50 protein-coding genes and 3 pseudogenes (1 of these 53 running past the window's edge) are annotated in these 57,671 nt (G+C 50.8%); 36 read left to right on the plus strand and 17 right to left on the minus strand.

Annotated features, from left to right (window positions below; translation table 11 throughout):
• From POG22_RS04435 to POG22_RS04445, 3 genes are all read left to right on the plus strand, one after another.
• Positions 1–410, plus strand: a 410-nt coding sequence (locus tag POG22_RS04435) for a photosynthetic reaction center family protein (RefSeq protein ID WP_498903840.1), incomplete at its 5' end; no start/stop codon positions are given.
• A 624-nt stretch (positions 411–1,034) separates the two neighbouring features.
• Entirely contained in the window at positions 1,035–1,310 is a 276-nt protein-coding gene (locus tag POG22_RS04440; protein WP_498903841.1) for a 4a-hydroxytetrahydrobiopterin dehydratase, read from the plus strand.
• A 109-nt stretch (positions 1,311–1,419) separates the two neighbouring features.
• Entirely contained in the window at positions 1,420–3,048 is a 1,629-nt protein-coding gene (locus POG22_RS04445) for an HD family phosphohydrolase (RefSeq protein WP_498903843.1), read from the plus strand.
• Here POG22_RS04445 and POG22_RS04450 read toward each other — a convergent pair.
• From POG22_RS04450 to POG22_RS04460, 3 genes are all read right to left on the minus strand, one after another.
• Positions 3,016–3,798 (minus strand): ADP-ribosylglycohydrolase family protein, encoded by a 783-nt coding sequence (locus POG22_RS04450; protein WP_498903845.1) that lies wholly within the window; start codon positions 3,796–3,798, stop codon positions 3,016–3,018. The two genes, POG22_RS04445 and POG22_RS04450, sit on opposite strands and share 33 nt — an antisense overlap.
• 4 nt (positions 3,799–3,802) lie before the next feature.
• Complete coding sequence (locus POG22_RS04455; RefSeq protein WP_498903847.1) at positions 3,803–4,855, minus strand: 3-deoxy-7-phosphoheptulonate synthase; 1,053 nt, start codon at positions 4,853–4,855, stop codon at positions 3,803–3,805.
• Positions 4,856–4,983: 128 nt separating this feature from the next.
• Entirely contained in the window at positions 4,984–5,988 is a 1,005-nt protein-coding gene (locus tag POG22_RS04460) for a polysaccharide deacetylase family protein (RefSeq protein ID WP_498903849.1), read from the minus strand.
• 528 nt (positions 5,989–6,516) lie between these two features.
• On the opposite strand from POG22_RS04460, the gene POG22_RS04465 reads away from it, so the two are divergent.
• Entirely contained in the window at positions 6,517–7,071 is a 555-nt protein-coding gene (locus POG22_RS04465) for a hypothetical protein (protein WP_498903851.1), read from the plus strand.
• A 151-nt stretch (positions 7,072–7,222) separates the two neighbouring features.
• Here POG22_RS04465 and POG22_RS04470 read toward each other — a convergent pair whose 3' ends face one another.
• Both POG22_RS04470 and POG22_RS04475 read right to left on the minus strand, forming a co-directional pair.
• Positions 7,223–8,989, minus strand: a complete 1,767-nt coding sequence (locus POG22_RS04470) for a protein-arginine deiminase family protein (RefSeq protein ID WP_498903852.1) — start codon at positions 8,987–8,989, stop codon at positions 7,223–7,225.
• Between the two features lie 47 nt (positions 8,990–9,036).
• Complete coding sequence (locus POG22_RS04475; protein WP_498903853.1) at positions 9,037–10,308, minus strand: leucine-rich repeat domain-containing protein; 1,272 nt, start codon at positions 10,306–10,308, stop codon at positions 9,037–9,039.
• 160 nt (positions 10,309–10,468) lie between these two features.
• Here POG22_RS04475 and POG22_RS04480 point away from each other — a divergent pair, with 160 nt between their 5' ends.
• On the plus strand, positions 10,469–12,937 hold the full coding sequence (locus POG22_RS04480; RefSeq protein WP_498903854.1) for an alkaline phosphatase D family protein: 2,469 nt from the start codon (positions 10,469–10,471) through the stop codon (positions 12,935–12,937).
• 137 nt (positions 12,938–13,074) lie between these two features.
• Complete coding sequence (locus POG22_RS04485) at positions 13,075–14,106, plus strand: DUF2325 domain-containing protein (RefSeq protein WP_498903856.1); 1,032 nt, start codon at positions 13,075–13,077, stop codon at positions 14,104–14,106.
• 130 nt (positions 14,107–14,236) lie between these two features.
• Here the strand turns inward: POG22_RS04485 and POG22_RS04490 are convergent, their stop codons facing one another.
• A complete protein-coding gene (locus POG22_RS04490) occupies positions 14,237–15,118 on the minus strand; it encodes an SDR family oxidoreductase (protein WP_498903858.1) in 882 nt (293 codons plus the stop codon).
• A 2,004-nt stretch (positions 15,119–17,122) separates the two neighbouring features.
• Between POG22_RS04490 and petC the strand changes: the two genes are divergently transcribed.
• Entirely contained in the window at positions 17,123–17,656 is a 534-nt protein-coding gene (gene petC / locus POG22_RS04495; RefSeq protein WP_498903860.1) for a cytochrome b6-f complex iron-sulfur subunit, read from the plus strand.
• Positions 17,657–17,731: 75 nt separating this feature from the next.
• On the opposite strand, the gene POG22_RS04500 is transcribed toward petC, so the two are convergent.
• From POG22_RS04500 to POG22_RS04515, 4 genes are all read right to left on the minus strand, one after another.
• Positions 17,732–18,379, minus strand: a complete 648-nt coding sequence (locus POG22_RS04500; protein WP_063719522.1) for a leucine-rich repeat domain-containing protein — start codon at positions 18,377–18,379, stop codon at positions 17,732–17,734.
• An 89-nt stretch (positions 18,380–18,468) separates the two neighbouring features.
• Positions 18,469–21,132 (minus strand): C39 family peptidase, encoded by a 2,664-nt coding sequence (locus POG22_RS04505; protein ID WP_498903862.1) that lies wholly within the window; start codon positions 21,130–21,132, stop codon positions 18,469–18,471.
• Between the two features lie 76 nt (positions 21,133–21,208).
• On the minus strand, positions 21,209–21,643 hold the full coding sequence (locus POG22_RS04510; RefSeq protein WP_063719520.1) for a peroxiredoxin: 435 nt from the start codon (positions 21,641–21,643) through the stop codon (positions 21,209–21,211).
• Positions 21,644–21,877: 234 nt separating this feature from the next.
• Positions 21,878–22,366, minus strand: a complete 489-nt coding sequence (locus POG22_RS04515) for an allophycocyanin subunit alpha-B (RefSeq protein WP_063719519.1) — start codon at positions 22,364–22,366, stop codon at positions 21,878–21,880.
• A 72-nt stretch (positions 22,367–22,438) separates the two neighbouring features.
• Between POG22_RS04515 and rlmD the strand changes: the two genes are divergently transcribed.
• The 4 genes from rlmD to POG22_RS04535 all read left to right on the plus strand — a co-directional run bounded on the left by rlmD (position 22,439) and on the right by POG22_RS04535 (position 26,062).
• Positions 22,439–23,851: a 23S rRNA (uracil(1939)-C(5))-methyltransferase RlmD gene (gene rlmD, locus POG22_RS04520; protein ID WP_498903863.1), complete on the plus strand. Its 1,413-nt coding sequence runs from the start codon at positions 22,439–22,441 to the stop codon at positions 23,849–23,851.
• Positions 23,852–23,888: 37 nt separating this feature from the next.
• The gene (locus POG22_RS04525) at positions 23,889–24,521 is read left to right on the plus strand and encodes a Uma2 family endonuclease (protein ID WP_498903865.1); all 633 of its coding nucleotides are present in this window, start codon (positions 23,889–23,891) and stop codon (positions 24,519–24,521) included.
• A 178-nt stretch (positions 24,522–24,699) separates the two neighbouring features.
• Positions 24,700–25,107, plus strand: a complete 408-nt coding sequence (locus POG22_RS04530) for a hypothetical protein (RefSeq protein WP_498903867.1) — start codon at positions 24,700–24,702, stop codon at positions 25,105–25,107.
• Between the two features lie 97 nt (positions 25,108–25,204).
• The gene (locus POG22_RS04535) at positions 25,205–26,062 is read left to right on the plus strand and encodes a hypothetical protein (RefSeq protein ID WP_498903868.1); all 858 of its coding nucleotides are present in this window, start codon (positions 25,205–25,207) and stop codon (positions 26,060–26,062) included.
• 262 nt (positions 26,063–26,324) lie between these two features.
• On the opposite strand, the pseudogene POG22_RS04540 reads toward POG22_RS04535, so the two are convergent.
• A pseudogene (locus tag POG22_RS04540) lies at positions 26,325–26,435 on the minus strand (IS630 family transposase); the annotation flags it as partial.
• A gap of 203 nt (positions 26,436–26,638) precedes the next feature.
• A pseudogene (locus POG22_RS04545) lies at positions 26,639–26,821 on the minus strand (type II toxin-antitoxin system HicA family toxin).
• Between the two features lie 66 nt (positions 26,822–26,887).
• On the opposite strand from POG22_RS04545, the gene POG22_RS04550 reads away from it, so the two are divergent.
• From POG22_RS04550 to POG22_RS04585, 8 genes and pseudogenes are all read left to right on the plus strand, one after another.
• A complete protein-coding gene (locus POG22_RS04550; RefSeq protein WP_498903870.1) occupies positions 26,888–27,064 on the plus strand; it encodes a hypothetical protein in 177 nt (58 codons plus the stop codon).
• A gap of 415 nt (positions 27,065–27,479) precedes the next feature.
• Entirely contained in the window at positions 27,480–28,829 is a 1,350-nt protein-coding gene (murD, locus tag POG22_RS04555; protein ID WP_498903872.1) for a UDP-N-acetylmuramoyl-L-alanine--D-glutamate ligase, read from the plus strand.
• A gap of 334 nt (positions 28,830–29,163) precedes the next feature.
• Positions 29,164–29,982 carry a glycosyltransferase family 4 protein gene (locus POG22_RS04560; RefSeq protein WP_498903903.1) on the plus strand — a complete coding sequence of 273 codons (819 nt, stop codon included), beginning with the start codon at positions 29,164–29,166 and terminating at the stop codon, positions 29,980–29,982.
• Between the two features lie 233 nt (positions 29,983–30,215).
• Complete coding sequence (locus POG22_RS04565; protein WP_498903873.1) at positions 30,216–31,280, plus strand: glycosyltransferase family 4 protein; 1,065 nt, start codon at positions 30,216–30,218, stop codon at positions 31,278–31,280.
• A gap of 183 nt (positions 31,281–31,463) precedes the next feature.
• Positions 31,464–31,967: pseudogene (locus POG22_RS04570) on the plus strand (ArnT family glycosyltransferase); the annotation flags it as partial.
• A gap of 582 nt (positions 31,968–32,549) precedes the next feature.
• Complete coding sequence (locus POG22_RS04575; protein ID WP_498903909.1) at positions 32,550–32,978, plus strand: hypothetical protein; 429 nt, start codon at positions 32,550–32,552, stop codon at positions 32,976–32,978.
• 79 nt (positions 32,979–33,057) lie between these two features.
• Positions 33,058–34,491, plus strand: a complete 1,434-nt coding sequence (gene glmM, locus POG22_RS04580) for a phosphoglucosamine mutase (protein WP_498903906.1) — start codon at positions 33,058–33,060, stop codon at positions 34,489–34,491.
• A gap of 204 nt (positions 34,492–34,695) precedes the next feature.
• Complete coding sequence (locus POG22_RS04585) at positions 34,696–35,757, plus strand: DNA cytosine methyltransferase (RefSeq protein WP_498903875.1); 1,062 nt, start codon at positions 34,696–34,698, stop codon at positions 35,755–35,757.
• A gap of 179 nt (positions 35,758–35,936) precedes the next feature.
• Here the strand turns inward: POG22_RS04585 and POG22_RS04590 are convergent.
• Positions 35,937–36,997, minus strand: a protein-coding gene (locus POG22_RS04590) for an ISKra4 family transposase (protein ID WP_498903877.1) whose coding sequence is annotated in 2 segments (ribosomal slippage) — positions 35,937–36,841 and positions 36,841–36,997 — 1,062 coding nt in all. Because the reading frame shifts where the segments join, the coding sequence is not laid out codon by codon here.
• A gap of 157 nt (positions 36,998–37,154) precedes the next feature.
• On the opposite strand from POG22_RS04590, the gene POG22_RS04595 reads away from it, so the two are divergent.
• The 8 genes from POG22_RS04595 to POG22_RS04630 all read left to right on the plus strand — a co-directional run bounded on the left by POG22_RS04595 (position 37,155) and on the right by POG22_RS04630 (position 42,476).
• Positions 37,155–38,114 (plus strand): hypothetical protein, encoded by a 960-nt coding sequence (locus tag POG22_RS04595; RefSeq protein ID WP_498903879.1) that lies wholly within the window; start codon positions 37,155–37,157, stop codon positions 38,112–38,114.
• Between the two features lie 361 nt (positions 38,115–38,475).
• A complete protein-coding gene (locus tag POG22_RS04600; RefSeq protein ID WP_498903907.1) occupies positions 38,476–38,811 on the plus strand; it encodes an NADH-quinone oxidoreductase subunit K in 336 nt (111 codons plus the stop codon).
• Positions 38,808–40,241 carry a cation:proton antiporter gene (locus POG22_RS04605; RefSeq protein WP_498903880.1) on the plus strand — a complete coding sequence of 478 codons (1,434 nt, stop codon included), beginning with the start codon at positions 38,808–38,810 and terminating at the stop codon, positions 40,239–40,241. Before POG22_RS04600 ends, POG22_RS04605 begins: the two co-directional genes overlap by 4 nt.
• On the plus strand, positions 40,238–40,666 hold the full coding sequence (locus POG22_RS04610; protein ID WP_498903882.1) for a Na+/H+ antiporter subunit E: 429 nt from the start codon (positions 40,238–40,240) through the stop codon (positions 40,664–40,666). The genes POG22_RS04605 and POG22_RS04610 overlap by 4 nt, the downstream gene beginning before the upstream one ends.
• Complete coding sequence (locus POG22_RS04615) at positions 40,663–40,917, plus strand: hypothetical protein (protein ID WP_498903883.1); 255 nt, start codon at positions 40,663–40,665, stop codon at positions 40,915–40,917. The genes POG22_RS04610 and POG22_RS04615 overlap by 4 nt, the downstream gene beginning before the upstream one ends.
• Positions 40,914–41,192 (plus strand): monovalent cation/H(+) antiporter subunit G, encoded by a 279-nt coding sequence (locus tag POG22_RS04620; RefSeq protein ID WP_498903884.1) that lies wholly within the window; start codon positions 40,914–40,916, stop codon positions 41,190–41,192. Before POG22_RS04615 ends, POG22_RS04620 begins: the two co-directional genes overlap by 4 nt.
• On the plus strand, positions 41,185–41,814 hold the full coding sequence (locus POG22_RS04625; RefSeq protein ID WP_498903885.1) for a DUF4040 domain-containing protein: 630 nt from the start codon (positions 41,185–41,187) through the stop codon (positions 41,812–41,814). Before POG22_RS04620 ends, POG22_RS04625 begins: the two co-directional genes overlap by 8 nt.
• Positions 41,814–42,476 (plus strand): Na(+)/H(+) antiporter subunit B, encoded by a 663-nt coding sequence (locus POG22_RS04630; RefSeq protein WP_498903886.1) that lies wholly within the window; start codon positions 41,814–41,816, stop codon positions 42,474–42,476. Before POG22_RS04625 ends, POG22_RS04630 begins: the two co-directional genes overlap by 1 nt.
• 90 nt (positions 42,477–42,566) lie before the next feature.
• Here the strand turns inward: POG22_RS04630 and POG22_RS04635 are convergent, their stop codons facing one another.
• Positions 42,567–43,772 (minus strand): glycosyltransferase, encoded by a 1,206-nt coding sequence (locus POG22_RS04635; protein WP_063716565.1) that lies wholly within the window; start codon positions 43,770–43,772, stop codon positions 42,567–42,569.
• 191 nt (positions 43,773–43,963) lie between these two features.
• On the opposite strand from POG22_RS04635, the gene POG22_RS04640 reads away from it, so the two are divergent.
• Genes POG22_RS04640 through bioD form a run of 6 tightly spaced genes read left to right on the plus strand, consistent with a single transcriptional unit; the run spans position 43,964 to position 50,422 of the window.
• Positions 43,964–44,584: a serine O-acetyltransferase gene (locus POG22_RS04640; protein WP_017662353.1), complete on the plus strand. Its 621-nt coding sequence runs from the start codon at positions 43,964–43,966 to the stop codon at positions 44,582–44,584.
• Positions 44,585–44,599: 15 nt separating this feature from the next.
• Entirely contained in the window at positions 44,600–46,270 is a 1,671-nt protein-coding gene (hpsL, locus tag POG22_RS04645) for a hormogonium polysaccharide biosynthesis protein HpsL (RefSeq protein ID WP_063716566.1), read from the plus strand.
• A 49-nt stretch (positions 46,271–46,319) separates the two neighbouring features.
• Positions 46,320–47,303 carry a hormogonium polysaccharide biosynthesis glycosyltransferase HpsN gene (gene hpsN / locus POG22_RS04650; RefSeq protein WP_063716567.1) on the plus strand — a complete coding sequence of 328 codons (984 nt, stop codon included), beginning with the start codon at positions 46,320–46,322 and terminating at the stop codon, positions 47,301–47,303.
• A 35-nt stretch (positions 47,304–47,338) separates the two neighbouring features.
• A complete protein-coding gene (locus POG22_RS04655; protein WP_498903887.1) occupies positions 47,339–48,496 on the plus strand; it encodes a glycosyltransferase family 4 protein in 1,158 nt (385 codons plus the stop codon).
• A gap of 16 nt (positions 48,497–48,512) precedes the next feature.
• On the plus strand, positions 48,513–49,682 hold the full coding sequence (gene hpsO / locus POG22_RS04660; RefSeq protein ID WP_498903888.1) for a hormogonium polysaccharide biosynthesis glycosyltransferase HpsO: 1,170 nt from the start codon (positions 48,513–48,515) through the stop codon (positions 49,680–49,682).
• Between the two features lie 47 nt (positions 49,683–49,729).
• On the plus strand, positions 49,730–50,422 hold the full coding sequence (gene bioD, locus POG22_RS04665; RefSeq protein WP_498903890.1) for a dethiobiotin synthase: 693 nt from the start codon (positions 49,730–49,732) through the stop codon (positions 50,420–50,422).
• Positions 50,423–50,640: 218 nt separating this feature from the next.
• Here the strand turns inward: bioD and argZ are convergent, their stop codons facing one another.
• Entirely contained in the window at positions 50,641–52,743 is a 2,103-nt protein-coding gene (gene argZ / locus POG22_RS04670) for a bifunctional arginine dihydrolase/ornithine cyclodeaminase (RefSeq protein WP_498903891.1), read from the minus strand.
• Between the two features lie 323 nt (positions 52,744–53,066).
• On the opposite strand from argZ, the gene POG22_RS04675 reads away from it, so the two are divergent.
• Positions 53,067–54,176 carry an FAD-dependent oxidoreductase gene (locus tag POG22_RS04675; protein ID WP_190288557.1) on the plus strand — a complete coding sequence of 370 codons (1,110 nt, stop codon included), beginning with the start codon at positions 53,067–53,069 and terminating at the stop codon, positions 54,174–54,176.
• 74 nt (positions 54,177–54,250) lie between these two features.
• On the opposite strand, the gene POG22_RS04680 is transcribed toward POG22_RS04675, so the two are convergent.
• Positions 54,251–54,388, minus strand: coding sequence for a hypothetical protein (locus POG22_RS04680; protein WP_190288558.1), 138 nt, complete (start codon positions 54,386–54,388; stop codon positions 54,251–54,253).
• Positions 54,389–54,412: 24 nt separating this feature from the next.
• Between POG22_RS04680 and POG22_RS04685 the strand changes: the two genes are divergently transcribed.
• A complete protein-coding gene (locus tag POG22_RS04685; protein WP_063716573.1) occupies positions 54,413–54,754 on the plus strand; it encodes a histidine triad nucleotide-binding protein in 342 nt (113 codons plus the stop codon).
• 123 nt (positions 54,755–54,877) lie between these two features.
• Positions 54,878–55,939 carry a photosystem II q(b) protein gene (gene psbA, locus POG22_RS04690; protein WP_017662363.1) on the plus strand — a complete coding sequence of 354 codons (1,062 nt, stop codon included), beginning with the start codon at positions 54,878–54,880 and terminating at the stop codon, positions 55,937–55,939.
• A 133-nt stretch (positions 55,940–56,072) separates the two neighbouring features.
• On the opposite strand, the gene POG22_RS04695 is transcribed toward psbA, so the two are convergent.
• Positions 56,073–57,671 carry the 3' portion of an ATP-dependent helicase gene (locus tag POG22_RS04695; protein WP_498903893.1) on the minus strand. The gene runs 732 nt beyond the window's last position, so only the last 1,599 of its 2,331 coding nucleotides appear in the window; its start codon lies beyond the right edge, outside the window; it ends in the stop codon at positions 56,073–56,075.

The raw sequence follows: 57,671 nt of genomic DNA on the forward strand, positions 1-57,671 counted from the left end.
CGGTGGAAAACACCCTCTTCCAAGACGGTGAAGGCGCCAACACCTTCCGCGCCTTCGAACCGACCCAAGCCGAAGAAACCTACTCCATGGTGACGGCGCACCGCTTCTGGTCTCAGATTTTCGGCATCGCCTTCTCCAACAAACGCTGGTTGCACTTCTTCATGCTCTTCGTCCCCGTGACGGGACTGTGGATGAGCGCCATCGGCGTCGTGGGTCTGGGTCTGAACCTGCGGGCTTACGACTTCACCAGCCAAGAAATTCGCGCGGCTGAAGACCCCGAATTCGAGACCTTCTACACCAAGAACATCTTGCTCAACGAAGGTCTACGGGCTTGGATGGCTCCCACCGACCAACCCCACGAAAGCTTCGAGTTCCCCGAAGAGGTTCTACCTCGCGGGAACGCGCTGTAATCGTAAGTTTCGACGGCATGGCTATCGGTGCAATGCCATTGACTTTCAAATCCAAAACAGCGTCCCCTACCGCTCGGTGGGGGATTTTTTTTGAGGGCGAAAATCGCGATCGCCAAGCTCGACAGCGGAGATTTCGATTCGATTGTGCTATCCTATCGGCAGTGAGAGCGATAGAGTTCTCAATGTTGTTTCAAAATCTGGAGGTGGTGCCCGTGCAAGATAGTTGTAGTAAATTTCAGGGTCTCCAGGTTGGACTGTACCGGCTGTGTGCCGGGGCTGTTCTCTAGGCGACAGCTTGCGCGATCGCGCAAACAAATTTCGCGTCGGAGGACAAGCTAACTTGGAGTTCCTCCCGGCAGTCAGGTTCCAATCTGTAGATCCGCTAGACCGCTCTTGCTCTTTCGTGTTGACACACGTACTTCCGAGCAAGAGCGGATAGTTTTTGGGGACGAAACCGTTTGCCGATACCGGTCGATCGAAGTGCCAGCGATCGGTTCGATGGGAAATCTCAACGATCGCGATCGCCGATTTGACAAGCTACGCTATCTTGAAAAATAAGTTGTCGAGATGGCTCTGTCGTTTGACAAAGACCCTCTCGAGAGCCGACGTTCCCAAGGAAATTTTATGGCACTGTTAAGCGACAGCGAAATTAAAACGAAGCTCAGCGAACTTTCCGGGTGGGAGCTGCACGGAAAAGAAATCCAGCGAACCTTTACCTTTGAAAATTTCGTCAAAGCGATCGACTTCGTCAACCGCTTAGTCGAACCCGCCGAACAGGCCGGTCACCATCCCGACCTATCCGTTTCATATAATAAAGTCACGGTCAGTCTGACCAGCCACGATGCTGGAGGCTTGACCGCAGCCGACTTCGAGATGGCTAAAACCCTCTCGAGCCTGTAACATTTCTTTCGCAGTTCGAGCGTCGCTCGAGCCGAAATCTAGGTATCGCTTCTCGAGTCGCTCCTACTCGTCCCCCCTCTTCCCTCGGATCGGCGATCCGATTTCAACAATGTCAGCTTGTGACCCAGATACTTTCAATCCCGATCGCGATCGACTCGGGCTTGTCGAGCAGTTGTTAGAAATTGGTACCGCCCTCTCCGGAAGTTACGATCTTTCGGAACTCTTAGGGTTGATTCTCTCGAAAAGTCGAGAAATCACCTGGAGCGACGCGGGAAGCGTTTACTTAGTCGATCGCAGCGATGACTGTCCCAAACTGCTCTTTAAAACAGCACAGAACGATTCCCGACCGAATATCTCGTTTCGGGAATTCGCCATGCCGTTAACCCCCCATAGCTTAGCGGGATACGTGGCGCTGACGGGAGAAACCCTCAACCTCCCCGACGCCTACAATCCGCCCCCAGAAGCACCTTACGAACTCAACCGCAATTTCGATCGCGACATCGGCTATCAAACGCGATCGGTGTTGGCGATTCCCATGCAAAATCGCAAGGGAGACGCCATTGGCGTCTTGCAGCTCATCAATCGCAAAAAACAGCCTGACGTTCGGCTCAGTCCAGCCAACGTCGTGGAAATGACGCAGCCTTATTCCCAGTGGGAGGAGCGCATCGTGCGATCGCTGGCCAGTCAGGCGGGAATCTCCATCGAACGCAACAACCTCCAAGACGAAATCGAAAACTTATTTGAAGGCTTCGTCCGCACCTCCGTCCAGGCGATCGAAATGCGCGATCCCTGCACCTCGGGTCATTCCGAACGCGTCGCGCAACTGACCGTCAAACTCGCCGAAGCGGTCAACGCCACTGACAGCGGCCCGTTACAGTCTGCGTACTTCGACGCACGCCAGATTCGAGAGCTGCGCTATGCCGCCCTACTGCACGATTTCGGTAAAATCGGCGTTCCCGAAGCCGTTTTGGTGAAAGAAAAGAAGCTTTACCCAGAACGCCTCAATACCATTCGCCAACGCTTCCATTTCGTACAACGGACCTTAGAACTCGAATGCGCTCGTCAAAAGTATCGCCATCTCCTCGAACGCCCGAACGACGATGAAGACGAGCCGCTCGACGCACTGCTGAACGCCTGCGATCGCCAGTTGAAAGACCGTATCGCCCAACTCGAAGACTATTGGCAACTCGTCTCGAACGCCAACGAACCGGCGACGATATCGGATACCCCTTTAGACCGACTCGAAGAACTCGCCGCCTACCAATACACCGACATCGACGGTTCCCTCAAACCGCTGATTACCGACGAAGAACTGAGCCAGTTGAGTCTCTCGCGGGGAAACCTCACCCCGGAAGAACGGGCGGAGATCGAAGCCCACGTCAGCCATTCTTACGAGTTTCTCAAACAAATTCCCTGGACGAAAACTCTATCCGGCGTTCCCGAAATCGCTTACGGCCATCACGAAAAACTCAACGGAACGGGATATCCACGCGGCTTGACTGGCGAAAACATTCCCCTGCAAACTCAAATGTTGACCGTGGCCGATATCTACGATGCCCTCACGGCTGGAGATCGCCCTTACAAACACGGGTTGGGCGTCAGCACCGCCCTCCACATCCTCCGTCAAGAAGCTGCGCGATACGCCATTAACCCCGATTTACTGGCCGTATTCGAGCAACACCAAGTTTACGCCACCATCGAACCATCAACTCAGGCGAGGCAGTTGCGAACGGCGTGAACGGCGCGGCCGCAGCGTCCCCGACGCTCCCCAAGCTACGCGATCGCTGCCGTCCCAGGGTTGGAACTCGAGTCGTCCCGCCCAACGCTGCCACACCAGCCACGCGATCTCGTCGAGGTCGTCGCGGTTGTCGAGGGTCGCCCGTTCGATCGCGGGAACGCCGATGCGAGTTCGCCAAGCCCCGCACAGCGCTCCGGCGAGGGTTCCGGCGAGGGTGCGATCGCTTCCCAGTTCTCCAGATCGCCTCACCGCCAGCTCCCAGTCTCCCTCAGCACTGAGAACGCAGTACAGCACAACGGACAACACCGACTCTTCCCGCCCCCTCAGACGCACCCCGTCGAGGCGTTGTTGAATGGGGGTCAGCCAGACATCGGGGTCGAGATGCTCTCGTGCGAACGTCTCGGAAAGGGAGTCGATCGCGAAGCGATCGCCCACCGCTGCGGCCACGGTTAACATCACCGCCAACGCTTCCGGTCGTCGCACTGACGGGGGATTTAAGATCGAGGCGATCGCCTCCGACGCGCGATCGCTGCGATCGTGAAACAACAACGCCACCAACAACGCGCCGAACAGGGGCGTCTCGGACACCGACACCAGATCGCAGGCGTCGCACCGCACGAACCGCTCGGCAGCCTCCCGTTCGGCATCGCCCATCCAAACGAGAGGATCGTCGGGAGAACAGCTCAGACGATAGCCGAGTTCGGCACCGAGTAGCGTGCCGCGAAATCGTTCGAGAAGTGACAGATACACGGAACTAGCGATCGCTCAGAAGTTGGTGTGCCTCTAAAATCGTGCGTTCCGTTTCGTCCCAACCCATACATTTATCGGTCACGGACACGCCGTATTTCAAATCCTTCAACTCCTGGGGAATTTTTTGATTGCCCTCAAACAGATGGGATTCCAGCATCGTTCCCACGATCGACGAATTGCCCTGGCACACCTGGCGCACCACGTTTTGAAACACGCTCGCCTGACGCTTGTGATCTTTATTCGAGTTGCCGTGACTGCAATCGATCGCCAAACGAGGGGGCAAACCGGCATCTTTTAACTGCGTTTCCACTTGGCGGATCGAGTTCGTGTCGAAGTTCGACTTTCCGCCTCCCCCGCGCAGAATGATGTGAGCGTAATTGTTACCGCTCGTATTGAACACGCTCACGCGTCCCATTTCGTCGATTCCCAGAAAACTGTGGGGACCGCGAGCGGCTTTCATTGCGTTGACGGCCACTTCAATGCTACCGTTCGTGCCGTTTTTCAAACCCACGGGCATCGATAACCCGCTGGCCATTTCCCGGTGCGTTTGAGATTCGATCGTCCGGGCCCCGATCGCCGACCAAGAGATGGCGTCGCTGATATACTGCGGCACGATGGGATCGAGGGCTTCTGTGGCGGTCGGGAGTCCGAGGTCTGCAATGTCGAGCAGTAATTCCCGAGCCAACAACAATCCTTTCTCGATATGGAACGAGTCGTCCATGTCGGGATCGTTGATCAACCCTTTCCAACCGACCGTTGTGCGCGGTTTTTCAAAGTAAACGCGCATGATTAACAGCAGTCGGTCCGAGACGAGATCGGCTAAGGCTTTCAAGCGTCGGGCGTATTCCCGCGCCGCATCTACGTCGTGAATCGAACAGGGGCCGACGACGACGAAGCAGCGAGAATCTTTTCGGTCGAGAATATCTTCGATCTGACGGCGAAAGGCGTAAACGCTTCGCTCCATGCTGTCGGTCAGCGGGAGCTTAGTTTTAATTTCCGCAGGGGTTAGGAGAACCTGCGAATTCGCGATATGGGTATTTAACAGTTGTTGCGGCATCGTGCGTACTCGGAAGACGGCGAAATTACGTCGATCGGCGATCTCTTATCTTAGAACAGTTTATCGAGCGATCCGGCCGTGCGATCGCGAGACTTTACCTCAATGTCGAGATTGCTTCCGCCTCGGCGCTACTCGCTTTTTTGACGGCGCGACACGGACAGTTCCATCATCTCCGGTAACGTGGCAAACCGATAGCCTTCGGCTTCTAATCGGTCGAGAATCTCGGGAAGGGCGGCCACCGTGCGGGCGCGGTTCCCACCGCCGTCGTGTAGGAGAACGACCGCACCGGGACTGGCGAGATCGACGACGTTGTTGACGATTTCGGGGACAGAGACGGCGTAGTCTAAACTATCGAGCGACCACATCATCACTGCGTAGTCCTGCTGGGCGGCGAGATCGGCCAGACCGTTGGTGAGGTTGCCACCCGGCGGACGGAAAAAGCCAGTGCGAACGCCCGTCACCTCGTAAATGAAGTCTGAGGTGCGATCGATTTCTCGTACCGCTTCGGTCGTACTGACAGAATGGTAGCGGTGATTCCAACTGTGGTTGCCGATCGCGTGATCTTCTGCCACGATACGACGAAGCAGATCGACTTTGTTTTCTGCGTGACTGCCCACGACGAAAAACGTCGCCCGCGCGTCGTGTTTGCGAAGAATATCGAGAATTTGCGCGGTTTCCGTCCAGGGGCCGTCGTCGAAGGTCAAGGCGACGACGCGGTCTTGAGGCGGAAGCGGCACGTCGTAAACTGTTTGCCCGCGAAAGTCTTCCGGGGCGACGTGATAGACGGTCGGCGGATTTTGAGCGAGTTCGAGTTGGGCTTGCGTACTCTCCCAAATGCGATCGACTTGCTGTAACGAGACTTGCGCGTGACTGGCAACTACGGCTTGAACGCGAGGAACTTCGACCGTCGGTAAGGGCTTCGGCTCGTCTTGAGGAAGGGTCGCCAGCAAGACTTCTTGGGGAAGCGGCCGAAACGCCAGCAACAAAAAGCCTAAGTTGAGCAGACTCGTCGAGACGAATTTTTTTCCAAACGATTCGCAGTGCTTCCCGATCGGACTCCGTCGTTTGACGGAACGGTGTTTGGGGCGAGAGGCGATCGGATACGGGACGCGCGGAAACGTGGGCTTTTTCATCTTGAGTCGTGTAGGAGGAAACGCACGGAATACAGGTCACAGTGGCGACAGACGAACGATCGCACCTCAGATCGTTTCGGACTCGCGGGAGATCGCGCACGAGACGAGGAGATGAAACGGGCGATCGCACCTCCGGTTGACAGTCCGGTTTGAAAGCCTGCTCGAGTCCGACTCGAGATCGAGGGCGGGATCTCACTTCGGCGCAACGGACAGTACAGTGGGATGCTAAGGCGTCCGGGGTTAGTCTAGCCCGAGTTGTCTCTTCGCGCAAAGTCTGCTGTTTCGGTTCGCCGTCTTACAACGATTTTTATCGACGATGCATCCGTATCGTATCGATACAAGAGACGCGCAGCGGTTTCCGAAAATTCTCATTTCAAGTTTAAAAACGGGGCGATCGCGATGACATTCCTGTCTGAAACGTCTCGAAATTTAAAGTGTTGTAACGATATTGGGAAAACTTCATCGGTCGTGATGAAGCTCTTTCTACGATAAAAAGAGAGAATATATTAGGACTAGGAGGGTAGCAGGGTGTCCGAAAGACATTTTAAAATAAATCGATTTAAATTCAAAAGTTGGTCGCTGTGGTCTGTTGTTACCCTGCCGATCGCCTTATTCGCAACTGCCGGCCGTCCGATCGCAAATATCGGGCTGTCAAACGCCGAGAGATCGCCCGACACGACGAGCGATCTCGTCCAAACCCAGATCGCGCAGGATATTGCCCCCGTTCCCGACGGAATCTATTTATATGGTGAAGATTCCGTTCCCAACCGCATCGGAACCGCTTACATGGTATTCGAGGTACGCCACAACCGAGCCGTCGGTGCGTTTTATATGCCGCATTCTTCGTTCGATTGCTTTTACGGTCAGATCGGCGCTCGAGAATTCGACGTAACGGTCGTCAACAGTTACGATCGCACCGCTTACGCGTATGCTGTAGCTCGAGCCGATTCGGCCGTCGCCTCGGGATCGAACGTCGCCGTTACCCCTGAATTTACGGGCTTTCATCGGATCGAACCCCTCAGCGATCGCGATCGGGAGATTGTCGAAACCTGCACTACGCAGTTACAGGGCGAGTTGAGGTGAAGACAGTCACCAGTCACCAGTCACCAGTCACCAGTCACCAGTCGCCAGTCACCAGTCGCCAGTGAAGAGATGAGGCGAGGAAGGGAAACTGTTCCCTGTTCCCTGTTCCCTGTTCCCTGTTCCCTGTTCCCTAAAAAAGCTTCCCCGATCCTCATCTCAATCTCCGAGGAAGGGACGACCAAACGGGACGAGTCGAACCTTGACGGCGAACGTTCGTGGCACAGTGCAAGTTGCCTTTCATCTCGTGATATTGAGCGTCGTCGATAAAGGAAACTTGGAGATGTGTGGGAGCTACGAGACGGCGAAATTCGGCTTGTAAGACATCCTGTCCGTTAACGATCGCCCCTTGGGGATCGGAGACCAACAGGCGATCGCCTAGGACGACCAAATTCACCAAATTCGGCCACAGGGAATCGCCGATTTCCCCGTACAACGCTGGAACGAAGACTACGCGATCGTCCTCGATCTCGAATTCTCGTTTCAGTCGAGCGACAATGGGGTTGACGCGTTGCTGTTGGAGTTGCAAATTTCGAGCGAGGGTATCCGTATCTTCGAGGAATTCTCTGACCGTCCGTTCGGTACTCAAGCCTCGCGACATCACTGCATCGCCGAATCCGCGACGTTCCAAGTTTCGCAAGAACTGCACGCCGGTTTCCGGGGACGTGACGAGCATCAAAAATCCACCGTCGCGATGGGGAACGAAACTCACCACTTCGTCCACGTGGCGAATGTGTAACCAAGCGGTATCGATCGCCACGGTCGGCCCTTGCAGTTCCTGCGCGTCGAGAAACTCTACAATATCCGGGTGCATGGACACGCCGTCGGCGGTTCCGTAGTAAATTCGTCCCCAAGGATACCCCGGTAGTGGCGGCGTGACTTCTAAATTACCGTACCAATCGATCCAAGCATCTTCTTCGGGGAGTTCGCGGGGTTCGGCGACGGAAAACCAACCCGTGTCAGGTTTGAGGAGCGATCGCGCAAATCCATCTAAGTTCGGATCGCGGACACCCTCCAGTACGCTGGACATCACGTGTAACCGACCGCGACTGGGAAACTGTACGAAGCCGATTTCCATGGTATCTTGCATCCACAACAGTCCCGTGGGATCGATGGTCAGGGGAACGCGAGCGGCTTGGGCTTGTTGTTGCAGCATCGGTAAAAACGCATCGGTGACGTCGAGGGGACTGGCGAAGATTTCTTGCGGCGTCGCGGTGTTGGGTAGCATCAACCAAGGCGTCACTCGTAGGGCGATGCGATCGACGGCAAGGCGTTCTCCACTTTGACGGGCTGTAGCTTCGAGGGTGGCGTAACCGTTCCAGTGGCGATCGGCGAACTGCGTGGCTTCGAGTCCCAACACCACGGTTTGACTGGCGGCGAGGGGCGTTTCGCCTCGTAAGTCCACGGGAACCCAGCCGCGATAGGTCCGTTGGAAGGCGCGGAGGTAGGGACGAGAAGCCACGTCGGATTGTAGAAACAGCGGGACGCCTTGCAGTTTTTTGGGAACGCGCAAACGCACGAGGGCGAGTTCGCGATCGCGGGCGAAACTGGTTGGGGTAGCATCTTGCCAGTCGGGGGTTCCGTTGCGGTTGTCGTCGTCGTGGTTGAAGGGCAGCAACGCCCCGCGTTTCCAACTCCAAGACTGTCGCTGTCGAACGTCTGAGCGATCGACGACGCCGTCGCGGTTGGTGTCGCCGTACAGTCGAAAGTCGGGAGACTTGGGGGGATTGAGTTCGACGATCGCCTCATTGTCGTCGGAGAAGTCTTTTTCTACGAGGCGATCGCCCGCGACGAACCCATTAGAATCCTCTTTAGAATCCCCCTTTTCTGCTGCGATTTGGAAAGATTGCGATCCTCCTCGCACGACGAACGTTCCCAAGAGGACCGCGATACCGAGCCAGACGAAATACCGTACTTTCATGGATTCCCTTTGGGGGTTCGAGAGAGGTGAGAACCCCCACTTTGAGGTTAAGGCAAATCCATACCTCTCTGCCGTAAATCGTTTAAAATCGCTTCGTTTCCGGCTTCGACGACCTCGTCTGACAGGGCAGTGAGGGGATTGTTATCGATGTAGAGGTATTTGAGCTGTTGCAATCGTCCGAGTTCGAGGGGTAAGTTGTTGAGTCCGGTGTTGCGAACGTTGAGAATTTCGAGGTCTGACAGTCGAGTGATTTCAGAGGGGAGTACGCCGAGGGAAACGTCCCACAGTGCGAGACTTTTGAGTCGCTCGAGCTGTAAAATCTCCCGAGGAAATTCGAGAAAGGCGTTTCCTCCGATGGAGAGTTCTTCGAGGTGTTTTAGGTGGGCGATGGCGGGGGGAAAGTGCTGAAATTCGTTATCGCTGACCGCTAGCGATCGCAAGTCTTGGAGTGCGGCTATGTCTTCGGGTAACTCCGAGAGTCGGTTATGACTAACGGACAATACTTTAAGTCGGGTCAATCGCGCGATCGATACTGGAATTTCGCAGAGTTGGTTGTTATAAAGATACAGTTCTTCTAGGTTTTCTAAATTCCCGATCTCGCGAGGAATAGATTCGAGTCGGTTATCGTAAGCATACAGTATTTTTAAAAGCGTTAAATTTCCAATTTGTTTCGGTAAAATCTCGATTTGGTTTCCTCCGATCGCAAACTGACGTAAGTTTCCCAGCTTCGTAATCTTTGAGGGAATTGACGAAATTTCATTTTGGTTTAACGATAAATTATGAAGGTTCTCGAGCTGCAAGATTTCGAGGGGAAATTCTCTCAGTTTGTTTTGACGTAAAGACAAATCGCGAAGGCGCGTCAATCGATAAAAATCGGAGGGCAGCTCTGCAATCTGATTTGACCGCAGCGAGAGTTCTCGTAACAGCGATACTTTGCCGAGATTTTGAGATATTTCTTGAATACGATTGTTATTTAAAAACAGTTTTTCGAGTCGCTTTAAATTGGAGATGCGATCGGGAATTTTAGATAAAAAATTTCCACCTAAATACAATTCTCGCAATTCCGAAATTTCAAAGATTTCGGGAACAAATTCCTCAAAGCGGTTCCATTCTATATCGAGGATTTTTAAATTCTTTAGCTTGGCAAATTCAGCCGGAAGCGATCGCAACTGATTGCCACTCAAACTTAATGCGTTGAGACAAGACAGATCGCCAATTTCTGGCGGAAGTTCGGACAAGTTTAGATCGGACAAATCGAGGGATTTGACTTCGGATTTCGCTGCCTGGTGTAACGTTTCTAATAAAGAGTTTTGAGTCATAGAAGAGGTAGAGCAAGCCACTTCGCGATCGATACAAATTCAACGTTCTTGCAAACACCCCGACATACTATCGACTTTAACACAGTCTCCAACGAGAGAAAAGGGGGGGATTTCGCTCGTAAAATAATAAAGTCAAACCCTCAAAAAAGCTTTACAAAACGTGACTTTAATTGACTTTTTGAAACTGTACGACCGAGAACGCGACTACCTCAGCGATCTCCGCCAACGAGAGCAAGGAACGGCAACTTTACCCAACCAGTTCGCCTCGGGGGATACGACCCAAACCAGCAGCGTGTTGTGGGCGCGGAGTACCTCGAGCGAGGGAGATCTCGACTCTCGCAACACGTTCGTTGCCTTCGAGTACAGCTGGGATCCCGACTTTAACACCGTTAACACGGCAAGCGGTACTCTCGACACCTCTGACGTTCCCGTCAAAGTCGAAGTTTCCGACCTACAGCCAGATACTCAATACTACGTGCGCGTGACCGATGGCGTCGGTAGTTCCACCGTCGGAACCTTTCGCACTCCCGCCGACGTGGGAACCCAAACCGGATTGCGTTTCGGCGTCGCCCCCGACTGGCAAGGAGAACTCAATCCCTACCCCGCAATTCGCAACGCCGACGATCGCGATCTCGAATTCTTCGTTCTCCTAGGAGATACCATCTACGCCGACACGCGATCGCCCGCAGTAGAAAAACCCCAAGCCGAAACCCTCGAGGAATTCCGCCTCAAATACGACGAAGTCTACAGCGATCGCTTCGGACTCAACGCCTGGGGAGACTTGCGATCGTCGACCAGCGTTTTCGCGACCATCGACGACCACGAAATCACCAACGACGTACCCGGTGGCGCCCCGCCGTCCGTCGAAGCGTCTTTCGAGGGCGATTCTGCTGCCTTCATCAACGACGCCCAACTCTACGAAACGGGGATGCAGGCGTTTCAGGAGTACAACCCGATTCGAGACGAATTTTACGGCGACACGGGCGATCCCGTCACGGCCAACGAACGCAAACTCTACCGCTTCCAAACCTACGGCAGCGATGCGGCGATTTTCGTTCCCGACACGCGATCGTTTCGAGACGAACCCTTGCCCTTCCTTCCCGACACTGCCTCCCCCGAAGCCGCCGCCGAATTCCTCCAAGCCTCCTTCGACCCCAATAAAACCATGTTGGGGGCGGTGCAACTCGAAGAGTTGAAAACTGACCTCCTCGCCGCAGAGAATTCCGGTATTACCTGGAAGTTTGTCATGTCTTCCGTTCCCATCCAAAACTTCGGTACCACCGTCGCTGGGGAACGCTGGGAAGGCTACGCCGCCGAACGCACGGAATTCCTGAAATTTATCGAAGCTAACCAAATCGATAACGTGGTCTTCGTTTCGGGAGACTTCCACGGCAACGTCGTTAACAACGTCACTTATCAAAACGGTTTCGGAGAACCGCAGATTCCCACGGACGTTATCGACATCATGACGGGGCCGGTGGCGTACCAACTCAACCTCGGAAACGGCCCCTTTGGTGCGCCCTTCGGTGCGGCGACGGTGGCGTTTACACCGACGGCGATTCTTCCCCAAGCCCAGAAAGACCGCTACGGGACGTTATCGCGGGCGGAAAAAGACGAGTTTGTCGAAGATGTCGTCAACGCTCGTTTAGTGAAGTTCGGGTACGATACCTTCGGGTTAGAGGGATCGGGCATCGACGCGACGCTATTACGGGGAACCTATTCCCAGTCTCACGTGTTTACTTGGACGGAATTCGAAATCGACCCGGCGACGCAAGCGTTAACTGTTAACAGTTACGGCGTCGAACCCTACAGCCAAGCGGACATCGAAGCCAATCCCGAGGCGATTTTGGCGTTGCAACCGGAAGTCACTATGCAGTTTGTCGTGGGGGCGAAAAATCGGATAACGGGAACGGAAGAGGCTGAAACGTTAGTCGGCAATGGGCTCAACGACGAAATGCGGGGTCTCGGCGGCAACGATCGCCTGTTGGGAAACGCCGGAAACGATACGTTACTCGGCGGTGGCGGTAGCGATTTTCTCGATGGCGGCGACGGGGTAGACACCGCCAGTTATGCCGAGTCCAGTGTGGGGGTTAACGCCGATCTCAAGTCGGAAGTTGTTATCCAAGGCTTCGACCCCAACGCCCCGCGAGATGCCGACCCCGATACTTTTTCCAGCGTGGAAAACCTCGTCGGGTCGGCGTTTGACGATACCCTGACGGGAACGGGGGGAGATAACGAGATCGAAGGGGGATTGGGGGTAGACGTGTTGACGGGAAGCGGGGGAAGCGATCGCTTCGTCTTCCGTTCTCCCAGCGAGGGGGGCGATCGCATCACCGATTTCGCCGCCGACGATCGCCTGTTGGTGGCCGCTACGGGGTTCGGTGGCGGTTTGGGGGCAGGAATTCCCCTCGATTACAGCGATCCTGTGGGGGTGTTCGACTCGACGGGAACCTTCGTTAGCGGCGCGTCTCCAGTGCCAAACCAGCCAGTGGCAACGTTCTTGTACGACTTAACGACGGGAACCCTCAGTTACGACATCGACGGAACTGGGGTAGCTGGGGCAGTGGCGATCGCGACGCTCGAAAATATTCCGACTCTAACCCGTTCTCAGATCGCAGTTGTAACATAATCGATTCAGTTCGCGGCGTATCATAGAAGAAATTGGGTTGACATCCTACCCAGGAAGATCGGGGCGATCGCGCGATCGTTTACCGCATCTGAGACTGTCAACTCTCCATTCTCGATCGAAATTTTGCTCTAGACCCTATGGACATTACAGACCTCAACGACCTCGAAAGTTCGGTAAACAGTTTGTTGTCGTTGGCAAAAGCCGAACTTGAAGAAAAACGTCTCCAACAACAACGGGAAGAACAAATTCAAGACGCCATCAAGGATATCGAACAACGTCTACAACCTCTGTTAGCGCAAGTCGAAGCCATGTTGCGCCAGTACGATGCCGAACAAATTGACGACAGCATCGGACGGCAAAAACTCGATGACAAAGCCAAAGAACTACGCCAACAGCTTGAAAGCGCCCCGTTGTTAGCCGCCCAACTCGTCGATCGCCAACTCATCTTATATGAAGAACGGCTGCTCGACGAACAACTGGCAGAACAAACGAATCAGTGGCGACACGCTCTCAAACACGACCTTCTCGATACGATTTCCGAACAGCAAGATTTCTTTAGTGCAACAGACGCGGCTGTGGCCGTTCGCGGTTACGCGAGCGATCTCAAAGCGATCGGCGCTCTCGAAGAAATTGTCGAATTCCTCATCGAACGGATTAACGAACTCAGCGAAGAAGGACCCGTCGCCCGTCTGCGTGGAACCCACGAACAGACGTTAAATTTTATCTACCACAAAGCGATGGAAAATCGCTCTCGGGTCGAACGTCCGACAGAAGTTCAACCAAGAACTCGCCATCGCACGTCGGCGAAACGCCCCAATCCTTACGCGGCGTTATCGGGAAAAGTGGTTGTCTTTGGTGGTCACGATCGCTTAGCAACGTCGGTGAAAAACCGCTTGCGGGAGTCAGATGTGGATTTAGTGTGGTGTACGGCACAAGACGGCTTACAAATGGCACAGCAAGCTGAAAGCCACATCTATTCTGCGGATTTACTTTTAATTATCACCGGATATGCCAGCCACTCGCTGACGGAAAAAGCGGTGCAAGTGGCTAAAAAAGCGGGCAAAACCCCGGAAACGATCAACACGACGGGAATGACGCGAGTGTTAGAGGCGATCGAATATGGTTTAAAGACCCAACTCCTCGCCAATCAGTTCTCGAAAACCGCCTGACGGAATGGTGAGGAGATACTGAAATTTCCGGATTTCTGAACATTGACTCTCGAGTCTTTGTTTCTCGAATTCCCTTATCGTAGGGTTGTTGTTGGCAACGACCCTACGGTTTTTTATCGGTCGATTTCTCTCAACTCGAGACGAGGTAGCGACGCAGGAAACTTTCGAGGGATTCCATTTGAATGCCGAAGACGGACTCGAGGGTGTGAATTTCCTCGGAAGTACAGAAAAATTCGTTCGCGAGTAGGATACGCAAGGTTCCCAGGGAACGTTGTAAGTCTGGGTTGACGAATCCCAATCCCGTTCGGATTCCGTCGAGGACGGACAGGGGAAGGTTGAGAACGATAGGCTCTTTGTTAAAGACGCGGCTAAAGATTTTGGGAAAGTCTTCCCGTTGCAAGATTTCCGGGCCGCCGACGGCGAAGATACGGTTTCTCGCTGCTTCGACAGTCGTAGAATCGACGGCGATTTGCGCGAGATCGTCGGTACTGACGATCGACGTGCGGTTTTTCAGGTCGCCAATGGCGAAGTAAATTCCCGTGTGTTGGAAGCGTTCGGCGAGGGGAAGCAGGTTCGAGGCGAATCCCGAGGGTCGCAGGATCGTGTAGTTGAGGTTACTTTTTTGGAGGTAGTTTTCCACTTCCCGTTTGGCTTTGAAGACGGGGGAATCTTGATAGCCGCGATCGACGCCTAAGACGGAAGTATATACAAAGTGTTCGACGCGAAACTCTTTTCCGAAATCGATGAGGTCGATATTGGCGCGGTAATCGACATCTTGAGCGTTTCCCGACCCCGAACCGTGAGCGCTCACGATGTAGCGCACGTCGCGACAGGCTTTGCGGACATCTCTTTCTTGGCGCAAGTCTCCGATAAAAATTTCGGCTCCCCGCTGTTCGAGTTCGGCGTAGTTTGAGGACAGACGCACGAAAGCTCGAACGGGAAGGTCGCGATCGCGCAGCAATCGCACGATGCGTTTTCCAAGACCGCCAGTCGCACCTGTGACGAGATACATAGCTGTTTTTCGATAGGTTTTACAACGAGAGGGCTTGCAATAGCACTCTTTCTTCTTATTATGTCCAGTTTTGAGGAGATGCGAGATACGATATGGATTTGTCGTGAGAAACTGAGGTTTAAGAACGGCGATCGCTTCCAGTTTAACTGGCTTCTGGCCGGTCTACTTCTACCAATCTTCTTCAAAGTAGTTTTTCAATCTGGACTTACGCGATTAAGCCTTACCCACACTAAATGTAGAGGTCGGTGTGCATTGCCCATCCTAAACATGGGGTGAATGCGTAAGTTCTGTCAATATTGAAAATTTCGATATGATGAACTGTCTCTATAGCCAGCCCAACTGATTCGTAAAATCCTGTAACCTGAAAGTACTGTAACACGGCGATTCTAACTACAGAGAGCGTTCACAACTCAAATGATTCTGCTATACTATAGCAAACCTAAATCAGTTGTGTCACAAAATTGAGACAAAAAGGGAATCGGGAACGGGGAACGGGGAACGGGGAACGGGGAATCAGATTTTTTTGGGTGTTTTAATTTTTGACGACTCATTTGGGACTTCTATATTCCTTTTCGATCGAGCGAAACACAAAACGAAATATTTTTGAATTTAGCATGACGACCTTGTAGTCCAGATGATAAAAGGGTCTCCTGAGATTACGGTGTGATTTGTTATGAATAATACGAGATTGAACCGGGCGCATTGCCATGACGCCCGTAAAGCAAGGGTTTTGACCGGGTATAAAATCCGCTTATCACCTCAAACTTTGAAAACCCTGATAAAACCACAAGAATACCTCTATTAATAAAATCTATTTTTCGGATTGTTTAACCCAGTTTTTATCTTTCTTTTTCTTCATTTTCGATAGATTTAAATTTTGTTTAATACGAAATCCGAATCTCAAATACTGGTTTTTCCTAATCTGACAAGTCCCTCTCTGTGTCCTCTGTGTTTCTGTGGTGAAGACTCCTAAGACTTACGCAGTTCGATCGAAAATACATTAAATGGAGAGGTCGGTAGGCATTGCCCACCCAGCCCTTTCAAGGTGAACGATGATATGGATTAAGGAGGCGCTGAGTAGACAAGTGACGATGCCTTCGATCGACAATAAGGGGAGGTTTCTGGCGCTTCGACCCCCTGGGTTGTTTCAGGAAAATCTTGAGATTGACCCGTGTCGCCAACAGCAACAGTTGTTGTGCGACGCAAGCTGGAGCAGCATCTCGCCAAGAGTGCCAGGAGGAAGGCTCGAGGGCAATCTGCATACCTCGATAAGCGGGCGCATCAGTTTGAGGGAGATTGGTGAAAATGGCAATTTCGCTGTCGCCGTCACGGGTCGGTTGTTTCAGACGAACCACAACCCGCCGCAGGTCTAAGGTTTGACCCTGATAGGTTAAGCGAATCGGTTACTCGAACACCCAGCCGGTTTCCGTTTCCCCGACCGGCTCGAGCTCGGCTAAAGCCTGCCAAGAGGGAGTCCCGTGTTGACCGTCAGGGCAAGGAAACACATCCGTCACCAATTGCCGAGAAGGGTCGAGGACTACCAGACTCTTTCCAGGCAGGGCTTTAGCGGCATAGGGACGCAAGGCTTTCAAATGCCCACCGACCTCTACATTTGGTGTGGGTAAGGCTTAATCGCGTAAATTCAGAAGGAGATGAGGAGATGAGGGGATGAGGGGATGAGGAGAGCGGCAGAAGGGGAGCAACTGTCCTCACTGATGACGGGTCACTGGCAACTGGCGACTGCGAACTTTACACTTGTTGACAATTCTACTGATTAGTTGTAAAGTAATTTATAGATTGCAAAAAGTTCTCAATCCCAATTGTCAGACGCGCCAGGGCGTCCAGTCGGCTTATACTGTCCGAACTGGCGCGTTTTCTGGATGTTTCGTTCTCGATCGCCCGCCTTCTTAATAGGAAATTTTATAGATTAACGACGGGCGCATGGAGGATCGCGATTCAACTTGCGATCTAAATATCGATGCAGTGCCATATAGGAGGAAAGTTATGGCTGAGAGTTTACCACTCGAACAACCGGATATGTCACGCCGTCAACTGCTGAATTTCCTAACGGGGGCGACGGTCGCGGCTGCTGTTGGCGGTGCGGCGTACCCCGTCGGGAAATACTTCACGCCCCCGGCTGAAGGGGACGGAAGCGGCGCACTCGTCGCCAAAGACAAACTCGGGAATATCATTCCCGCTTCGCAAATTCTGTCTCAACCCGTAGGAACCCGCGCCCTGATTTCGGGATTGGCGGGAGAACCGACCTATCTCACCGTAGAACCGGGTCAAAAACTCAACGAGATGGGCATTGTGGATAACTGCACCCATTTGGGCTGTACTTTCCCCTGGAACGACACCGCCGCAGAGTTCCAATGCCCCTGTCACGGTTCCCGCTACGACGGTCAGGGGAACGTCTTGCGCGGTCCGGCGAACCGTCCGTTGAAATTGGTGAAAGTCGCCGTTCGCGACGATCTCATCTGGGTTGCCCCTTGGACGGATCTCGATCCGCGCACGGGTGTGACGCCTTGGTGGGCGTAGGTCAGTGAAGAGGTGAGAGTGAAGAGTTAAGAGTGAAGAGACCCCCGGTTTGGTCAGCTAAACCGGGGTTTTTTGTTAGTTCCCAATGAAACAGAGGGCGTCGGGGTTGTTGGGGCAAAGTTGCCGGGCGACGGGGTTTCCGTGGACGTAAGCCCGCTCTAAGTTGGGTAGGGCGTAAAGTGGGTTGACGTTGCGGATTTGGTTGTTGCTGAGGGCGAGTTCTCGCAAGCCTGTCATAGACGAGAGGGGAGAGACATCGCTAATTTGGTTGAAATTGAGAAAGAGTCCTTCGAGGGTCGTTAGAGAAGAGAGAGGGGCGAGATCGACGATTTGGTTAGAACCGAGATAGAGGCGATCGAGATCGGTCATCGTCGAAAGAGGAGAGAGATCGCTAATCTGGTTCGAGTGAAGGAAGAGTTGTCGGAGGTTGGTGAGGGAGGCGACGGGGGCGACATCGACGATATCTTCATCGCCGAGAAGAAGCGTTTGTTGGCGCGCGAGAAACTCTGTAGCGCGATCGCAATCTTTCGTTCCCGCCCGTTCGAGAAGGACTTCGACCGTATGGGCGGCGTCAGCGGATAAGGTCGATCGATTGGCACACCAATCGGTGAAACTTTCGTAGGTTTCGAGTTGTTTGGACTCAACGGCGGAAGTTGCGAACTGAAGGCTTCCCAAAATCATTGTTAGTACGAAACCGACGAAACCGAACCGTTTTACGTTCATTGTCGTTACGATCGTCAAAAAAGAACTAAGGTATTGATACCATTGGTTTACGGCAAGCGATCGCAAATTTCCCGATTTTTCCTTGAGATTCAATTGGGATATATAAAGTGCGACCAAACGTTGCCGTCAGTTCCCGCCTTTTCGATCAGATAGTTGTTGGGATAGAGTAACTTCGCGCCATAGGTGTTGGTGTATCCCGTCAAAGCGTTTCCCCAAGGGTCGTTGACGATGAGTCCCGAGGGAGTGTAGCCGATGACGGTGACGATGTGACCTGTTGCGGTAAAGTATCCCGGTAGAATGACCGGACGACCTTCGGCGATTTCCTTATCGATTTCCTTCCAACGGCAGTTCGTGCGGAAAACAGTACGGTAGCCGTAGGCGCGAATCATTTCTGAGAGGACGGCGTGGTTCGTCTGCGCCCCGACGCCGTAGCGTTGCACGATCCATTGAAACAGTTCTTCTTCGAGTTGAGAGCTGTAGGTGGGGCGCAAGCCGTAGTAATAAAACACCATCGCGATCGCCGTCGTGTTGCAAGTTGCCCAGGAATAGCTGGGGTTGTCCCGTTGCGAGAAATAAGGAACCCCGAGTTCCTTGCGATCGGGCATTTTCGGAAACAGGTCGATGGTGGTGCTGCCGCGACGAACCCAGGCGTGTTCGGCGAAAATATAGCCGGTGTTACCGTAACCGGGGAGTTCTTCAGTGAGGGCGGCTTTGATATGTCCGGCTTCCGTGGTGTAACTCGAGACGCCGTAAACCCGTCCGAGGGGAAGCGTGGTTTTGTCGCTGCTGGGGAGTTGAGAACTTTCGACGGGGCGACGTTTGAATGCCGTTTGTTGCAAGATGGTAATCGTGAGCGCCTCGGGATCGTAAGGTACAGATTTCCCCTGACGCAAGAGTTCCACGTGGTTGGCGTAGACGTAACCGACGTTGCCGAAACCGGGGATGGATTCGGCCAGGGTGACGCGGAAATGACCGGCGATGGAGGCGTAGCCGAGAACCCCGAAGGTTTGGCCTTGCAGCAGTCGCGTTTTGCGGTTGGCGGGTAAACTGGACGCCGAATCGGTGGAAACTTTGATGTGGGTGGTTTCTGTGACCAACAGTTGGCCGGTGAGGGGTTGTTCGGGAACGTTGGCCACTTGAAACACGAGGATGCGATCGCCCTTTCGCAGTTGCACATGGGGTTCGTAAAAATAGCCAAACTCGCCGACGGGGGTGAGGGAGGTTTTCAGGCGAACTTGTAAATGACCGTAGACATAGCCGTAAGAGCGCACCGGTAGAACCGTATCGGCGGGGATTTCGATGGCCCGATCGATATCCAGGCGATCGGAATCGATGGGCGCCACTTTAAACCAGCTATCCCGTACCGTTCGGATCGTGAGTTCTTCGCCGAGGGTGAGGGGATCGGTACTGACCGTAATATAGATAATTTGGTGGTCTACAGCTGCACCGCTGCGGTTGGTGGCCTTCAGACGCAGCCAGCGCAATCCCGCTTCCTGAAAGCCGCGATCGAGCCGAACGACCCAAGTTCCCGCCGTCGAATTCGCCGTGACGGGAAGTGCGTGTTTGTCTTCTGCGACGACAGACACCGTCGTCACCTGGTTTGGATCGAAGCGTCCCGAGAGGGTCGTCGGTTGACGGACTAACACCTCCGTCGGTCCCGTGTAATCGAGAGTTGGGGAAAGACTCAGCGGTTCGTCACCCCGTTTGAATTCCACGAAATCGGGAAACAGATATCCCGTGTTGCCGAAACCGGGAAAGTTTTCGGTCAGGGCGACTTTGATGTGGCTGGCTTCCCACTGGTAGCTGGCGACGCCGTAAATGCGGGTGGCGGGAAGTTGGACGTATTCCGATTCGGGAAGTAGCGACGAATCTGTGGGACGTTTTTTCAGCGGCGTATCCCGTAAAATCGTGACGGTTACTGCTTGGGGATCGTACTGCAACCACTGTCCGTCTTTATTGATGCGAACGTGTTGGTTGTAGAGATAGCCGACGTTGCCGAAACTGGGAATTCCCATGCCTTCTTGCAGCGTGACGCGAAAATGTCCGTTGACGCAGGCGTATCCGGTAATGAAGAAGACTTGTCCTTTGAGGAGTTCGGCTTGCTGCGTCGGCGGTAGCAGCGTCGAACTCTCGGGCATCATTTTAATTTTCGTGTCGCGGGTAATCCACAACAGATGAGTTCCCGGTGGGGCTTCGGGAAGGCGGTTTTCGTTGAATTGTAGGGGTAGACCGCCGACGTACAGTTGGATGTGAGGTTGGTAGAGATAGCCGAAGGTGCCGACGGGGGAGAGGCGATCGTCGAGTTCGACGGCGATATGGTTGCCCCGTAGGGTGTAGCGGTTGGCTTCGAGAGTCGTACCACCCTCGACGCGAATTTTTTGGGTGTCGTCCAAACTCGAGGAGTCTAGAGGGGCGGCTTTAAACCAAGTTTGTTGGAGAACTTGGACTTGAAGGGAGTCTGCCGTGACGAGAGGTTGCCCGCTAACGGTCAGGTAAAAGGTTTTGGTCTCGAGAACCGTTCCGTTGGCGTCCGCTCCCTTGAGGGAGAACCAGCGAACTCCTGCGGTGTTCAGACCGCGATCGAGCTTGACCTGCCAGGTTCGACGACTGGGATCGAGCGTGACGGGAAGCGGATATTTATCTTCTGCGGCGACAGAAACTTTCGCAATCTGTTGCGGGTCGTAGGTTCCCGTGAGGACGGTCGGTCGCTCCACGAGAATTTCTTGCGGACTGGAATACGTCAAAACACCCATAAGGAGCGCGAAGAATCGAGAGTTGAATCCATTCTACCTCTCGATTCTTCACTGCTGGAACGGATCGGGCGTTCGACTAGGAGACGACCTCGAGTACGTCTTTGGCGTGGCTGGAGGTGTTTACTGTGTCGAAGACTTTGGCGATGTTGCCGTCGCTGTCGATAATATAGGTGACGCGCTTAGCGTAGCCACCGCCTTCTACGTCGTAGGCTTTGGTGATGGAACCGTCTACGTCGGCCACCAGTTGGAAAGGTAAGCCGTATTTTTCTGCGAACTGTTTGTGAGAGGCTTCGTCGTCCATGCTGACGCCGAGAACGACGATGTCTTTCCCTTGAAATTCGGGATAGGAATCGCGGAAGCCTTGGGCTTCTTTGGTGCAGCCGGGGGTGTCGTCTTTGGGGTAGAAGTACAGAACGACGGTTTTTCCTTTAAAGTCCGAGAGTTTAACGGTGTTGCCGTTGGTGTCTTTGGCAGTGAAATCGGGAGCAACAGAGCCAGTGGATAGTGTCATGGAAGCTCCTTACAAAACTTAATATTTTCTCTTGTATCGTATCATTCTTGACGGAATCGTGCAGAATCCCGACCGAGATTTGGGGGTTTCGTTCCCCGAGAGAGCCGGAGGTCGAGCCTCCTAAGAATTCCCATCTTCTGGCGGGGAACCCGAGCCAAAAAATAGAGGGACGTTGCAGCGCAACGTCCCTCCGGTGGGATTTAAAGGAAGATGTCAAAGAACGAGCCGCCCGACTTATGCCGACATCGCTTGAATGATGTAGTCGAAGTAAGGGGCTGTTTCCTCAGCATCTTCAGAACTTAGCAACGCCAAGGACGCGTCTTTTAGGCAGCGCATGGCTTCTACCATTCCCGGCATGGGAACGCCCAGAGCGTTGTACATTTCCCGCGCACCGATAATTCCGATGGTTTCGATGGGTTCTTTGTCGCCTGCGAGGACGCCATAGGTCACCAGACGCAGATACCAACCGTAATCGCGAATACACTGGTTGCGTTCGCGGTTGCCGAACGCGTTACCGCCAGGAGCGATAAAGTCAGGGCGACGCTTCCACAGTTCTTGACTCGCCTTGTTCACGATTTTTTTCTCGTTTTCAGCGAGAGTTTCGACAATGCGAAGCCGCTGTTCGCCTGTTTGAAAAAATGCTTGGATGCCCTTCAGCTCGCCGCTGCTGGGGTAACGGAGTTCGTCGTCGGATTTTAGAATAACTTGACTAACAACGCTCATGGTTTATAGAAATCGTCTCAAGATACGAATACTATAGGTAGTTTAGCGACTTTGCGACTCTCAACGAAATAAATGTCAACAATACAGCCGTCGGATAACACGCTTTGGCAACAGGGGCAATCGATCGCCCTCGATATTGAGGATCTCGCCGATAGCGGGGATGGTGTGGGTCGTTGGCAACAGCGGGTGGTGTTCGTTCCCGATACGGCCATCGGCGATCGCGTGTTGGTGCGTTTGGTGCGGGTGAAACCCCAGTACGCCAGGGGTAAGGTTCTGGAACTGCTCGAACCCTCTGCAAACCGACAGCGACCGCCTTGTATTGTTGCAGATAAGTGCGGCGGTTGTCAGTGGCAACACATCGAGTACGGGGCGCAGTTACAGGCGAAACGCCAGCAGGTGGTGCAGACGATCGCGCGGATTGGCGGTCTCGAGGATGTTACTGTCAACGAGGTTCTCTCGACGGGGGAGTCTCTGGGATATCGCAATAAGGCGACGTATCCGATTCAGCGATCGCCTACGAAACAGATTCGGGTGGGGTATTTTCAAAAAGGAACTCACAAGCTGGTCAATTTGAATCAATGTCCGGTTCAGGACGATCGCCTCGATCCGTTTTTGGCGCAAATCAAACAGGATATTCAGGCACGGAAATGGTACGTTTACGACGAGAAAAGTAATAAAGGCGAGGTGCGCCATCTGGGATTGCGAGTCGGACGGCGCACGGGAGAGGTGCTGTTGACGCTGGTGTCGCGATCGACGGAGTTACCGGGGTTGGAAGCGCAAGCGAAAGCCTGGTTGCGGGAATATCCCGAGTTGGTGGGGGTTTGCGTCAATATCAATGGAAAACGCACGAATCGGATTTTTGGTGAGAAAACGGAGTGCATCGCTGGAGAGTCGTTTTTGACGGAGGAGTTCGCGGGGTTGCGGTTTCGGTTGGGTGCGACGGCGTTTTTTCAGGTCAATACGGAGGCGGCGGAGTTAATTTGGCAGGAGATCGATCGCGAGTTGGATTGGAACGGTGAGGAAACGGCGATCGATGCTTATTCTGGAATCGGGACGTTTTCGCTGCCGTTAGCCCGTCGGGTGCGTCGGGTTATCGGTTTGGAAATTCACGAGGATTCTGTCAAACAAGCGCGAGAAAACGCTCGATTAAATGACTTGACAAATGCGGATTTTTATGAAGGTAAAGTTGAGTCGTTGTTGGGGGAGAATTCGCCGATTTTCCAAGGGGAACCGGAACTGAATCCGCATTTGGTGTTACTCGATCCGCCACGTCAGGGATGCGATCGCTCGGTGTTGGAGGCGTTGTTACGACTGAGGAGCGATCGCATTGTTTACGTCAGTTGCAAACCGGCGACGTTGGCGAGGGATTTAGGGATATTGTGCGAGTCGGGAGTGTATGCGATCGATCGGATTCAGCCGGTGGATTTGTTTCCCCAAACGGCGCATATTGAGGCGATCGCGTTTTTACACAAAATAGACCAGTAATCTGTAAAGTTTCCCGGTTTTCCGCAGTCGTTGGGATGTGAGATGGGAAGTTAAAATTAAAGTCAGTTCGGGAGGGCGATCGATGTCCGTAACGGTACAGTCAAAACAGTTCACCTTGGATGAATATCACCGTTTAGTCGAGGTGGGATTTTTCCGGGAAGGCGATCGCGTGGAATTGATTTTCGGGAAACTTTACGAGATGGCGGCGAAAGGAACGCGACACGAAACGATTTTGCGGCGGTTGCTGCGAGAACTGTTTAAAATTGTGGGCGATCGTGTGACGGTTTCCTGTCAGTCTCCGATTGCAATTCCGAGTTTGAATAGCGAACTGGAACCGGATGTCTCGTTACTGCGACATCGCGAGGACGATTATTTAAATTCCCACCCACAACCGGAGGATGTGTTGCTGGTGGTGGAAGTGGCGGATTCGTCGTTAGAGTTCGATAAAACCGTCAAGTTACCGCTGTATGCGTCTGCGGGAATAGGGGTGTTTTGGTTGGTAAATTTGGTGGATAACACGGCGGAAGTTTACCGGGAACCGTTACGGAAGCCGTCGGGAGAGTGGGGATATGCGAGTTGTCGCGTGAGGCTTCCCCAAGAGGAACTGGAGGTTCCGGGTGTAGAGGGGGTTCGGTTGTTGTTAAATCGGGTGTTTCCGCCAGAATCGTGAGGATAAAGGTTCGCGAGGCGATTTCATTGCATATTGAGGGTTTAGAACGCAATAGGCTCTAAGCTTGACCCTCAATTCAAAAACACCCCAGATAACCCAAAATTATAACTTTATGCTTGACTACCAACCTTAACGAAGATTACTATAATCAAATAAACTTGTGATTGCTTGTTAAGTCATGGAAGAATTCGCTGGATTGGTAGTTCTCTGCCGAGAGCTATGGAGACTCATCAGTGACGAAGACATTATTACAGCACTCAAAAAACAACTGGGGTCTAAAGTGGCAGACCAAATTGTTAATGGAGTTCGAGACTTATTCGATCGTGAGTCTGGATTAAAACAGTTAAATCAAGCTCAAGAAGATCCGAATGTGCTAGAAGCTGTAATTGAAGATGTTGCCACTTCGGCTTGTCAAGACTCTGACATAAAAAAAGAGTTAGAGCATTATTTCTCTCAACTCAGGCAAGCTGAGTCCAAAATCAATACTACTAATGTATCTGGAGTTACGCAAAATCTATATAAGAGCCGTGTCATGGGGGATGTTGTAGGCGGCGATAAAGTAGGAAGAGATAAATTTCGTCTGTAACTTTCTCTTCCCACGCGGACAACTTTTAGAACTTGAATTAGAACACCCAAATGTAGTATGGCGTGTTGTAAGCTACCTCTTAGGCGGCTTGTTTCTGTTGGGTGTTACATTAGTATGGCTGCTTTTTGGTTTAGCCGCACAATATTCTTTTCCATTTTCTACAACATTTCAATTAATAAAATGCTTGTTTTCCGGAAACCTTAAAGAGCAAATAAATATAACGCAAAAAAATATTCAAGATAATTTACATATTCAAAAAGGTTTGCTTTATACAGAAGATAGCAAAAATAAGGTAAAAGATTTATCCAAACTAGATTCACAATACTGGTTAGTGACAAAACTTATTGAAATTTTATCTATGGGTGCGTCTGAGACTTCCAGTCAAGAAGAAATACTTAATTTTTTAAACTTTTATAGAGCCGAGCTGCTAGAAGAATTAATCCCACTACAAAAACAATATTATCCACTTTGGTCTTATCTGACATCCAAAGAAAGTAGTAGAAGTATTCTTTTAATGGATAGTTTGGTAACCAAATTATATGCAAATTATACTCAAGCAAGAGATAATGTTGGTCAAGCCAGTTCAGAAAATATAGAAGAATTAATTTTAGATTTTGAAATAGAACTAAGACAACTCAAGGATAAAATGCGTAATCAGGAGTATTTAATACTACAAAAATTTTACTATCTGTTAGATTGGATATCACAACAAAACCTAGGGGAGACTATAGACAACTCTAAAAAGAAGCAAGTAGAGTCCTCAGTTATTGGAAATCATGCATCTAAAAAATATCATGTAAAATATGGGTGCGCGGATTACAAGAGACTATTAAACAGCTTTCAAAATCCGAGGGAAGATTCATCTCATATCGAGTTAATGACCAGCCCCGATATTGCCGAAAACTGCGGACTTGAATTGTGTAAAAAATGCAAAGAAAAAATAAATAAACTTTAAAGTGATTTACAAGTAACAAATCTATATAGCAATCCTAAATGGTTTGCGGAAACAGATCGGCTGAAAACCCTATACCACAATGATTCATATTGAAAACGATCCGCAAACGAATTCATACTGCTGGGCATCTCGATTAATTCAAGCTTACTGAGAAAAAGGCTCTGCTATCGAGAATGGAAAACGAGATTTCAAGGGTTTCAGCCGTTGAGTTTTGAGCTAGAATCAATTTTTCGAGGTTCCCTGCTATATATCTATAGCAATCTTAAGTCATTTGTGGCAAAAATCCATAAGAATACAGCTTAGGAAAATCAAAAACTTGGCCATCAGCAAATATCTTAAATAACTCTTTAACTCTTTTAAATGAATCACATAAAAAAGGGTCTTCGGAGTTTGTGGTTAGAAATGTATAACATAATACAAAAAATCGAGAACTCGAGAGCCAAAACCTTTGAAATCTCGTGAAGTTAGTTTTTCTGTCACCCTAAACTCCGAAGAGCCTCCATGAATCATTTAGGATTGCTATATATAAGAATTTTTCGATTGAGCTTTTGCCGCGAATTAATATTGCTATATCGTTCAAAGATTTTCCCATTCTTGTCGGCTAATGTTAGCCTGATTCAAGATTTTGGTAAGTAAACTTTTGCTGATATCGCCTGAATGTGGGTTGGGAATCCAGATTTTAAGCTGTCCCCGAATCATATACTAGTGCTTTCCGCCGGAATAAGGGTCTTCAAATCCTAACTTTTTGAAGTTTCGGATTAAATCTTTTCGTTTACCGTCAAGTTACCGCTATATGCGTCGGCGGGAATTAGAGTATTTTGACTGGTGAATTTGGTGGATAACACGGTGGAGGTTTACCGGGAACTGTTGCGGAAGCCGTCGGGAGAGTGGGGATATGCGAGTTGTCGCGTGAAGCTTCCCCTGGAGGAACTTGAGGTTTCAGGGGTAGGGGGAGTTCGGTTGTTGTCAAATCGCGTGTTTCCGCCAATGTCGTTAGGATAGGGTGCATCTCAAAAATGTAAATTTATCAGATGCAAGCTTTATAGCAGTCCCAAATGAGTTGTCAAAAATTAAAACACCAGACAAAATCCGATTCCCTGTTCCCGATTTTGTTACACAACTGATTTAGGATTGCTATAGTACTCAATTTCGCGGCTGTTGGGTTTCGGCTTCGCTCAGTCCATGGGTGGAGCAAAGCCGAAACTCAACCTACCCCAGACTCATATTTTTACTATTTTACGGTACTTTTAGGTTCGAGATTTTACGACTCAGTTGGGTTGGCTATAGATACGATCCCGAATTATTCAATGAAATTGAGATGAACCCAGCTTACCCCGAGCAAAGTCGAAGGGATGGAGTTTTAGACTCAGGATTCCTGATAAGATTGTGGGAATTGGTGTCAGAGTTGCGATCGCTTATGCCAAAGGCTCACGTTATCGGTTTAGGAAAGTCAGGGGTTGCCGCTGCTCAGTTGTTGAAACGCAAGGGTTGGAGGGTGACGGCGAGCGATCGCGGAACCAGCGACAGCCTCCAACGCCAACAACAGCAACTCACCGAACAGGATATTCCCGTTAGCTTGGAAACGAGTTTCGCTCCCGAGGCGAATACCGATTTAGCCTTACTCGTCGTCAGTCCCGGTGTTCCCTGGGATTTGCCCAATTTAGAGCGATCGCGGGAACTGGGGATCGAAACCATCGGCGAAATGGAATTGGCTTGGCGACATTTGCAAAGCTGTCCCTGGGTGGGAATTACGGGAACCAACGGGAAAACCACCACTACCGCCCTCACCGCCGCGATTTTCCAAGCCGCCGGACATAATACCCCCGCTTGTGGCAACATTGGAAACGCTGCCTGTGAGTTGGCGTTGAGTCAAGCCAACGGTGAGCCACCTCTCGATTGGATTGTCGCCGAAATCAGCAGCTATCAAATCGAGTCGTCCAACAGCATCACGCCTCGGATTGGGGTTTGGACGACGTTCACCGCCGATCACCTCAACCGCCACAAAACCCTCGAAAATTATTACAACATTAAAGCCAAACTCCTCAAGGCGTCGGAATTGCAAGTGTTCAACGGCGACGATCCCTATTTGCGAAGTGTGGCGTCGCAATGGCCGAATGCTTACTGGACGAGTACGACGAACGAGGCGGCGTTGAAACCCTTTGCGTACCTCGACGGCGATGCGGTGATGGTGGATGGCGAGAAAATTCTTTCGGTTTCGGCGTTGAAAATGCCCGGTTCCCACAACCGCCAAAATCTGTTAATGTCCGTGACAGCGGCTCGATTGGCGGGTATCGATGCCGAGGCGATCGCCCATGCTATTGCTACGTTTCCCGGCGTTCCCCACCGTTTGGAGGTGTTGGGAAGTCGCGACGGCGTGCAGTTTGTCAACGACAGCAAGGCGACGAATTACGATGCGGCGTTGGTGGGGTTGGCGTCGGTGGCGTCTCCTGCGGTGTTGATTGCGGGAGGGGAACCGAAGGAAGGGGACGCGATCGCTTGGTTGCACAAGATTCAGGAGAAAGCGGCGTTCGTGTTACTCATCGGCGAGGCGGCGTCGCTGTTTGCTCAGAAACTCGACAGCGTGGGATACTCGGATTACGAAATTGTGGAAACGATGGAACGGGCAGTGATGCGATCGCGGGAAATCACCCCGAAATACGACGCCGCGACGGTGTTGTTGTCTCCGGCTTGTGCGAGTTTCGATCAGTTTCCGAATTTTGAGGTTCGGGGCGATCGCTTCCGCCAGTTGTGCCAGGAATTTTTGTGATTCTGTCTTTTTAAACTTTTATTATTCTGCCGTGTCGAACTTCGCTTTTAACGCCAGTGGCTACCATCACGAAAAGTTCGACGGCTTAAATCGCTACACGGGCGAGATTTTGAGTTCGTTGTTCAACTCAAATGTCTCAAATTTTACGATTTATACGGCAGACAAGTTGTTAAATCGAAATTACGAAAATTTGGTTTCGAGAATTCCGTTTCAAAATATCGACAGAAATGATTTCAAACATAATTTAACTCGGTTAATTTGGCATCAAACCCTATTGCCGATTTCGTTGATTCAAAGAAAAACTGATTTGTTTTACTCGCCCGTCCCGGAAGGAATGTTATTTCCGGTTTGTCCGCAAATCGTTACAGTTCACGACCTTTTACCGATAGTTTTTCCCGATAGCTATCCGAGAGTAAAATATTATTTTCGATATATTTTGCCACGAATTTTAAATAAATCGAAAGCGATCGTGGCAACTTCTGACAATACGAAAAAAGACATTGAAAGTCAATTTAACATAACCAAAAAGCCAATCCACGTTATTTATCAAGGATATAAAAATAATGTTTTTAACATTAAACGCAGAAAGAGAGATACATTAATTCTTAATAAATATTATTTAAAACTCTTTATTCTCTGCGTGGGCGAAACTCGTCCCTATAAAAACATACGCCGTCTCATGGAAGCCTTTTCTCGCGTCAACGTGGAAAACCTCGAGTTGGCGATCGCAGGAAAACTCAACAAACTCGATCGCGAAATTATCGATTATCCCCGACACCTCGGAATTGGCGATCGCGTCAAATTTCTGGGCTTCGTTCCCGACGAGTCTCTGGCTGCATTATATCGGAGTGCGATCGCCTTTGCGTTTCCCTCCCTTTACGAAGGGTTCGGAATTCCACCTCTGGAGGCGATGGCGTGTGGATGTCCGATTGTGGCGTCTCACGCCGCCTCAATTCCCGAAGTTTGCGGCGATGCAGCCGAATATGTCGATCCGTGGAGTGTCGAGAGTATCGCGGCGGGAATTTACCACGTCGCCACCGATTCTAATTTGCGATCGCACTTACGAGAACGGGGACTCGAACGGGTAAAATTGTTTGACAGCGATCGTATGTTTGAGGAAATACTCGGAGTTTTGAATCGATATTCAAAGTAAATCTTCATAGTAAATTGTCGTAGGTTGGGTTTCACTGCGTTCCACCCAACAACGATAAATTTAGGAATTTAATTTCGGATTTAAGCCAAATTGTAAAATTTTAAATTTATCCGTCCCAAAACCACAAAAAACGAACCAATTGACTGTTGGGTTCCGTTCCTCCACCCAACTTACAAATAAATCGACAACATTAAAAGGAAATTGTAACATTGCTTGTCAACCTTTCGTTTTTAATGGAGAAACCCACCGGAATCAGCACTTATGCGCTGAACGTAGTTCCTCATTTGCGAAATCTCGACCCTACCTTACTGATAGCTCGTCCGTTTAACAAATCACATTTTCCCAAATTCAAATATCATCCAATTTCTGCCGGACAAACTCCAGAACAAGGCATTCGCGGACATCTCAAACGGCTGTTGTGGACGCAATTTGACTTACCTCGAATCGACCGAAAACTGAAGTCGAATTTCCTGTTTTCTCCCATCACCGAAGCCCCGTTAGGCTGGAAGGGACGCTACGCCGTAACCCTGTACGACGCAATTCCGCTGCGGTTTCCCAAGCGGTTTTCGCCAATGACGCTCTATCACCGCTATTACGTTCCCCAGGTGTTGAAACAGGCAGAAACCGTTATTTGTATTTCCGAATCCACCGCCAACGATGCTATGACGTTTTACGACGTTCCCGCTTCCAAATTGGTGTCGATTCCGTTGGGATTCGATCGCACCCTCTACCGTTTTCTCGACCTTCCGACTCAAAACTATTTCCTCTACGTCGGTCGTCACGATCCCTATAAAAACCTACATCGCGCGATCGCAGCCTTTTCCCAACTTCCCAAATCCATCGATTGCGAATTTTGGATCGCCGGATCGTTCGATCGCCGCTACACGCCACAGTTGCAAACCCAAGCCATCGAGTTGGGAGTCGGCGATCGCGTCAAATTTCTCGATTACGTCAAACGAGAGGATCTCCCCATTTTGACGAATCAAGCGATCGCTTTAGTATTTCCGTCTCTCTGGGAAGGATTCGGCTTACCCGTTCTCGAAGCCATGGCCTGTGGGTGTCCGGTTATCGCCTCTAACCTAGCTTCAATTCCAGAAGTTGCCGGAAATGCTGCAATTCTCATCGATCCTTATAATAGTGAAACGATCGCGACTGCTATGCGTCAAGTCGTCATAGATAATACGATGCGATCGCACCTCCGACAAGCCGGACTCGAGCGATCGCATCAGTTTAGTTGGGATAAAACCGGGCCGGAAACTGCCCGAGTCTTACAACAATATTGTCGTCGAACGCTTTAGATCGACGACCTCATACAACTGTACATAGCTCAATAATACCTGTTACATAGATATCGAATCATGTTATCACTTCTCTTTCGACATCAAGTTTTCAAAAGACCGCTGTTTTATATTCTCCTACTGAGTTTCTTGTTAAATCTTTATGCGATTTGGTGGGGATTGCCAAGTTTTTTAGGCTGGGCGATGGATGAAATTCTTCCCTATCAAGTTTGGGATGGAATATCCGAACGGTTTTCTAACGGTTGGCATTCTAAGTATGCTCCATTTCATTTTTACATACTTAGCATTCTATATATACCCGTTTGGCTTTTATCAAAGCTGAAACTCCTAGACTTTTACGATCTTCCGGTTTATAGCTTTTTATACTATGTCGGACGCTGTCTCAGCTTGGTCATGGGAACCACATCGATCTATATCACGTACTTATGTGGTCGAGAACTACTTTCCAAACGAGCAGCCCTCTTCTCATCGCTGATTGTGACTTTAACCGTCACGGTCATTTATTACTCGAAAACAGTCAACCTAGACATTCCTTATGTCTTTTGGTTTTGCTTATCTTTATTGTTTTACATCAAGATACTCAAACACCATCGACTCCGAGACTATATTCTCTTTGCAGCAACAGCTACGACCTCCGTTTGTACCAAAGATCAAGCCTATGGGTTATATATTTTAACCGTGTTGTTTATCGTCTTCGAGCTGTACCAATATAAAAATCGACAACACCCTCGAGTTTCGGCTTGGAATCTCATTTGCGATCGACGAATCTATTTACCCATTGCGATCGGTGTTAGTTTGTTTGCGATATATCACAATTTCCTGTTTAACTGGGATGGATTTGTAAAACATCTCGATCTAATCCTTGGTGATGCGAGTTACAGTGGGGTAGAAATCAGCGAAGAAAATAAACATAATTGGATCGAACAGTTAAGATTGTTCCATCGCTTTTTTAAAGATTTAGTGGTATCGTTTGGGGTTCCCTTGTTTGCGGTCTGTCTGTCAGGCGTAGTTCTCGCCCTCCGAAAACCACGAAACAACCAGCTTTTGTTAAGCACTTTAGTCGTTGTGATTTCGTACTACATCTGTTTTTTAATGCCGATCGCATTTTGTCGAGAACGATTTTTAATTCCAGTTTGCATCGTCCTTTCCTTATTTGGCGGTAAGTCGATCGATGGAATTTTAAATGTTGTGTCAAATCCTCTGACTCAAATTTTAGTCTCTGCCCTATTTGTCTACAGCTTTTTTTATGGATCGTCGATCGATCTACTCATGCATCAAGACTCGAGATATTACGTCGAAAACTGGATGCAGCAGAACTTACAACCCGGCGATACCCTTACAATGTATGGTATCGAACGGTATTTGCCGCGAGAAAACAAAATGACAGACTTTGAAGTGAAGATCGATAAAACCTTTGAGTTTGAAGACCTCGTCCGAGAATCCCCTCAATACATTGTCACAACGAGTCTTATGAATTTAAACACTTATGCGCCATCGTCTCCCAGGTGGAATTTTTTCGTACAACTCTATGGCGACGATTCGGGCTACGATACTATTTTAAAACACAAAACCAAACCGACTTGGAACCTACTGTATTTAGACGACTACGAAGTGGTAGAAAATCCGAGGTATCGAACGGGAAACTTGAACAAAATTAACCCTGAAATCACAATTTTAAAACGACGCGACGAGCTTTAGAGGTTTGAAGTACGACTTCAAGTTGGGTGCAACCGTGCTATTCTCCTGTTGAGTGTGTTCTGTGTGGAGTGACTTGAATATGGTGATGTCTCCGGCTGTTCGACAATTTAACGGTTCGGTAACGGTGCGATCGCCGTTTGCCACGAGTTCACTGTCGCTGCCAAAATCGCCCCTGTTCGGAACCGACGGTATCCGAGGTAAAGTCGGCGATTTACTCAACGCCCCCCTCGCCTTACAAGTAGGATTTTGGGCGGGACTCGCCCTCCGCGAACGCTACGGAACTGGGGCGATCGTCTTGGGACAAGATTCGCGCAACTCCAGCAGTATGCTGGCGGCAGCACTGTCAGCGGGATTAACCGCCGCCGGCTTGGAAGTGTGGGATCTCGGCTTGTGTCCGACGCCTTGCGTTGCCTACCTCACCCACTGTTCCGACGCTGTGGGTGGCGTTATGATTTCCGCCAGTCACAACCCCCCCGAAGACAACGGCATTAAATTTTTCGGGGCGGACGGCGTTAAACTCCCCAACGACGTACAACGCCAAATCGAAGACGGAATCCGCGGCCAACTGCACCCTCGCGAAATTGACCGTTGGGGGCATCACTACAACCGCCCCGAACTCGTGACTCGCTATCTCACCTCGCTGCAAACTCCCCTCAACGGCGATCGCGACTTTTGCGGACTGCGCGTCGTCCTCGATTTAGCCTGGGGTGCCGCCAGTCACGTCGCCCCGCAAGCCTTCCGCGAACTGGGTGCAGACGTCATTTGTCTCCACGATCGCCCCGACGGCGATCGCATCAACGTCAACTGCGGTTCGACACATCTCGAAGTTCTGCAAGCGGCGGTTCTCGACCACAACGCCGATTTGGGATTTGCGTTTGACGGCGACGCCGATCGCGTGTTGGCGGTGGACGGACGCGGACGCCCCATCGACGGCGACTATATCCTTTATCTGTGGGGTCAACACCTACAAAAGTCCCAGCAACTCCCCGAAAATCTCATTGTTTCCACCGTTATGGCGAACCTGGGATTTGAAAGAGCCTGGGAAAAACAAGGCGGAAAACTGCTGCGGACTCCGGTAGGCGATCGCTACGTTCATGCAGAAATGCGCCGAACCGGATCGATGTTAGGCGGCGAACAGTCGGGTCACGTGATTTGCAGTCATTACGGCGTTAGCGGCGACGGATTGATGACGGCGTTACACTTGGCGGCGTTAGTCCGATGCAGCGGAACTTCGCTTTCGGAATTAGTCGATAATAGTTTCCAAACTTACCCGCAACTGTTGAAAAACGTGCGCGTGGAAGATCGCGAGTTGCGGACGAACTGGCAAAATTGCGATCCCTTGCAACAGGCGATCGAGCAGGCGAAAACGGCAATGGGAGATCTCGGTCGCGTGTTAGTTCGTGCTTCGGGAACCGAACCGGTGGTTCGCGTGATGGTAGAAGCGGTTAACGCCGAACTGGCCGATCGCTGGGCAGAAAATTTAGTGTTTGCCGTTCGCCAGCATTTGGTGTAGTGGTAGGCGGAAACTTTGGAATCTGCTTGAAAATTTGGCTGTAAAACTCCCCCGTAGAGGAACGATCTGAAATGCTTTTACGGGGGGGGAGCGATCGCTTCAAATCCAATCGTTCGATCGTCTTTTTATTGTTTTTATGATATGATAATAAACTGTACTTTTTGAAATATCCACAGAATCGTCTCAGATCGGATTCAATCAGCAATGTCTTCGTTAACCTTCGCAGATATATTTTCCGGAATTGGCGGATTTCGACTTTCACTCGAACAAGCAGGATTGAAATGTCTGTATTCTTGCGAAGCAAACGAATCCTGTCGCCAAGTCTATTTTGAAAATTTTGGCGATTACCCCGATGGCGATATTTCTGAAGTGGACTTTAGCCAAATTTCCGATGTGAACGTCGTCACAGCGGGGTTTCCCTGTCAACCGTTCAGCATCTGCGGAAAGCGTCGTGGTTTTTCGGACGAACGAGGAACCATATTTTTCTATTTATGCGAATTTTTAAAACAGAAGCAACCCGAAGTCATTATTTTAGAAAATGTCAAACATTTGCTTCACGTTGCCAAAGGTTCAAATTTTAAAGTCATTTTAAATACGCTTCAAAGCTTGGGGTATCTCGTCACCTATAAATTACTAAACGCTAAAGATTTTGGACTCCCTCAAAATCGAGAGCGAGTTTTTATTGTCGGTTCTAAGTATAAAAAGTTCGATTTTTCTAAACTTCAAAAAATTGAACCCGTTCCCAATTTAAAAGATTTCTTAGATGGTGAGGGGAATTTTGAGTATTTATCCCCCGACGAATACACTCTCATTGAAAATCCCAAAAAACAGGATTCAGGACTGATTTTCGTCGGATATCGAAATAAGAGTATTTGGAAAACGGGAATTCGTCCGAATACCGAGCATTTATCGCGAGTCCATCGCCAACCTAATCGAATTTACTCCGTTGACGGCGTTCATCCCACGCTTCCTTCACAGGAGTCTTCTGGACGATTTTTTATCTATTTACCCGAGGAAGATAGAGTTCGTAAATTGACATTGAAAGAATGCTATAAAATAATGGGTTTTCCGAAAGAGTTTAAAAAAAGCTCGGTTATTGGAGATGCTTATCGTCAAATTGGAAATTCCGTCGCGACAATGGTTGTACGAGAACTGATTCGTGAAGTAATAAATCAAAAGATTTTTAGTTCGAGTTCGAGGTATCAACCAGATGCGGTGGTTAAACAACCCTTACCCCCGGTGCAACTAACAATTCCTGGCTTGTAATCATGAACCATGCGCAAAAACTGAAAGAGTTATATTCAAAAGCTATCGATCTCGAAGAGTCTCAGGTTACAAAATTAGAACGTGAATTACCTGAATATGTCCAAAAGCACATACGCACGATTGCTGAAAAATCGGGTGCATCTCAATTTTGCAATAGGTTCATAGAAACTCCAATAAACTCAGAGAGAAAAAGCGCCATTGAGATAAGCACAGCGATGTTTGAGAAGTTTGGGAACATTGTCTCTCGACCATTGCGCTCCAGGTAACTTAACTCGAAGAGCAATTTGTTTGACCAAAGACTCGACAGCTCCCGAACCGATAGACCCCCCATCTGCCTGTCTAGCTTGATAGTTAATAAGGCGAGTGCGATGCTTTTTTAGATATTGCCAAAAATCTCTAGCTCTCAGACCTTTTTGAGTTCGGAGATAATCGAAAGTTTGAGGAATTTGACCCGTCCAAAGTAGATGACAAATCGTAGCTTTTTGTTGAGGAGTTCCTCTAATTTTGTGGGCATTCTCCATTAAATGATACCAATCTAGAATTTCTTCCCGTTCTTGAGCCGTCCCGATCTGGGCAAAAATATTCCAGACTCCGTCGTGTCCATCACCTAAACAAGCGAAGGGGGCAGCTAAGGGTTGAGCTTTTACCCAAGATAACAAACCCTCATTATCCTTAAAATAGGCAATTTTTACTCTTTCATGCACATTTAAAGCCTTGTATTCTTTCCACTCACACGGACACCCTAATGGCGTACGTAATCTGACCATTCCTCCGTCTAGACTCATCTCCTCTATTGGGTCGGTCAATTCAGGAGCTTCCCAGTCCTTGCTTTGAACCATCCTTTGCTGCGTACTTCTTGAGACTTTTATCCCCGTCAGGACTTCGAGATCTTCTTCTGCTCTTTGGTAAGATTCGTTAGCACTTATCAGTAAACAACATTTTTCGACGTACGGACTCCATCGATTTCCCTTTTTTAAGTCGAGTTTTTTGGCTTGTTGAGTGGTGATTTTTAAATTTCCTAAAATGCTGGTTAGCGAGCGGCTTCGCCCGGCTTCGGTTTGGGTTTCTTCTTTGATAAAAAAATACCAATCTCTGGCATCACATACTCTTGAGTTAAGTTTCTTACACTCTTTTCTATCCCTTCTAAACTCTTAAGTTCGTTGGGTTCAGCTTCGGCGTGCAAGATTTTCGCAATCTCTTCAACGTGTTTTTGTAGTTCAGCTCGAGTTTTCTCGTTCATTTTTCTTAAGGTGCTACTATCACTCTATTATCTCTCTTCGGGGCTCTGGTTTCCTTGAGTATTTTTACTTATTTATTGAGTTGAGTATTTTTACTTATTGCATTTCTGAGATGCACCCGAAAAATCACTATCTTTCAAAGGCGTTTATACGGTCTTAGTGACGCTTTTAGTTCATAAAATTTTAAACCCAAAGCAAGATATTCGATATCATCAAGAACAATTAGAGAATGGGTTTTCTGGGCGCACTATAGACACCAAGTATATTACACCCACTTTACGAGATTTAGAACTCCCAGCAATGGCAGAAACTGGCTGGTTGACTCGCTCCCTCGAGCAACCGTATCCTTACACTTTGAATTATGAAGGTAAAATTGGCGATAAAAAGGTTAAAAAGGCTTTTTTAAAAATCGTCTATTACGTTCAAATCATCGATCTCGATTGTGCTAATACTATATTAATGCTTTTACTCAAGCAGGTTAAAACAATAAGCGATAGCGCTAAAAATATCGAAATTTCGCCGTTAAAAAATCCCGAACGTTTGGATATTGACTCTCTCGTCGAAAGCCTTTCACTGCATTTCAACAGTAAGTATGGCGTTCGCGGTGCGTCTAAGTTACCTGTCTTGGCATTTTATGCGATTTTCACTGTGTTGCTGCAACAGCTTGAGAGATATCATGACTGTAGTTTGAAAGATTTAGGAAGTCATACAGCCTCAGACTTAAAATCTAAGACAGCGGGAGATATTGAAATTTTGGATGCCGAGAAAAATTTGACAGAAGCTATTGAAATTAAACACAACAAACCGATCGATACCTCAGTAATCGCGATTTCTCGAGAGAAAATTTACAAATTCAATCCACGCCGCTATTGTATATTTTCTTCGCATGAAATTAATTATGAAAGCATTAAAAATCAGACGAGAGAGATTGCCGTAAAACACGGTTGTCAAGTCATTGTGAATGGAATAGTTCCCACCCTTAAATATTATTTAAGGCTCATTGCTTCTTTGGATGATTTTGTATCTCGATATTCTGATTTAGTACAAAAAGACAAAGAAATACAACTCATTCATAAACAAAAATGGCAGGAAATTATTGGCAAGTTAAATCAACTTTAAATCTCGATCGATCCACCGATTTATACTTAATTCCCATCACATACCAGTCGATCGTTCAACTTTCACCTTGACTCACACTGCCCAAAAACGCACCCCAGCCATGCTGAGAGAGGATGGAAACGCGCTCTCGAGAGGGTACTACCTCTCGACAGGTCGATCGATCTCCACAGTTGAAAAGTCAGTCAAAAACAGTGTGATGACACCTTTAGCCTTTATTATGGAGTTTACGCGCAAAATGCGGAGACGCTAAAACGTTCTCCCCATCAGTTATCGCGCAGTGTGGGGCAAGACCCAGCCTAACCTTTCTACAACTCAACAGCTTTCCGACCGCCCGTATCGTCGATCGAGCCGAGTCATGCCTATCTTAGAAGCTTTCATCTTCGCCACCGTCCTCTGTGGCTTTTTCGCCATCATTTGGAAACAAAACCTGATGATGAAAATCCTGGCGATGGATGTCATGAGTACCGGAGTCATCGCCTGGTACGTGCTAGTGTCGTCGCGAGACGGTTGGTTTGCGCCCATCGATACCGGACGCGAAGCGGTCGATTACGCCGATCCCGTCCCCCAGGCGGTCATCCTCACCGCGATCGTTATTGGCTTTTCCATCCAAGCCCTGATTCTCGTGGGGGCGATGAAACTCTCGCGAAATACCCCCACCTTAGAGGTTCGTGAAATCGAGAAAAACAACACGCCATGACTGCGATCGCTATTGCCTGGATTGCCTTACCGTTCTTAGTCGGTTTTAGTATCTACTTGCTGCCGGGTTTGTCTCGTTACCTCGCCCTCGGCGTCTCCCTCGTTTCCCTGGGGTACGCCATGCAGCAGCTCGTGCAGCCGTCTCCGGAAACCTTTCAGCTTCTCGACAGTTTCGGCGTCACCCTGACGATCGATCCCCTCAGTGGCTTCTTCATCCTCACCAACGCCTTGGTGACGCTGGCGGTGGTTCTCTACTGCTGGCACAGCGATCGCCCCACCTTCTTCTTCACCCAACTTATTCTCCTCCACGGCAGCGTCAACTCCGCTTTCATTTGCGCCGACTTCATCAGTCTGTACGTTGCTCTGGAAGTCATCGGGATCGCCGCCTTTCTCCTGATTGCCTATCCCCGCAGCGATCGCTCGATTTGGGTGGGATTGCGCTACCTCTTCGTCAGCAACACCGCCATGCTGTTTTATCTCATCGGCACGGCACTCGTCTATCAAAGCAACCATTCCTTCGCCTTCTCCGGCTTAGCCCAAGCCCCCACCGAAGCCACTGCTTTGATTTTCCTCGGACTGTTGACGAAAGGCGGAATCTTCGTCTCGGGGCTGTGGCTGCCCCTGACGCACTCCGAATCCGACACCCCCGTATCCGCTATGCTGTCGGGAATTGCCGTCAAAGCGGGCATTTTTCCCCTCGTCCGCTGCGCCCTGCTGATTGACGAAATGGATATCCTGGTGCGGCTGTTCGGCGTCGCCACCGCCGTACTGGGGGTGGGTTACGCCGTCTTTGAAAAAGACACCAAGCGAATGCTGGCCTTTCACACCGTCTCGCAACTGGGTTTCGTCCTCGCCGCCCCGGAAGTGGGCGGTTTTTACGCTCTCACTCACGGCCTCGTCAAATCGGCACTCTTTCTCATCGCCGGAAACCTCCCCAGTCGCAACCTCAAAACCCTGCGACACCAACCCATCGCCACTCCAGTCTGGCTGGCTTTAGCGATCGCTGCCTTTTCCATCTCCGGTTTTCCCCTCTTATCTGGATTTGGGGCGAAGGTGTTGACGATGAAAAACCTTTTACCCTGGCAAGTGATTGCGATGAATATTGCCGCGTTGGGAACCGCGATTTCTTTTGCTAAATTTATTTTTCTCCCCCATGAATCTCAGCCAGAACATCACGTTAAACCGGGATTTTGGCCGGCGGTTCTGGTGTTGTTGGCGGGTCTGTTCGTCGCGAACGGCGCTTATTACGAAGCCTATACACTGAAGAACATTGTCAAACCCTTAGTCACCATCGCTTTAGGATGGTTGGCGTACTGGCTGATTTTTCAGCGAGCGCAGGTCAAAATTTCTCGCAAACTCGAGGAATTCGATCACTTAATCGGAGTCATGAGTTTAGTAACCCTCGCCCTGTTTTGGATGGTTTTAGCATGATTGGCTATTTGGATTTACTGCTGCGACTGGCGATTTGGTTTTTACTCACTGCTGACCTTAGCCCGGCCAATATTGCGATCGGGGTGGCGGTGGCGTTACTGTTGCCCCGCACTTCCACAACGCGGGCGGTGTTGAGAGACTGGCTGCACGTGCTTTGGGAAATCGTTCAAGCCATTCCCAAAGCCTATTTTGAAGCGATCGAAATTATTCTTCGCCCCCACACGAGAGAAGACTTAAGTCTCGAACGAGTTAAGCCCAATCGCACGCCGGGACTGATCTTTCTCGACATTTTTCTAATCACTTTCACTCCGAAAACCATTGTTTTAAAATATCAAGAAGACGGATGGTATAAAGTTCATTGGGTGCGTCGGGAGCGACGCCAAAACGAGAGGATTAAGGAGCGGATGGAGGGAGAAAATTCATGACCGATGGTATCTTAGCAGCGGCGATTGTCGCCTTGTTAATTCCCATTTATGAAGCTTGGCAGGACGATAACATCTGGCAAAAAATCCTCGCCTTTGCCAGCATCGCCACGAAAACCTCGGTCTTGATTTTGGTGGTTTCGGTGTTGCGAGACGACTGGACGATCGGGGTCGTGGGAGTATTGATTTTAAGTGTCGGTAACGCGGCGTTAATGTTGTTAGCCCACGTAATTAGACGAATGAACGAATTATGATAAACGCTTTGAGTTATGGATTGATGATAGTGGGTATCGTCTTCTGGTTTTGGGGGACTTGGCCGCTACTGGGAGGGAGATCGGTACTCTTTAAACTCCACAGCCTCTCGGTGTCGGATACTTTGGGGTCGATGGCGATTATTGCGGGTTTGCTGTTGAAGATTCCCCGAGAATGGCCGCTACTGGTGCTGGCGCTGATTTCTCTGGCAATCTGGAATACCGTGCTGGGTTACGTCCTGGCCTACTGTTCGACGGAGGGAAAAGTCGATGACTGAGGAATGGTACGTGGTGGCGATCGTCGCCCTGTTACCGTTAACTGCTGGAATGTTGGTGACGCAGGCCAATCCCTATCACGCCCTGGTCATTCGCGGTATTTTGGGGGCGGTGGCGGCGTTGGTATACGCCCTGTTTGGGGCGGCGGACGTGGCGTTGACCGAGGCGCTTGTGGGTACGATGCTATCGATTACGCTGTATGCGATCGCCGTGCGGTCTTCGATGCTAATGCGGGTCGGTATCCTGGCGGGAGAGACCATTCCAGACTCTAAAGACCTAGACTCTAAAGACGAGGAAGCGTCCCATCCGGCGACGCCGATTCTCTCGGCGTTGAAACGGTCTTTGGAAAAACACTATATGCGCCTGGAACTGGTGGCGTATCCCGACGAGTTGGCGTTGCAAACGGCGTTGACGACCAAAGACGTACATACGATTTGGCGGACTGAAGAATCCGAGTCCTCGCCGACGTACCAGCTTCAGACTCGCGTGCGGCGGCTTTACGAGATTTTACAGGGAGAATTGCCCCATACCGCTGAGTTGGTGTACGTCAACCCCGCCGACGCCAGCGTATCGGAGATTTCTTCGACAAACATCGAGCGCTCGGATTCAGCGGAGGCACACTGATGAAGTGGATTTACTTGGCGGCAGGAATTGCCCTGTACCTAAAAATGCTGTTCTTTCCCGAACCGAATATCGACCCGCCGGACGTTTCGATCGTCGAGAGTATTGTACGAGACAGCGGCGTTCCCAACGCGGTATCGGGCATCATTTTCAGGAATCGCCTCTACGACACGATTTTTGAAGTGGTGGTGTTCACCCTAGCCATTTTGGGCGTGCGGTTTTTGTTGTCCGACGAACGCCCTTCTCCGATCGTTTATCAGTTTAACGACGGGCCGTCGATCGTGTTGGCGCGGTTGGGGGCGACGATTGCCGCTCTCGTCAGCATCGAACTGGCGATTCGGGGACATCTCAGTCCCGGCGGTGGTTTTGCGGCTGGGGTGGCTGGCGGAACGGCGATCGGATTGGTGGCGATTACCTCTTCGCCTCAGTGGATGGAAGCGATTTACCAACGCTGGCACGCCGCGACGTGGGAAAAGATTTCGGTATTGGTGTTTATTGTGCTGGCCGGGTTGTCTTTGGTGGGGATAGAACCGCCCCACGGCGAGGTGGGAACCCTCATCAGCGGCGGTTGGATACCGATTTTGAATATTTTGGTAGCCATTAAGGTAGCGTTGGGATCTTGGGCAGCCATTTTACTATTTATCCGTTATCGAGGACTGTTGTAGCGAGGTGAGGGGATGATGAGATGAGGAGAGAAGACAATTGAGAGTTGAGAGTTTCTCCCCCTCTCCCTTTCTCCCCCTCTCCCTTTCTCCTCACCGCACGTCTGTCACGCGCCAGTTGAGTTTTAGGTTAATCCAGAAGTTCCAAAAGGTGACGAGGGCGATCGCCGTTAATTTCGCAATATACTCGTTGACACCCAACAGGTTAAACAGCAGGTTGACGATCGCCACGTTCAACATCAACCCCGCTAGACAAACTGCGTTAAATTTCAGAAATCGCTTGAACCGCTTGCGCCATCCCCGTTGTCGGCCAGACAAATCGGCAAACGTCCACAAGTCGTTCCACAAAAAATTATTGAAAATCGCTACTTCCGCCGACAAAACGGCACTGCGGGTCAGTCCCCACCCCAAACCGTCGCGCAGCAGGTAAAACACGGCTAAATCGACGAACACACCGCTCGATCCCACGACGCCGAAACGCAGAAATCGCGCCAGGGGAAACAGATCGACGCGCAGTCTTAGCAGGTGTTGTAAGTATTCGAGATACTGCTTCGCGGTGACTTTGCTTTCGCCTTCGTTGCGTTCTTGGAAGACGTACCCCACTTCGCCAATCCAGCGAATGTCGCCCCGTCCGAGAACTTCGATGAGGATTTTGTAACCGACGGGATCGAGGGATTTTCCGGCGATCGCATCTCGACGCACCATGAAAAAGCCGCTCATGGGATCGCTGACGCGGCCAACCACACCGGGAAGCAGGACTAAACCGATCAGTTGCGCTCCACGAGAGAGGAACCGCCGCGTGAGACTCCAATCGCTGACGCCGCCACCTTCGACGTGACGACTGGCGACGGCGAGATCGGCCCCGCGATCGATCTCCGCCCACAAATTCGCCAGCACTTCCGGGGGATGTTGTAAATCGGCGTCGATGACCGCTAAGATTTCGCCTCGGGCCGCTTGCCAGCCTCGGATTACGGCAGTGGAGAGTCCCCGTTCGTGGCAGCGGCGGATCGATCGCAGTTGGGGATAGGTTTCGGCGAGGCGATCGGCCAGTTCCCAGGTGCGATCGCGACTGTCGTCGTCCACCACGATCAGTTCGTAATCGTCAGGAATCAGGCGATCGAGCAGTTGTATCAGACGTTCGACCAGTTGGCGAAGGTTGCGGCGTTCGTTGTAAGTCGGAACGACGAGGGAGAGCTTGAGGGGAACGGCGATCGCCGTGCGATCGCTCGGATAGATCCGCAACCCCGCTTCGGGAAACGGCGGCAGAACCTCGATCTCAGAAATCTTGGGTTGGGACATGACCGGGCGTAGTGGGCAAAACACGGATACAACCATACCAAACCCAGACCGTTCTCGGAACAAATTCCCCGCGTCTTCGAGGTTGGCAGGAAGCAAAGTCACCGAGCTATAGTGGAATCGGTTTTGGAGACAGCTCGGTAGCAAACACCGAGCTTGCCACTTTCAAACGCAACCCGGCACTTCCCCCCACCATGAAATCAGTTTTCAAAGGCATTCTCTCGACCCTCTCGTTACTTTGGGTGTCGCCGTTACTGGTTCTGTTTGGGTTGAGTGCCGATCGCGATACGATTCGCTACGATACGAAATGCTGGATCGAAAATCTCGATCGCCCCAATCGATCGCCCCTCGTCAACCTCCTCTATTTACTCGCCAAACATCCTGAATTCCGAAATCTGTTCTATCACCGCATCTTTCAAAGTAACCTGCTCTCCCGAATTGTTCTAGCACTGCTGAAGATCGTTTACCGTCCCTGTCCTTATCTATTTATCGACAACTCCAGCAAAATCGGGTCGGGACTGTTCCTCCAACACGGGTTCAGCACGATTATCATGGCGGATATGGGCGAAAACTGCTGGGTCAACCAACAAGTGACGATCGGCTATAAAGACCGCAGCGGACGCCCTTCGATCGGAAATAACGTCCGGATTACAGCGGGCGCGAAAGTCTTAGGTAACATAAAAGTCGGAGATAACGTTGTCGTGGGAGCGAATGCGGTTGTCGTTAAAAACGTTCCTGCCAACTGTGTTGTCGTTGGGGTGCCGGCTTACATTGTCAAACGCGATGGTGTCAAAGTCAACGAACCACTGGTGTAGTTTCTCGTTCGGACGATGCCCGGTAAAAAATCGAAGAAATCGAAACAGAAAAAAGGTCAGACTCCTCCCAATCCTAACGAGCCAGTTCTGAGTAAAAAAGAACTCGCCGCGAAAAAACGCAAGCAAGCCAAGGAACGTAAGGAACTAATTCAAACCTTCGCAACGTCGGCAGTCGTGGGCGCGATCGTCGGGATCGCCTTATTTTTTGTAAAAGACGAAAAACTGGCGATCGCTGGAGGTGGCGGCATTATCGCGCTATGGATGTCTTATAAATACCCGTTCCTCGCACTCTGGGCGTTTGTAATTTATATGCCGTTTGCCGGGACGATTACCTATTGGATCGGCGGCGGAAATGCGTTATTTCAATTGGCAAAAGACGGCTTTGCCTTTCCGGCCATGTTTGCCATTTGGCAAATCCTGAGCAAGCAACGCAAACCGTTTATCATGCCCAAAGCCCTCAAAACGCCGCTGATGGTGTTGATGGGCATCCTCCTCATGACGTTTCTTGCCACGAACGTCTCCCAACAATTTTCGGGAACGCCAGGAGAACAACCCATTGCGATGGGACTACTCGGGCTTAAGGTTTTTATCGGGTATCTTCCGTTAATTACCTGTACCTATTATTTGATTAAAGATAAAAAAGATTTTTTGTTGTTTACACGCACCCACGTCGTTCTTGCCATTATTTGTTGTTTCCTCGGCTTGGTGCAGTATATGATGCTGTCCTCGGGGACTTGTCAGGGAACCGATCACCTTACTGGAGACGACTTATTTAAAGCAACCCTCGATGCGAAATGTTTAGTGGGCGGATCGCTAGTGTTCAGTCCGTCGCAAAATATGATTCGTCTTCCCGGCACGTTTGTCGCCCCCTGGCAGTGGGCTTGGTTTTTAATTGGGAACACGTTCTTTACCTTTGCCTCAGCCTTTAGCGATCCGTCTTTAATTTGGCAACTCGTGAGTTTTCTCGGCATGGCGTTGGTTTTCGTCAACGCCGTTATTTCCGGGCAGCGAATTGCACTGCTACTCGTCCCGGTGATTACAGTGATTCTGTTAGTTCTCACGGGACAAATTTCCAAACCTCAACGGTTTATCCCGATCGTCGGTGGCATTAGCGTCTTGATCGTGCTGGGGACGATCTTGTTTCCCGATGTTATTCAAGGACGGATCGATAGTACGATCTCCCGGTGGCAAGCCTCTCCGCCAACGGAATTTATCGCACACCAAGCGGAGTTTACGTCAAAAGGTCAAAGCGGTATTTTCGGACACGGCCTCGGACGAGCAACGAATTCAGCCCGAATGTTTGGCGATACGGCTTTAATTGAGACTTATTATCCTAAACTATTGTACGAAATCGGGCCGATTGGGGTTCTCTCGTTTCTCGGAGTCGTAACGTCTTTAACCATCGCTACGTTTAAAGTTTGGCGATCGATTAAAGAAAAACACTTTCGCAGCTACGCCGCCAGTTTTTGGGTTTTCATCTTTTTTATCAGCTACCAAACTTATTATTATCCTCTCGACGTCGATCCGGTAGCTGTCTATTACTGGATGGCGATCGGGGCAACGTTGCGATTACCCGAACTTGAAAAGCAAGAATTGGCTCGACTGGCAGCTCTCGAAGAATTGGAGGACGACGATCCCAAAAAACGCAAGAAAAACGCACGACAAAAAAAAGTGACGGCTAAATAAATTGCCTGTATGATTCTCGATATCCGATCGCATTTAGGAGTTGCTCGCTGTGAACTTGCCTTCGATTTCGGTTGTTATCCCCACCTATCGCCGCGAAGCTGCGTTGCGGGATACGATCGCCGACGTTCTCAAACAAGATTATCCCGACTTTGAAGCGATCGTCGTCGATCAAACGCCCACTCACGAACCCGAAACAGAACGCTATCTCCAAGAACTCGCTGAAGCGGGTAAAATTCACTGGTATCGCGTGGATTGGGCGAGTCTTCCCGGTGCGCGAAATTATGCAGTTCGTCGTGCTACGGGAGACGTTATCGTGTTTATCGACGACGACGTGAAACTCGAACCGAACTATTTACAAACTCACGCCAGAAATTATGTCGATCGCCCAGAAATTGGTGCTGTCGCCGGACGGGTTTTCGATCGCATGAAACTCGCCGACTCTGGGGGCGCTCTCAAAATTAAACAACTCCCCCCGGAAGCAATGGATCCCGGTATCGCGTGGTATTACATCGATTTAGTTCACACGATCGAACCCCAGCAAGTTCTCTCGGCGCGAGGTTGTAATATGTCGTTTCGCCGGGAGGTTTTCGACAAGTTCGGCTTGCAATTCGACGAACGCTATCGCGGAAGTGCGGTTCGCGAAGAATCGGATTTTTGTTTGCGGTTCCGTAAAACCGGCTTTCAAATTTGGTACGATCCCGATGCCTCTTTAATTCACCTAGGAGAAGAAACGGGAGGCTGTCACGATATCAGTACGAAATCCGTTAAGTACCAGATTACATTTTATCACAATCACTTTTTTATGGGGCTTCACAATTTAACGTTCGGACAGTGTTTGCGCTTTTTTGCCAAGCTGTTTGACTGTCACGTTCTCGGACATCCCCCTTGTAATAAAAGTGGTTCTCCTCTCAAGGTGTTAGTCCGGTTTGGATTTTACGCGATGGGATTTTTGAAAGCCCTCAAAACTTGGATTCAATCGCTTTGGGACGACGGACAAATTTACAGTCGTCAAGACGATTTAACCAGTGCGTAGGGTGGATGAGACCCCTTTTATTGAGAGGAGCGATCGTGAAACGAATTATCTATGCGGGGAACCAGCGCATGATTCGACCCAACAGCCCCTGCGACTCCAAATATCAAATTATCAGAACCGTTGCGTTTCCGGCCGGACGCTACCCGTTAAGTCGACTTTGGTCGCCATTTAGCTGTTTGGCCGCCTGGAAACCCACGTTTAAACGGTACGATATGGTTCATGCTTTTAACAGCATTCCTTATATAAACCGACCGTTTGTGGTGAGTTTCGAGCGGATTTTACCCTTGATGTCCGTCAGTTCCGATCGTCCGCTTGCAAAGTTTTTTTACGAACGGCTGCGCGATCGCCTCGCTCGCAACAACTGCTATCGACTTATCGCGCTTTCAGATTGGGCGAAACAACGGTTTCTCGAACAACATCAAGATTGGAACGGGATCGATCGAATCTCCCCTAAAGTTGTCACCGTTCATCCGAGTTTTCCGATTCGCGTCGAGTCTCCTAAGCGTTACGATCGCACCCAACCGTTACAGTGTATGTTTATCGGCCGTCATTTCGCGAGAAAAGGAGGGATCGTCGCTCTACGAGTTGCTAAAAAAGCGTTAGAGTTAAATTTACCGTTTCACCTGCACGTCATTTCTCAACTCAAATGTGGAAGAGGCGTTCCAACTGATTTTCCCGATCGCGATCGCTACAAAAACGATTTACAACTTTTAGACTTAGAAAACGTGACGTTTTACGGTATAGTCGGAGACTCAAAAGTCTTCGAGCTTTTAACGCAAAGCCACTTTCAAATCATGGCCACCCTCAACGATACTTACGGTTTCAGTATCGTAGAAGGATTTACCACAGCCACACCAGCCATTACGACAAATATTAGTGCGTTACCCGAGTTTGTCAAAGACGGTGAAACCGGATATTTAATAGAGGTCGATCGCACTCCTCAAAATACTTGGAAAAACCCATTTTACGGACGAGAATTCCAAGACGAATACTGGGATTTTATCGACAGTGTCTACGATCGCCTCGCCGCAAATATTCTAGAAAAATTACAGACTTTTTGGGAGGGCGATAATTGTTCTGAAACTTACGAGCGATTGAGTGCGGGAGCGTTAGAACGAGCAGAAACGCACCACAACGAGCAAAAAACCAGTCAATTCTACGATCGAATGTACGATGAAGCTATGTCGTCTTGATATTAATTAAAAAATCATGAGAATTGTTGTCGCCAGTCATACCTATATCGTCGATCTCAATCGAGAAAAGCTGCGAGAACTCGCCAACCTCGCCCCCGATGTCGAAGTAACGGTGGTGGTTCCCAAACGCTGGAAACCCGGCGGAGTTCAAAATCGCGTCGTCGAAAGCGAACCGCTAGACGAAGGAGCGTTTCGCGTGGTTCCGCTATCGAATTTCAGTCAAAACCAACAGGGACTGTTAACCTTTGGCTGGGATTTAGTAGACCTATTGCGTCAGTTTCGTCCTCAAATTATTCAAGTCGAACAAGGGGCGAAAGCGTTGGGATATGCCCAAACCATTACCCTTAATAAATTGCTCGGACTGAAGGCGAAAAACGTCTTTTTTACCTGGTGGAACATTCCCTATACGTTGAAGTTTCCTGTATCGCTGTTGGAAAAGTATAATCTCAGCAACACGGACGGAGCGATTACGGGAAATCAAGATGGGGCGGAAATTCTGCGCGATCGCGGCTACAACGGGCCGATTACGGTACTTCCTCAATTGGGCGTTGACGAAACCCTATTTCGTCCCCAAGAGGTTTCCGATCTACGCCGACAACTCGGACTCGAGCCAACAGATTTCGTGGTGGGTTTCGTGGGACGGTTCGTTGAAGAAAAGGGCTTGTTAACGCTGTGTCAGGCGTTAGAAGGACTGCGCGATCGCCCGTGGAAATGGGTACTTCTCGGACGAGGCGTGCTGAAGGAATCTCTAGAACTCTGGGTTAAAGAAAATCAGTTTGAAGACCGGGTGATTTTCGTCGAAAGCGTTCCCCACGACGAAGTGTATCGCTATATCAATTTACTCAACACGCTGGTTTTACCCTCAGAAACCACCTATAAATTCAAAACCCTTTCGTCGGTAGGATGGAAAGAACAGTTCGGCCACGTTCTCATCGAAGCCATGGCCTGTCGCGTTCCGCTTATCGGTTCCGATTCGGGGGAAATTCCCTATGTCATCGACGATACGGGTTGGGTGTTTCCTGAAGGAAACGCCGAAAAATTGCGGGAATGTTTGGTAACGTCGATCGACGATCCCGAATTGGCAAAACAGAAAGCCCAGCAGGGATTCGATCGCGCCATGAAACGCTATACGAACCGCGCGATCGCCCAGCAGCAACTCGAGTTTTACCAACAACTCCTCGGCTGAACCCCGTACAATCGTAAATCGTGATATTTAGGGATGATTTGGGTTTCATGGCTGAGATTCGATCGCACGCACTCTCGATCGCGGGAACGGATACCGACGCGGGAAAAACTGTCTTGACCGCCGCATTGGTCGCCTATTGGCGCAAATATCGCCCCGATCGCTCCTTGGGGTTGATGAAGCCGCTACAGTCGGGAACCGGCGATCGCGAGTTTTTTACGGAAGTCTTTGACCTCGACCAAAGCCCGGAATCCATTACACCGCAATATTTTCAAGCGCCTTTAGCACCTCCTCTCGCCGCCGAAAAAGAAGGGCGAACCATCGATCTCGCTGTCGTCTGGCGCGAACTCCAACACCTTCGCCAACAGCGAGATTTCTGTCTGGTGGAGTTTTTGGGCGGTTTGGGATCTCCCGTTACCCGAGAACTCACCGTGGCGGATTTGGCGCGAGATTGGCGTTTACCGACGTTGCTAGTCGTTCCGGTGAAGTTGGGGTCGATTTCCCATGCGGTGGCGAACGTCGCCTTAGCGCGTCAGATGAAGGTGGATTTACGGGGAATCGTCCTGAACTGCGTCGAACCTCGGACGGAGGAGGATATCGCCAAGTGGACGCCGAAGGATTTAATCGAATCGCTGACTCAGGTTCCGGTGTTGGGGTGCATTCCTTATTTGGAGAACGTTAAGGATACAGAAAAACTGGCCGCGATCGCAGCCAGTTTAGATTTAGAAACCATCTGGGGGTAAATTCGCCACACCAGACACAGAGAACACAGACAAGGGAGTTGTAGGGCGATTTACACCTCGGCGGTGCGTCAGGTTAGAGTGATGTCCCGGTCGCGTTTTCGGTTTTCAAGTCTGACGCACCCTTGTCTGTTGGCGGTGTACATTGGCGGTGCGTGACGATTTATGGGTCTCACGATCGGCACTCTATTTTTCAAGTCACGCACCCTACACCGCTGTTCTTACACCGCCATCGGACTGGTGAGACGTTCGAGTTGTTTCACCAACAGACTCAGGAACAAACCGACATCGGTAACGACGCCGGTAGATTCGACCGAACCACGATCGCTCAGTTTCGTGACCACCGCCGGATTGATGTCCACGCAGACCATCTTCACGCCCGAGGGCGTCATGTTTCCGACACCGATCGAATGCAGCATCGTGGAAAGCATTAGAATCATATCGGTGTTTTCGATAACGCGGGCGTACTGCACCTGGGCTTTAATCAAGTCCATTTCCGTGTCGGGAAGCGGTCCGTCGTCGCGAATCGACCCGGCGAGAACGAAGGGAACGTCATGTTTCACGCATTCGTACATCACGCCGTTGGTAATAATTCCTGCTTCGACAGCGTTGGCGATGCTTCCGTGACGGCGAATCGTGTTGATGACGTTGAGGTGGTGGCGGTGTCCGCCGCGAACGGCGACGCCCCGTTTCATGTCCACCCCGAGGGAGGTTCCCAGCATCGACTGTTCGATATCGTGGACGGCGATCGCGTTTCCGCCGAGAAGTCCTTGGATGTAGCCTTCGCGAATCAGCCAGGAGAGGTGTTCTGCGCCGCCGGTGTGGATGACGACCGGCCCGGCGGTGACGACAACTTTACCGCCGCGATCGCGAATGCGCCGCAGTTCCCACGCCACTTGTTCGACGACTAACTCCACGCGACGCTCGCTGGAAACCCCAGCCGACATAAAGCTGAACTCTTGAGATCCCCGTTGTTCGCGAGATTCGGGTTTGCGAACGGTGCGGATTCCAGCGATGTTGACGACGACTTTCTCGCCCAATTCGAGATCTCGTAAAATCTTGCACTGGGCGACGAGGCCGTTTTCGGTTTCGCGAACGGCGATCGCGCCGTCCATCCGTTGGTTGTGGACGCGCACCCACTGGCCGTTCATCCGAACTTCTGTCGGATAAATGGTCGTGACGTAGAAGTCGTCGGGGGCGACACCCGCTTGAACGACGGGTTCGAGTTGGGCGTCTCGTTCGTCTTCAGGGAGAGACACCGCCCCCAAGTCGATGAGTTGGGCGACGATTTCTTCCATCACGGCGCTGGAAGGCGCGGATACGTGAACTTCCGCCGAGGAGGTGCTTTGACGCTGTGCGCCCAGGTCGAAGTTCTGGACTTTGAAGCTTCCGCCGCCTTCGACGATTAAATCCAGGGCGCGGTTGATAATTCCGGCGTCGAGAAGATGGCCTTGGAGGGTAAGGGTTTTTGAGACGATCGAATCGGTCGCGCCAACGTCGCAGGCGATGGGTTCGGTGGTGCGTAATGTCAGACATTTGGCTGCACCCCCGGCTTTAAGGAATTCGTTGAGGGGCGTTTCGATGACGGTAAAGCCTACTTCGGCGAGTCTGGCTTTGAGGTCGTCGCTGGCTTGGTTCATCACCACCACGTCGTTGACGTTGACGGCGTTACAGGCGAAGTTTACGGCGTCGGGTTCGTCGATGGCGATGCGTTTTTCCGCCGGAACCCGCATTTCGATCAGGCGGTTGGAGTAGAAGTCGAAGGCGGGAGGGTAATAGAGGAGATAGCCGTTAGCTAGGGGACAGAAGCAGGTATCGAGGTGGTAGAAGCGATCGTCTACCAGTTGTAGCGACAGTACCTCGATGTCCAGCCACTTGGCCAGGTAGGGGTGAGAGTCGAGTTCGGAACGGAAGCCGTATCCCGCCCACAGCCAGCGTCCTTCGCGATCGAGCAGGGCGTCTCCCGCCCCTTCAAAGGGGAGGTCTTTTGGGAGTTCGTGGACGGTGAAGCCGTTCTTTTCGAACCAGCGTTTGAAGTGGGGTTCTTCGCCTTGGCGTTCGGGGTGATAGAAGCGACTCAGAACGACGTTGGTTCCGAGGACGAGGCCGGCGTTGGCGGTGAACACCATATCCGGCCAGCCTTTTTCGGGTTCGACGAGATCGACGATCGCGCGATCTTTGAGGATGTTATAGAGTCCTTCCCATTGAGTTTCGGCGCGATCTCGGGAGGAACGATGGATGTTTCCTTCCATCCAGGGGTTGATAACGTAGTCCACATCGTAATGATGGGGCGGACACATGAGGATGCGAATCGAGTCGGTCATAACGGTATTTACACCTTAGGAGGGTTGCGATCGAGGGTGGTTGCAGGAATTCTCGAAATTCTCGCGTTGGACTCGGTTTCGCCGGTGCGACGCACGACTTTCGCGAACGATAATTCGGAGGGTTGAAAACTCTCGTTCGATCGCGTAAAGGTTTAAGAAACGAGCCAACTTTTAATCTTATTACAGGACAGAGTTGGCAAACTGTAAATAGCAAACGGTTGTTGAGAGCGATCGCAGTTTGTAAGAAGCGGAAAATTTCTCGAAATTGAGGGATTTGAAGGTCTAATCTAGATTATCTGACATTGTTAGAGGGTGATAACATTATGCGAATTGCGATTGTGGGGTGCGGGATCGTTGGGGCTGCGATCGCCTACGAATTGAGCCGAGTTTCGGGGTTAGAGATTACGGTATTCGAGACAGAAAATCCGGCGTCGGGTTCGACGGGGGCGGCGTTGGGGGTTTTGATGGGGGCGATTAGCCAGAAAAAACCGAAAACTCGCGCTTGGAAACTTCGAGAGGCGAGTTTGCGACGCTACGAAACGTTAATTCCCGAGTTGGAAGCGAAACTCGATCGCCCGATTCCCCGCAACGATAACGGCGTGTTGAAGTTGTGTTTTCCGGGGGAGAATTTGGAGAAATGGGAAAAGTTAGCGCAAGTCCGTCGAGAACAGGGGTTTCCGTTGGAGATTTGGTCGCCCGAAGCGGTGAAGTCTCGATATCCGAAAATTGAAACCGCAGCGATCGCGGCGGCGGTGTATTCTCCTCGAGACCGACAGATTCAGCCGATTCCGCTCGCTCGGGCGTTGGTAGAGGCGGCTAGAGGCCACGGCGTTCGTTTCGTGTTCGGTGCGACGGTGATGGAAGCGGAAATAGAAACTGGCGAAACGCGCTGTTGTCGCACGCTTATATATAAGGATGCGAACGACGAGACGCGACAACATTCGACAGATTGGGTCGTGGTGTCGGCGGGATTGGGTTCGACGCCGTTTTCTCAGAGGTTGCGAGAACCGGTGACGATTCAGCCGGTGTTGGGACAGGCGATCGAGTTGGCGATCGCGCTTCCGTCAGAGTATCCGGTCGTGACCGCCAACGACGTACATTTGGTGTCGGCGGGGGAAGGACGCGCTTGGCTGGGGGCGACGGTGGAGTTTCCCGACGCGAAGGGGTATGTGATTCCCGATCCGCGTGGGTTACAAATGCTGAAATCTGAGGCGATGCGGTTTTATCCAGAGTTGGTTGAGGCGGCGATCGCGCGTCAGTGGCAGGGGTTGCGGCCGCGGCCGGTCGATCGCTGCGCCCCCGTCATCGGGACGTTAACGGGATACGACAACGTCGTTTTGGCGACGGGACATTATCGAAATGGCGTGTTATTAGCACCGGCGACAGCAGAGGCGGTTTGTATGTTACTCTTGAATAACCATTCAGCCATTTAAGAATATAGAGATGAATGTATAAAAATGTAACGACTTTTTAAGGAAGTCACCGCCATCGACGTCTCATATTCATCTCAGACTGGCTTGAAAATGAGGGCGATCGCGCGATCGGGAGGAGCCACAGAACCCGTCAACAGCAGCGATCGCCGAGAATTATTAACGACTGTAACGAGACTGCGATCGGCACTGGCCGGGTGTTCTACTGTGGTCAACAGTTCCGTAACGAGCGTTTAACCATGACAGATACGATATTTGGGAAGATCGTACGCAAAGAAATCCCAGCAGATATCGTCTACGAGGACGACTTATGCCTCGCATTCCGCGACATTGCGCCCCAAGCGCCGACTCACATCCTCGTAATCCCTAAAAAGTCTCTATCCAGCCTTGCAGATGCCCAAGAGAGCGATCGCGACCTGCTCGGACACCTGCTGCTGACCGCCAATCAGATCGCCCAACAAGAAGGACTCTCTCAGGGATACCGAACTATCGTTAATACAGGTGCCGAAGCTGGTCAAACCGTGTTCCACCTTCACGTTCACGTTCTCGGAGGTCGTCCGATGGAGTGGCCGCCCGGCTGATTCTTAAAAATTTTCGTCAAAACCCTTTACAACCCGAAACAATTGCGTTAATATAATTTACAAGCGAGATACATACATCATTCTTCTCGCGCTGAACCACAAACAACGCAATAATTCATACCTATGACGACCACACTACAGCAACGCGAATCCGCGTCTCTGTGGTCTCGGTTCTGCGAGTGGGTCACTAGCACCAGCAACCGCCTTTATATCGGCTGGTTCGGTGTTCTCATGATCCCCACCCTGCTGACCGCGACTACCTGCTACATCATCGCGTTCATCGCTGCTCCTCCCGTGGACATCGATGGTATCCGCGAACCCGTTGCCGGGTCTCTGATGTACGGAAACAACATCATCTCTGGTGCTGTTGTTCCGTCTTCCAACGCGATCGGACTTCACTTTTACCCGATCTGGGAAGCTGCCAGCCTCGACGAATGGCTGTACAACGGCGGTCCTTACCAGCTCGTCATCCTTCACTTCCTCATTGGCGTTTTCTGCTACATGGGTCGTGAATGGGAACTGAGCTACCGCCTCGGTATGCGTCCCTGGATCTGCGTGGCTTACTCCGCGCCGGTGGCCGCTGCTACGGCTGTGTTCCTGATCTACCCCATCGGTCAAGGTTCTTTCTCCGATGGTATGCCTCTGGGCATTTCGGGAACCTTCAACTTCATGTTGGTCTTCCAAGCCGAACACAACATCCTGATGCACCCCTTCCACATGCTCGGTGTGGCTGGCGTCTTCGGCGGTGCTTTGTTCTCGGCAATGCACGGTTCTCTCGTCACCTCTTCCTTGGTGCGTGAAACCACCGAAAACGAGTCGCAAAACTACGGCTACAAATTCGGTCAAGAAGAAGAAACCTACAACATCGTTGCAGCTCACGGCTACTTCGGTCGCCTGATCTTCCAATACGCCTCCTTCAACAACAGCCGTTCCTTGCACTTCTTCTTAGGTGCTTGGCCGGTGGTCGGTATCTGGTTCACCTCTTTGGGAATCAGCACCATGGCGTTCAACCTCAACGGATTCAACTTCAACCAATCCGTTCTCGACAGCCAAGGTCGTGTTATCAACACCTGGGCTGACGTGATCAACCGTGCCAACTTGGGTATGGAAGTCATGCACGAGCGCAACGCTCACAACTTCCCCCTCGACTTGGCAGCTACCGAAGCTCCTTCCATCAACGGCTAATCATAGCCTCTGGAAGTTAGCGCAAACGGTTTAGCTAACTAAAATTACAAAAAAGCGTCCTCTTCGGAGGGCGCTTTTTTATTGGAAAATTTCCGTACTGTTCCCTATTCCCTATTCCCTTCCTCCCCCCGACCTAAACGATTCCCTGGGGAAAGCGCTGTTGTAACGCCACAAATGCCGGACAGGGTTCTTTTTTCTGAAAGTTTTCGATTTTACTCCAGGTAAACGGGGCTTCCTGCGCCGCCGCCATCCACAGCAACCGTTTCGCCCGTGTCATCGCCACGTACAACAAACGAAACTCCTCGGCAATTTTTAACCGTTCTGCCATTTGCCAATATTGAAGCGGCGAATCGAAGGGCGAAAACCCTCCTCTCTCATCGGCGCGATGCCAGAGATACTGACGAATTTGCGCTCGCGCTACTTCTTCGAGGGAAAAGCTTCCGAGAAACTGTGTCTGTGGCAACACGCGCAAACTGCCGGGAATCGTATCTGCTTGCAGAAACGGCAAAAATACCACGTCCCAGTCTAACCCTTTGGCTTTGTGCATGGTGATGACCGTCAGTTGACCCGATCGCGTGTATTTCGACTCTGCATCTTCGGTTTCGACCGGCTCGAACCGTTCCGCATTGACAATTTCGCTGAGAACTTCGATATAGCCCGGTAACGACATTCGATCGACAGTATCTCGCAGCACCCGTTCGGCGAGTTTGTCGGCAGTGGCGAGTTCGGTGTCTTCATATCGCAGCGTCATTCCCAAAAACGGGATCAGATGGGTTTGGGGTAATTCCAACCGCGCCCCGAGCAAGTTACAGCAAAATTTCTTGGCTTGACGGACTTCTGGAGACGGAAGCGGATCGAGAGCGGTGGGATACAGAAACCGTTCGGGAAAACTGGCGAGGGCGTCGAGATCTTGTCGCGGGATGAGTTTGCGTTCGACGAAGACGCTGAGTGCGGCTTTGAGGTTGTCTGGGGAGTGAGGGCGATCGAGAAATTGCAATAGGATCAGGATTTCCGCTGGCACCCGCGAGAGGCGTTCCTGTTCGCCGACATCGTAAACTGAGATGCGATCGCCGTAAATTTGTCGTAGCGTCGTCGAGACGAAGCGTCCCTGGTCGTTAGTTCGGACTAACACCGCCGCCGATCGGTCGTTTTCCTCGTCGAATAGCTTTAAAATCCGTTGTCCGATGCGATCGACGGTATCTTCAACCGTTGGGGGTTGGTGGAGTTCTAAGCCTCCATCGAGAGCGTCGGGGTTGGCGTTTTGTTGGGGATCGTCGGCGGCGACGGGGCGAATCTGTTGCGGCTCGAAGGGTACGTCTTCCGGGTCGTCCGGTGCTTCGCCCCATTTTCCCTGACGCCAGCGATCGTTAATCCACTCGAGAACGAAATTCGCCGCCTCCATAATGATGGCGCTACTGCGTCCGGCGCGATCGATCGCGGCCAGACGGCCGTTCAAATTGCAATCGTGACAAAACCGACGGAAATACACGGGATCGGCGGGGGTAAACGTCGAGTTGATAGCTTGGTTGGGATCGCCGACACGCACTAAGTTCGGGAACGCCGTTCCATCGGGATCGCTAGCGAGGCGTTTGAGGAGTTCCGTCTGTAGCGGTGAAGAGTCCTGCGCCTCATCCTCGAACACGCCGAAAATGTGAGTTTGCCAAAGTTTGCGGGCGCTCTCGTCCTCCAAAACCCGCAATGCCGCTAAAATCGTATCGTCGTAGTCGATCGC

Origin of the sequence: Geitlerinema sp. CS-897, assembly GCF_028368005.1 — a bacterium.
Taxonomy (GTDB): domain Bacteria; phylum Cyanobacteriota; class Cyanobacteriia; order Cyanobacteriales; family Geitlerinemataceae; genus Baaleninema; species Baaleninema simplex.

What these genes read in the sequence shown, in the direction of transcription:
- POG22_RS04575 (WP_498903909.1), top strand. Translation starts at nt 32,550, where the DNA reads ATGCATCAAGACTCGAGATATTACGTCGAAAACTGGATGCAGCAGAAC.
- murD (WP_498903872.1), top strand. Translation starts at nt 27,480, where the DNA reads ATGCCAAAGGCTCACGTTATCGGTTTAGGAAAGTCAGGGGTTGCCGCT.
- bioD (WP_498903890.1), top strand. Translation starts at nt 49,730, where the DNA reads ATGGCTGAGATTCGATCGCACGCACTCTCGATCGCGGGAACGGATACC.
- hpsL (WP_063716566.1), top strand. Translation starts at nt 44,600, where the DNA reads ATGCCCGGTAAAAAATCGAAGAAATCGAAACAGAAAAAAGGTCAGACT.
- POG22_RS04440 (WP_498903841.1), top strand. Translation starts at nt 1,035, where the DNA reads ATGGCACTGTTAAGCGACAGCGAAATTAAAACGAAGCTCAGCGAACTT.
- POG22_RS04585 (WP_498903875.1), top strand. Translation starts at nt 34,696, where the DNA reads ATGTCTTCGTTAACCTTCGCAGATATATTTTCCGGAATTGGCGGATTT.
- petC (WP_498903860.1), top strand. Translation starts at nt 17,123, where the DNA reads ATGGCTGAGAGTTTACCACTCGAACAACCGGATATGTCACGCCGTCAA.
- rlmD (WP_498903863.1), top strand. Translation starts at nt 22,439, where the DNA reads ATGTCAACAATACAGCCGTCGGATAACACGCTTTGGCAACAGGGGCAA.
- POG22_RS04455 (WP_498903847.1), bottom strand. Translation starts at nt 4,855, where the DNA reads ATGCCGCAACAACTGTTAAATACCCATATCGCGAATTCGCAGGTTCTC.
- POG22_RS04485 (WP_498903856.1), top strand. Translation starts at nt 13,075, where the DNA reads ATGGACATTACAGACCTCAACGACCTCGAAAGTTCGGTAAACAGTTTG.
- hpsO (WP_498903888.1), top strand. Translation starts at nt 48,513, where the DNA reads ATGAGAATTGTTGTCGCCAGTCATACCTATATCGTCGATCTCAATCGA.
- POG22_RS04630 (WP_498903886.1), top strand. Translation starts at nt 41,814, where the DNA reads ATGAAGTGGATTTACTTGGCGGCAGGAATTGCCCTGTACCTAAAAATG.
- POG22_RS04625 (WP_498903885.1), top strand. Translation starts at nt 41,185, where the DNA reads ATGACTGAGGAATGGTACGTGGTGGCGATCGTCGCCCTGTTACCGTTA.
- POG22_RS04685 (WP_063716573.1), top strand. Translation starts at nt 54,413, where the DNA reads ATGACAGATACGATATTTGGGAAGATCGTACGCAAAGAAATCCCAGCA.
- POG22_RS04530 (WP_498903867.1), top strand. Translation starts at nt 24,700, where the DNA reads ATGGAAGAATTCGCTGGATTGGTAGTTCTCTGCCGAGAGCTATGGAGA.
- POG22_RS04640 (WP_017662353.1), top strand. Translation starts at nt 43,964, where the DNA reads ATGAAATCAGTTTTCAAAGGCATTCTCTCGACCCTCTCGTTACTTTGG.
- argZ (WP_498903891.1), bottom strand. Translation starts at nt 52,743, where the DNA reads ATGACCGACTCGATTCGCATCCTCATGTGTCCGCCCCATCATTACGAT.
- POG22_RS04460 (WP_498903849.1), bottom strand. Translation starts at nt 5,988, where the DNA reads ATGAAAAAGCCCACGTTTCCGCGCGTCCCGTATCCGATCGCCTCTCGC.
- POG22_RS04675 (WP_190288557.1), top strand. Translation starts at nt 53,067, where the DNA reads ATGCGAATTGCGATTGTGGGGTGCGGGATCGTTGGGGCTGCGATCGCC.
- POG22_RS04620 (WP_498903884.1), top strand. Translation starts at nt 40,914, where the DNA reads ATGATAAACGCTTTGAGTTATGGATTGATGATAGTGGGTATCGTCTTC.
- POG22_RS04615 (WP_498903883.1), top strand. Translation starts at nt 40,663, where the DNA reads ATGACCGATGGTATCTTAGCAGCGGCGATTGTCGCCTTGTTAATTCCC.
- POG22_RS04565 (WP_498903873.1), top strand. Translation starts at nt 30,216, where the DNA reads ATGGAGAAACCCACCGGAATCAGCACTTATGCGCTGAACGTAGTTCCT.
- POG22_RS04510 (WP_063719520.1), bottom strand. Translation starts at nt 21,643, where the DNA reads ATGACACTATCCACTGGCTCTGTTGCTCCCGATTTCACTGCCAAAGAC.
- POG22_RS04635 (WP_063716565.1), bottom strand. Translation starts at nt 43,772, where the DNA reads ATGTCCCAACCCAAGATTTCTGAGATCGAGGTTCTGCCGCCGTTTCCC.
- glmM (WP_498903906.1), top strand. Translation starts at nt 33,058, where the DNA reads ATGGTGATGTCTCCGGCTGTTCGACAATTTAACGGTTCGGTAACGGTG.
- POG22_RS04500 (WP_063719522.1), bottom strand. Translation starts at nt 18,379, where the DNA reads ATGAACGTAAAACGGTTCGGTTTCGTCGGTTTCGTACTAACAATGATT.
- POG22_RS04445 (WP_498903843.1), top strand. Translation starts at nt 1,420, where the DNA reads ATGTCAGCTTGTGACCCAGATACTTTCAATCCCGATCGCGATCGACTC.
- POG22_RS04560 (WP_498903903.1), top strand. Translation starts at nt 29,164, where the DNA reads ATGTTATTTCCGGTTTGTCCGCAAATCGTTACAGTTCACGACCTTTTA.
- POG22_RS04470 (WP_498903852.1), bottom strand. Translation starts at nt 8,989, where the DNA reads ATGAAAGTACGGTATTTCGTCTGGCTCGGTATCGCGGTCCTCTTGGGA.
- psbA (WP_017662363.1), top strand. Translation starts at nt 54,878, where the DNA reads ATGACGACCACACTACAGCAACGCGAATCCGCGTCTCTGTGGTCTCGG.
- POG22_RS04490 (WP_498903858.1), bottom strand. Translation starts at nt 15,118, where the DNA reads ATGTATCTCGTCACAGGTGCGACTGGCGGTCTTGGAAAACGCATCGTG.
- POG22_RS04610 (WP_498903882.1), top strand. Translation starts at nt 40,238, where the DNA reads ATGATTGGCTATTTGGATTTACTGCTGCGACTGGCGATTTGGTTTTTA.
- POG22_RS04505 (WP_498903862.1), bottom strand. Translation starts at nt 21,132, where the DNA reads ATGGGTGTTTTGACGTATTCCAGTCCGCAAGAAATTCTCGTGGAGCGA.
- POG22_RS04475 (WP_498903853.1), bottom strand. Translation starts at nt 10,308, where the DNA reads ATGACTCAAAACTCTTTATTAGAAACGTTACACCAGGCAGCGAAATCC.
- POG22_RS04515 (WP_063719519.1), bottom strand. Translation starts at nt 22,366, where the DNA reads ATGAGCGTTGTTAGTCAAGTTATTCTAAAATCCGACGACGAACTCCGT.
- POG22_RS04605 (WP_498903880.1), top strand. Translation starts at nt 38,808, where the DNA reads ATGACTGCGATCGCTATTGCCTGGATTGCCTTACCGTTCTTAGTCGGT.